We start from the raw sequence: 55,697 nt of genomic DNA on the forward strand, positions 1-55,697 counted from the left end.
GGACCCGCGGCGCACCTGGACGGTCCAGGACGCGGTGGACTTCGTCGCCATCGGCGGGCGCGGGCCGGTGGTCGTGGGCAATGCCCAGGACGTCGCCGACGAACTGCAATCGTGGGTCGAGGAGACCGGCATCGACGGCTTCAACCTGGCCTATGTCGAGTCGCCCCGGACCTTCGAGGACATCGTCGAATTCCTGATCCCCGAGCTGCAGGCGCGCGGCGCCTACAAGAAGTCCTACGCGGCAGGAACCTTGCGCGAGAAGCTGCTCCAGCAAGGCCCCGTGCTGGCCGCCAGCCACACCGGTGCCACCGCCCGCCGGCGCACCTGAACACCGACCCTCGGCGGCCGCGCGCCGCCGACTTTTCATCCCTCCGACATCTTTTCGAAAGCATTGCCATGCCCAGAGTTTCCGAACTCGACCCCGCTTCCTTCGACCCGCAGTTCAAGGACCTGTTCGAGCGTTTCACCGGTGGCGGCGCCACCTTTGCCGACCAGTTCTCCGTGATGGCGCATGTGCGCCCCGCGGCCGAGCACCTGTTCTCCATGCTGCTCGAACTCAAGGCGCGCGAGGGCGTGTCCTATCGCTACGTCGAGATGGCGATCGTGGTGGTGTCGCTGCTCAACCAGTGCACCTACTGCGTCGACAACCATGCGCCGCGCCTGTCGGTGGAGGGCATCTCGCGCGAGGGCGCATTGAACCTGCTCGACTTCGCCGAGCACCCCGAGCTGACGCCGGTCGACAAGGTGGTGGTCGAGTACGCGATCGCGGTCACGCAGGCACCGCAGCGCATCCGCGACCAGCTCATGACCCGTCTTCGCACGCATTTCAGCGAGGCCCAGGTGGTCGAGCTGACGCTGCGCATTTCCCTGTGCGGTTTCTTCAACCGCTTCAACCAGGCCCTGCAGATCGGCGAGGAGCACGACGCCGTGCCGGCCGCCGAGCTTTCGTCCCCGAGGAGTATCTGATGTCCCGCTTCCAACCCCTTTCGCGCCGTGCCGCGCTGGCACTCGCCGCCGGCAGCCTGGCACTGCTGGCCGCGCCGCATGCGGCCCTGGCCCAGTCGTCCGCGGAGCCGATCCGCATCGGCGTGCTGGTGCCGCTGAGCGGTGGCGGCGGTGCCTACGGCGCCGGCATGGCGGACGCCGCGAAGAAGGCGGCCGAGTACATCAACACCGAAGCCGGCGGCGTGCTCAACGGCCGCAAGCTCGAGATCGTGATCGAGGACGACGAAAGCAACCCGACGGCCGGCGTGGCCGCGACGCGCAAGCTGCTCGAGGTGTCGAAGGTCTCGGCCATCGTCGGCCTGTGGAGCAGCGCGGTCGCCATGGCGGTCAAGCCGCTGACCATCGAGAAGGGCATCCCGTTGCTGGTGACCGGCTCGGGCGACGAGGTCACGCAGGGCGACAACAAGGGCCTGGTCTGGCGCTTCCAGGCCACCGGGCGCGACTGGGGCCAGGTCTTCGCGCGCGCCGTGGCCAAGGACGGTGCACGCAAGGCCTCGCTGCTGGTGCTGCAGACGCCGTTCACGCTCAGCATGGTCCAGCCCTTCGTCAACGAGTTCAAGAAGGGCGGCGGCGAGATCCTCGACATCGTCTACTACAACCCGAACCAGCCCTCGTACCGCGCCGAGGTCGAGAAGGTGTTCGCGAAGAACCCCGATGCGGTGTTCCTGCCCAGCTACCTGCCCGACCTCTCCGCTGTCACGCGCGAGGTCTACCGTGGCGGCTTCACCAGCAGGATCTACGCGAACTCTTCGGCCGCGGATGCGGAAGGCGCCTTCGTGAAGAACGTCGGCAAGGCCGTGGCCGAGGGCATCCATCACGTGCAATCGATCCCGCCCAAGGACTCGACCGCCTACAAGACCTTCGCCAGCCGCGCGGGCATCGCACCGAACACGCTGTCGATCTTCCCGTCCAACGTCTGGGACGAGATCTCGGTCCTTGCGCTGGCCATCGAGAAGTCGGGCAGCGCCGACCCCAAGGTCTTCGCCAAGTCGATCCTCCAGGTGGCCAACGGTGTCGGCACCAAGGTCGAGAACCCGGTCGACGGACTCAAGGCCCTGCGCGCCGGCAAAGCCGTGGCCTACAGCGGCGCCGGTTCGCAGTTCACCTTCACCCCGACGGGCGACCAGCTCAACCGCGAGTTCGGCCACTTCGTGATCCGCAACGGCGTGAACGAACTGGTGGACGTGCTCAAGTAATGGGGGCTGCAGTCATCGCACGCCAGGCCGCTGCGCCGGCCGCGCAGGCCCGCCTGGTCGCGCGGGACGTGTCCCTGGCCTTCGGTGGCGTGGCCGCCCTGCGCAATGCCACGCTGGCCATCGCGCCCTCGGTCATCACCGGCATCGTGGGGCCCAACGGCGCCGGCAAGTCGACCCTGTTCAACGTGCTGGCCGGCACGCTCAAGCCCGACCAGGGGCAGGTGCTGTTCGACGGCGAGGACATCACCGGGCTGGCCGTGCACCGCCGGGCGCGGCGCGGCATCGCGCGCACCTTCCAGCTGTCGCGCGAGCTCGACAGCCTCACGGTGCTCGAGAACCTGTTGCTGGCCGCGCCCGACCATCCGGGCGACACCATGCGATCGGTGTTCTTCGGGCGCGGCAAGGTCCGTCGTGCCGAGGCGCAGGCCACCGAGCGCGCCGTGGCCCTGCTCGACCGCGTGCGGCTGACCCGGTTGCTCGACGAGCCCGCGGGCAGCCTGTCGGGCGGCCAGAAGAAGCTGCTCGAACTGTGCCGTGCGCTGATGCGCGACCCGGAGGTCATCCTGCTGGACGAACCGGCCGCGGGCGTGAACCCGGCGCTGATCGACGAGCTGGTCGACTTCATCCGCACGCTGCGCGACGAAGGCATGACCTTCGCCATCGTGGAGCACAACATGGAAATGATCGCCGCGCTGTGCGACACCGTCTATGTGCTGGCCGAAGGCACGGTGTTGACGCAGGGCAGCTTCGCCGACGTCACGGCCGATGCGCGCGTGCAGCAGGCCTACCTGGGAGGCTGAATGACCGCATCGCTTTCGATCGAGAACCTTCACGCCGGCTACCACGGCAAGAACATCCTGCATGGCGTCGCGCTGGAACTGCCCGCGGGCGGCGCCCTGACCATCATCGGCCCGAACGGGTCCGGCAAGTCGACCCTGCTCAAGGCGGTGGTGGGCCTGCTGCCGCCCTCGGAGGGCCGCCTGCTGCTCGCCGGGCAGGACATCAGCCGGCTGGACGCGCCCGCGCGGGCGCAACGCGGCATGGCCTACGTGCCGCAGGAGAACAACGTGTTCCGCAACATGGACGTGGCGGACAACCTGCGCATGAGCGGCGAGTTCCTGCAGTCCGCGCGCGCCGCATCGCCGCTGCGCGCGCGCATGGACGCCATGCTCGAACTGTTCCCCGAACTGCGGCCGCACCTGCGAACCTCCGCGGGCCTGCTCAGCGGCGGCCAACGCCAGATGGTGGCGATGGCGTCCGCGCTCATGCAATCGCCGGCGCTGCTGGTGCTCGACGAGCCCTCGGCCGGCCTGTCGCCGCGCAATGCCGAGCTGCTGTTCGTGGCCATCCACCGCATCCGCCAGACCGGCGTCACGTTGCTGATGATCGAGCAGAACGTGCGGCTGGGCCTGTCGGTGGCCGACACCGGCCTGGTGCTGGTGGCCGGCAAGGTGCGGCGGCTGGGTGCCGCTGCCGAACTTGCGGCTGACCCCGGCCTGCACCACCTCTACCTGGGAAGCGGCCAATGATGCAGCTCTTGTTCAACGGCCTGGTCTCGGGCATGTTGGTGGCCTTGCCGGCGTTGGCGCTGGCCCTCACGTTCAGCGTGCTGCGCTTCGCCAACTTCTCCATCGGCGCCATGCTGACCGTCGGCGCCTACCTGATCTACTGGTGCAACACGGCCCTGGGCCTGAGCCTGCCGTGGGCCGCGGTCGTGGGCACCGGCCTGGCCGCGCTGCTGGCGGCCGCGATCGACTTCGTGGTGTACCGGCCCCTGCGCGACCGCTCGACGATCACCTTGCTGGTGGCCTCGATGGGCGTGTCCTTCGTGCTGGAGAACGCGGTGAGCTTTCTTGCGGGCAACACCCCGGTCGGCTATGCGGTCGACGTGGCCCGCCCGCTGCGCTGGGCCGGGCTGCGGGTCAATCACGAGCAGTTGCTGGGCGCGGCGGTGAGCCTGGCCAGCCTGCTGCTCATCGGCCTGATCTTCGGCTACACCCGGCTCGGCCGCGCCATGCGGGCGGTGGCCGACAACCCGTCGCTGGCGGCCACGCGGGGCGTCTCGCGCCAGCGTGTGGTCACGATCACCTGGCTGCTGTCGGGCGCGCTGGCCGCCATCGCGGGCATGCTGATCGGGCTGGACACCACGCTCGACCCGCAGATGGGCTGGAACTACGTGCTGCCGGTCTTCGCGGCGGCGATCCTCGGTGGGTTGACCCATCCGCTGGCGGCCATTCCGGGCGCACTGGTGATGGGCGTGTTCGCCGAACTGGCCACGCTCGTGCTGCCGCCGCACTACCGCACGCTGGTCGCCTTCGGGGTGCTCAGCCTGCTGCTGGTGGTCCGGCCCTCCGGGCTGCTGGGTAGCAAATGGGTGCAGAAATGACCACGTATCTCTTCTCCATCCTCGTGCTCGTGACCATCGCCAGCCTGGCGGGCCTGGCGCTCAACATGCAGTGGGGCCTGACGGGCCTGGTCAACTTCGGCCTGTTCGGCTTCTACATGCTGGCCGCCTACCTGTGCGCGCAGCTGGCGACGCAGCTGCACTGGAACCCGTGGCTGGCGATGCTGGCCGCCGTTGCATTGACGGCCCTGGCCAGCGCGCTGGTGAGCCTGATCTCCATCCGCCTCTCGGAGGATTACCTGGCGATCGTCACGCTGGGTTTCGCCGAGAGCCTGAAGCTCGTGATCACCCACGAGTCCTGGCTCACGCGCGGCAGCCTGGGCATCTCCGCGATCCCGCGGCCGGTGGAGAACGACACGGCCTTCCTGCTGCTGGCGGTGCTCCTGCTGGCGCTGGTCTTCGCGGTGTTCGAACTCGTGGCGCGCTCGCCGCTGGGGCGCACCGCACGCGCGCTGCGCGACGACCCGGTGGTGGTCGCGACGCTGGGCAAGAACGTGCTCGGCATGCGGCTCAAGCTCTTCGCACTGGGCGGCGCCGCCGTCGGCGTCGCGGGCTGCCTGCATGCCTTCTACTACCGCTACATCGACCCCACGCAGTTCGGTCCGATCATCACGGCCTATGCCTTCATGGCCGTCATCATCGGCGGGCGGGGCAGCCATCGCGGCGTGCTGCTGAGCGCGGGCACGGTGATCCTGCTGCTGGAAGGCACGCGCTTCCTCAGCGACTACGTCTCGTGGCTGAGTCCCAGCCAGCTGGCCTCGCTGCGCCTGATGCTGATCGGCGTGGGATTGATCCTGATGCTGATCTACCGGCCGCAGGGGATGACGCGCGAGTACCGGTTGCGCAGCCGGCGGCCGGACTGATCGCGCGCCGCCGACGTCGTCGAAGAGGCGCGGGCAGAATAGGGCGGGTGAATTCCGCACCTTCCTTTCTCACCGCCACCACCGACGCCGACGCGCGCCGCCTGCTCGCGCAGATCGATGCGCGCGCCATCTCTCACGATGCCGAGCACGAAGGCGTGCGCGTGCGCTGGCGCCGCTTCGGCCCCGACAGTTCGACGCTGCCGCCGCTGGTGCTGCTGCACGGCGGCCATGGCAGCTGGATGCACTGGCTGCGCAACATCGAGGCGCTGTCGGCCGAGCGCGCGCTGTGGCTGCCCGACATGCCGGGCTTCCACGACTCCGGCGTGCCACCGGCACCGGCCGCGGGCGAAGCCGCGATCGACCCGCTGCTGCGCGCGCTGGGCGGCACGCTCGACACGCTGATCGGCGTGGGCACCGTGATCGACCTCGGCGGCTTCTCCTTCGGCGGTTTGACCGCGGCGCAGTTCGCGGCCCGCCGCGGTGCGGTGCGCCGGATCGCGTTGATGGGCAGCGGCGGCCATGGCACGCTGCGCCGCATGACGGTCGAGATGATCAACTGGCGCGCCGCACCCGACCGCGCAGCGGAGATCGCCGCACTGCGCCACAACCTGGGTGCCCTGATGCTGCACGACCCCGCCGCGATCGATGCGCTGGCCTTCGCAATCCACGACATCTCCTGCCACGGCACGCGCTTTCGCAGCAAGGACGTCTCGCTCGCAGGCGGCCTGCAGGCGGCGCTGGCCACGCACGACGGTCCACAGCTGCTGGTCTGGGGCGAGTACGACGTCACGGCCGATCCGCGCCCGCTGGTGGCCGGGCTGGTCGCCCAGCACCCGCAGCGCCGCGGCGCGGTGATCGACGGCGCCGGGCACTGGGTGCAGTACGAACGCGCCGAGGAGACCAACCGGCTGCTGCGCGAGTTCTTCGGCGCGCCGGACTGACGCGTTTCAGTCCAGCGGGATCGGCATGCCCAGCAGCAGCTGCGCCATGCCCTTGCCCATCGGGTCGGGCCGCAGCGAACTCGGGCCGCCGCCGTCGAGGGCCTCGGTCATGAAGAAGTTGAAGGCATGGAGTCCCGGCACCTCGTAGCGCGTGACCTCGCCGTGCACCAGGTGCGCGAGGTAGGCGCGCACGCGCTCGGGCGTGAGCACGCGGCGCAGCAGGGCCAGGTCCTCGGGGCGCCGCGCGATCACCGCGATGTTCGAGGTGTCGCCCTTGTCGCCCGAGCGGCCGTAGGCCAGCGCGATCAGCGGCACCTGGCGCATCGCTGCGGCGGTCGCCATCAGCGGCGTACTGCCCGGCCCGGCGCTCGGTGAGGCGGCGCTCGGCCGCACCGGCTCGCCGCCACAGGGGATCGCCACGCTGTCCTGGCGATCGCCGATCACCACGCGTGGCGCGGGCAGGCGGTCTTTCGCCACGAGGCAGGAATACAACCGATAGCGTGGTTCCACCGCGGCGCGGCCGTTGAGCGTGAGCGCGCTGCCGCTGGTGGTGCCGGGCGCAAAGGACACGCCCGGCGCGCGCGCCTCGCGCGAAAAGATCTCCAGCGCCTCCTTGCGGGCATGCGTGACTGCGATGCGCGCGATCGCCTCGCGCAGCACGCTGGGCGCGGCGTGCGGGCCGTAGCTGTCCTCGGCACCGAGCACCGTGACCGCGCTGCGTTCGAAATCGCCCAGCCCCTTCTCGTGCAGCAGCCTGCGCACGCGGCCCAGCAGCGCGTCGCCGGTGCGGCGCGCCTTGGTCACGGCCTCGGCGCCGAACACCGAGACCTGCGCGGTGCAGCGCCAGCCTTGTTGGTAGGTCGCGGCCAGCTTGTAGGTCGGCGGCGGCGCCATGCCGCGCGCACCTGCCACGCGCACGCGGTCGGGGCCGGCGGCCACGGCCGTCACCTGGGTGAAGTCGCACACCACGTCGGGCAGCACGTAGCGCGCCGGGTCGCCGACCTCGTAGAGGATCTGCTCGCTGACCGTGGCCGGCGTCACGCAGCCGCCCGTGCCTTCGGGCTTGCAGACCACGAAGCCGCCCTCGGCATCGCATTCGACATATGGGTAGCCGATGTTCTCCCAGTCGGGCACCGAGGCCCAGTCGGTGAAGATGCCGCCCGTGGCCTGGGCGCCGCATTCGAGGATGTGGCCGGCCAGCGAGCCGGCCGCGAGGCGGTCATAGGCCTCGGCGCTCCAGCCGAACTCGTGGATCAGCACGCCCAGCGTGGTGGCGCTGTCGACGATGCGCCCGGTGACCACGATGTCCGCGCCCAGCGCCAGGGCGCGTGCGATCGGCAGCGCGCCCAGGTAGACGTTGGCGCTGTCGATGGCCTCGGGCATGGCCTCGCCGGTGTAGAAGTCGGGCGTCTGCTCGGCCGCCAGCGCGGGCAGCAGCGCCAGGCTGTCGTCGCCCTCGATGAAGGCGACGCGCGGCGCGCAGCCCAACTCCCTGGCGAGCGCCTCGATGGCCGCCGCGCAGCCGCGCGGGTTCAGGCCGCCCGCATTGGCCACCAGCCGGATGCCGCGTGCGAGGCAGCGCGGCAGGATCTCGCGCAGCGTCACCTCGACGAAGTCGCCCGCGTAGCCCAGCGCGGGATTCACCTTGCGCGCCTGGGCGAAGCTCGACAGCGTCATCTCCGCCAGGTAGTCGAACACCAGGTACTGCATGCCCTCGACGTCGACGAGCTGGCGCGGGCCGATCAGGCTGTCGCCGATGAAGGCGCAGGCGCCGCCGATCTTCACGGTCTTGTGGTTCATCGCATCAGTCCAGGGAAATCTGCAGTTGCCGGATCAGGTCGCCGTTGACCTTGGCTTCCTGCGCGATGAAGCGCGCGAATTCCGCGGGCGTGCTGCCCACGGGCTCGGTGCTGATGGCCGCGAGTCGGGTGCGCAACTCGGCGCCCTTCATCACGGTCGCGATCTCGCCGGCCAGCCGCTGCACGATGGCCGGCGGCGTGCGCGCCGGCGCCATCACGCCGGCCCAGGCATAGGTCACGAGCTCGGGATGACCCAGCTCCTTGAGGCTGGGCACCTCGGGCAGCAGCGGCGAGCGGTCCTGCCCGGTCACGGCCAGCGCCGTGAGCTTGCCCGGGCGGATGTGCGGGCCCATGGCCGAGATCGCATCGAACATGAAGCCCACGCGGCCGCTGACCAGGTCGGTGGTTGCGTCGGCCGTGCCCTTGTAGGGCACGTGCATCGTGCCCTTCATGCCGGTGGTGCGCGCGAAGCGCTCGCCCAGCAGGTGCGCGGCCGAGCCCACGCCGCTGCTGGCGAAGCTCTGCGGCGCATTGGCATCGCCGCCCGAGCGCACCAGGTCGTCGAGCGTGCGCAGGCCCGGGCGCGCCGTGACCAGCACCAGCGAGGTCCGCGTGAGCTGCGCGACGGGCGCGAGGTCGGCGGGCTTGTAGGGCAGGCTGCGGTAGAGCGCCTCGTTGTTGGCATAGGCGCCGATCACCACCAGCAGCGTGTAGCCGTCCGGTGCGGCCTTGGCCACGGTGTCGGTGCCCAGGATGCTGTTGGCGCCGGGCTTGTTGTCGATCACCACCGGCTGGCCCAGCCGGGCCGAGACCTCCTTCATGACATCGCGCGCAATGATGTCGGTGTTGCCGCCGGCCGGATAGGGCACCACGACGCGGATCGGCCGGTTCGGGTAGGCCTCCTGCGCGCCGGCCCCTCCGATGCCGACGGTGGCCAGGACGGCGAGGGCTGCAACGCGCAGCGCGCCGCGCGCCCGGTGGGCGGATGTCTTGTGCATGTCTGTTGTCTCCGTTGCCAGCGTCTGGTGCGCCGGGAGAAGACCGGTCGCGTTGCGCTGTGCGGCCCATTATGGAAATCGGCCGGCCGCGCGGCCAGACCTATCATGGGGTTTTGCGATAACGATCTGGAATCGACCGCCGACCCTCCGCCATGCAGCTCAAGGACCTCCAATCGTTCAGGATCGTGGCCGAACTGGGCAACCTGCACAGCGCGGCCGACGTGCTGGGCGTGACGCAGCCGGCCCTGTCCAAGGCCATCCAGCGGCTCGAGACTTCGCTGGGCGTGCGGCTGTTCGAGCGCACGCCGCGCGGCGTGGCACTGACCGCCATCGGCCAGGCGCTGTACGCGCGCAACCTGCGGCTGGGCCAGATGGTCGACGACATGCGCCAGGAGGTGCAGGACCTCAAGACCGGTCAGTCGGGCGAGCTGCGCATCGGCACGGTGCCGGCCGTGGTCGAGTCGGTCGTGACGCCGGTGCTGGCCTCCTTCCTGGGCGCGCCGCGCGATGTGCGCTTCCAAGCGCACGTGCAGCTCAGCGGCGTGCTGATGCACCAGCTCGAGACCGGCCTGCTCGACTTCGCGATCGCCGCGGTGCAGGACCCGACGCCGGCCGCGCTGTCCTGCGTGGTGCTGGGCGAGCAGCAGTCCTTCGTGGTCGCGCGCAAGGGCCACCCCTTGCACCGCCGCCCCTTCACCCTGCAGGACATGGCCAGCCAGCCCTGGGCGCTGCCGCCATCGAACATCGCGTTGCGCGTGTGGGTCGAATCGATGTTCGCCGAAGCGGGCATCGAGATGCCGGCCGCCTTCCTGCAGACCGATGCCTCGCCCGCGGTGTTCGCGCCACTGGTGCGCACCAGCAACCTGCTCACAGTGATGACCGCGGATTCGCTGGGCGCGAGCACCGGCGCGGGCCTCGCGGCCTTGCCCGCGCCGGCCCCGGTGTGGGCGCTGCAGATCGGCCTGTTCTGGCGCCGCAACGCCTACTTCTCGGCCGTGATGAAGGACTTTCGCGACCAGGTGGTCGCGGTGTTCAGTGCGCGCGATGCGGGCCTGGACCGCCAGCCGCCGAAGGCCGGGCGCTGACGGCGGCCGGGGCGCGTCAGGCGCGGCCTTCCCACACCGCCTCCGCGATCCGGTGGCGGCTGCGAAGGGACAACACCACGACCCCGGCCATCGCCGCCGACAGGAACAGCAGCATGCCGACCGCCCCCGTGCGATCCAGCAGCAGCCCGGCGAGCAGGGGCACCGCGAGCCGGCTCAGCGAGAACAGGCTGGCCTGCGTGCCGTAGTCGACGGCCTCGCGCGCGCGGCGCGTGAAATGCATCATCAGGCCGAAGGCCAGCGTGGCGGCGCACCCCATCGCGACCGCGACCAGCAGCGCGGCGCAGACCAGCATGGCCGGTCCGGCCTGCAACGCCACGGCGAGCGTCAGCGCCGCGAGCGCCGCGAAGCTCAGGCCGGCGCAAGCCGGCACGGCGCGCGACAGGCCGGCGGATCGGATCAGCCTGGCGGCCAGCAGGCTCGCCACGGCCGCCACCAGCCCGCCCCCCACGCCAACCACCAGCGCCACGTCGCGCACCGCGAAGCCATGGTCGAGCAGCAGCGGCTTCAAATAGAACCACGCGGCACCGATGAAGGGAAAATACAGCAACAGCAGCGCGGTCCATGGGCGGGCCGCCGGCTGCGCGAGGTAGTCGCGGAAGTCCCGCAGGCGCAGGCCTTCGGGCGCGCTCAAAGACGTGCCCACGGGCGATGCCGCGGGCTCGTGCACCAGGCACAGCCCGATCGCGCCCGCGACCAGGCCCCCGGCCATCAGCCAGAAGGGCGCGCGCCAGCCCCAGCGCGCCTGCACCAGCAGCATCAGGCCGCCGCCGACGATCGCGCCCATCGACAGCGCGGCCGAGCGGATGCCGCCCGCGCGCAGGCGCTGCAATGCCGGAAGCAGCTTGATGGCCAGCGCGTTCACGGGGATGTCGGCCCAAGTGGCCAGCAAGGCGGCCAGCAGCGCGAGCCCGAAGAGTTCGGCCCGGCTCGACAGCAGTTCCTGCCGCCCGACCAGGCACAGCACGAGCGCGAAGGCCATGCAGAGCAGCACCGCCCAGGCCTGGTAGCGGCCGGTGCGCACACCGCCGAGGCGGTAGCGCTCGACCGGCGCGGCCAGCAGGAACTTGAAGACCGCCGGCACGCCCGCGAGCTGGAACAGGCCGATGTCGACGCCCGACCAGCCGTGCTGCCGCATGATCAGCGGCAGGCCCAGCCACAGGTAGACGCTGGGCGCGGTGAGCGCCAGGTTGAGCCAGCCGAACAGGGCCTGGTGCAGGCCATCGCGCAAGCGCTCGTTCACGCCGCGTCCTCGGCGGCACGCCGCGCGACTAGCACCTGCACCGGTGCCATCGGGAAGCCGGCGGCGCCCATCGATTCGATGCGTTCGAAGCCCGCGTGCGACAGCGCAAGAGCGAGTTCGCCTTCGGCCGTCACGTGCCGACCCATCATCCTCATGGCGAGGTAGTAGGGCAGCACGGCAGCGGCCTCCCGCGGCGCGGTGGAGACTTCGGCATGCGCGCAAACGAGGACGCCGCCCGGGCGCAGGGCCGCGTGGATCTTGCGCAGCGTGGCCGCCACATCCGGCACGAAGTGCAGCACGGACGAACACCAGACCAGGTCGTAGCCGGCGCCGAGATCGTCCTGGTCCAGGTCGCCGCCGATGGTGGATAGCCGGTGCGACAGGCCCGCGCCTTCGATGTTCTCGCGCGCCACGGCGGCGGTCTCGGGCCAGTCGAAGACCGCCCCCTCCAGTTGCGCCTGGGCCTGCGCCAGCCCGATGGCGACCCAGCCCGGGCCGCCCCCCAGGTCGAGCAGCCGGCGCGCGCCCGCAAATTCCGGCACGAGCGCCAGCAGCTCGCAGGCGACCTGCACCGTCACCGCGCGCTGCTCCTGCCCGATCTGCACCCGCGCCGCGCTGGCCCAGTTGGCGCCCGTGGCGGCCAGGTGCGGGGCAGGGGGCTGCGCCAGCGGGCCCTGTCCGCGCTGCACGCGCTCGCGCATCTGCGCGCCCGAATGCCGCAGCGAGCGCAGCCGGTAGGCCCAGGCATCGCCGCAGTGCGTCGGCGAATCCTTGGCCATGCAGCGCTCGGCGACCGGGGCGAGCCGATAGCGCGGCGCCGATGGCGTGGCCGTCGATGCGGAAGTCGTTCGCAGCAGCAGTTCCATGCTCCAGAGCAGCTCGAGCAGGTGCGCGGTGTTGGCCGGATGCAGGCCGAGGCGCTGCGCGATCTCGTCGGCCTGCGCGGGCGCCGCCAATGCATCGAAGAGGCCGAGTTGCAGGGCGGTGTCCAGCGCATCGGCCTGGACCGAGGCCACGGCCAGGGACCAGTAGCGCTGCATGGGATGGTGGTGTGTGAAATCCATGGTGTTCGTTTCCTCGTCAGTCTTGTTGCCGATCACATGCGCCAGGTCAACCGCATCCCGACTTCGCGCGGCGGGCTGTAGACCGTGACGATGCCGTTCTGGTAGCCGACCGCGTCGTAGCGTCGATCGGCGAGGTTGTGGACATAGGCGGACAGTTCGAAGGCGCCCCAGGTCTTGCCGGCCGACAGGTTGAGCAGGCCGAAGCCGTTGCGGCTGTAGCGGTTGGCGGCATCGAGGTAGACCTTGCCGGTGGCGGTCAACGTGGCCTGGACATGCCAGCCCTTCGGCGCGTCGTAGCGCAGGCCGACATGGCCGTTGAGGTCCGGCGCGAAGGGGTTGCGGTGGCCGTCGTACACGTCGCTGCCGTCGCGGAAGGTGCCGAAGCGGGTGCGGTTGAACGCCAGGCCGGACTGCAGGCGCCAGCCGGTCGCGAGCAGGTAGTCGAGTTCGAACTCGGCGCCGGTGGAGGTGGCCGACGCGGCGTTGGTGATGTAGACCACGCCCGGTGTCGGCATCTGCTGCACCTGCATGTCGCGCACGTTCATGCGGTACAGCGCGGCGGCATAGCGCAGGCGGCGTTGCAGCAGCGTGCCCTTGGTGCCGATCTCGAAGGAGCGCACGGTCTCGGGCGCGAAGGCCGCGTAGTTGGCCGCGGGCACGAACACGTTGAAGCCGCCCGCGCGAAAGCCTTCGGAGACGCTCGCGTAGAGATGGCTGTCGGGCGTGGCCTGGTACTGCAGCGCGAGCTTGGGTGAGAAGCGCGTGTCGTCGGCGCTGCGCCGCGGCTGGCCGCCGGGCGTGAAATTGAGTTCGTTGCGCTCGATGCGCGCGCCGGCCTCGACCTTCCATTGCGCCGACAGCGGCACGCTCCAGTGCGTGAACAGCGCGGCCGTGCGGCCCCTCTGTTCGGCGAGGCTGCGCGTCAGGGCCAGCGGCAGCTTCTGCTCGTTCGCCAGTGCGTGGTCGTCGCGGTCGAGGTAGAGGCCGGCCAGCCACTGCGACGCCCCCGCACTGCCTTCGAGCCGCAGTTCCTGCGACAGCGTCTGGAAGCGGTGGTCGCGGCCGATGTGCAGCGTGTCGGGCGCGCGGAAATCGGTGTCCTGCATCACGCGGTCGAAGAACTCGTTGCGTGCCGTGATCGAGCGCAGGCGCAGCCCCGACGCAAAGGCGTGCGAGACGTCGAGCGACAGCGTGCGCGCGATCGAATGGTTCCAGCTCGGCGTGCCCGAAGCCACGGTGGCGCGCGCTGCCGCAGGCGCGCCCCACAGCGCGGCGCCGTCGCGCCAGGTCTGTTGCGCATAGCGCAGCGTGGCGTCGGTGTCGCGGTCGGGCGTCCAGCGCAGCGCGAAGCGGGCGTCGCCCTGTTCGCGGTCGTCGGCCGTGCCGCCGTTCAGGGTGTTGTCGATGAAGCCGTGCTGCCGGGTCCAGCTGCCGGAGACGCTCGCATACAGCGTGTCTTCCACCAGCGGCCGGCTGAGGTCGAAGCGCAGGCCCTGCTTCCCGCGGCTGCCGAAGGCGGTGGACAGCATCGTGCGGGCCGCGTAGCCGGGGGCCAGGGTGTGGATGTTGATCACGCCGGCTTCGGCATTGCGGCCATACAGCGTCGACTGCGGGCCGCGCAGCACCTCGACCCGATCGATGGCCAGCAGGCTGTTGTCGAAGCCCTGCGCCATCAGCGTCGGCACGCCGTCCACCAGCAGCAGTGTGGAGGTGGAGAAGGAAAAGAAGTTGGCGCTCAGGCCGCGCACCACGGGGGAGTGGATGCCGGACTGCCCGAAGGGCTGGAAGGACAGACCCGGCGTGATCTCCTCCAGTGCGCGCAGGCTGGTGACGCCGGCCGCTTCCAGCACCTCGCCCTCGTGCACGGTCACGCCGGCGGGCACCGCATCGAGTGCCTGGGCCTGCTTGTTGGCGGTGACCGTGACCGCGGGCAGTTCGGTCTGCGCACCGGCGCCATGGCAAAGGCCGGCCAGGGCCAGCGGCCACCAGGGCGCGGCCCGGTGGCGTGTGATCGTCGTCATTGTCGGAATCCTCTCGAGACGGACATCTCGCCGCGCAGCCGGATGCCACACAGCACCAGAGGAATTCTGGTTTCAGATGAGAATGCTTATCATCCAGTTTTGAATGCGATCCGGCCGATTTCCTGTGCATTCCGGCGCCGGCCCTCGTTCCTCACCACCCGACAAGGAATCACCACCCCATGGCACAGCGCATCGCCAGAGCCGACGTCCGCCAGCGCCCGCTGGGCGGCTCGGGCTGGGTGCGCCAGCAGCTGCCGCCAGCCGTGGGCGAGTGCTACGCCGACCGCTTCGAGCTCGAGCCGGGGCTGGCGGTGGTGCGTTCGCGCTATGGCCCGGTCGACGACCTGGTGGAGGAGAACGCCAGTGCCGACGGCGCCTCGACCCTGGTCGTCACGCTGGGCATCGCCGGCGACTCCGGCTACGTGGGCCGGGACGGCACGTGCATCGGCTTTCGGGCCGGCCACACGGCCGTCTCCTCGTTTCGCAACAACGTCGGCGAGCGCCGCTACCAGGCCGGCGCCCTGGTGAGCCAGTTGCGGCTGCTGGTGAGCGAGCCTCTGCTGGTGCGCTACCTGGGCGAGCCCGGCCGGGCGCTGATGCCCGAGGCCGGTGTGCGCCAGCTGGCATGGCGCGGCACCAGCCCCGCCGCGGCCGCGCATGCGGCGGCGCTGGCGCGGAGCGCGGGCGACCCGCCGCAGGAGGCGCTGGATCTGCACATCCATGCCCTGAGCCTGCTCGCCGAGCAGCTGCGCGGACTGACGCCGCCGCTGGCGCAGGCACCGCAGCGCCTGCGCCAGGCCGATGCGGAAAAGATCGAGCGCGTGCGCGACCTCATGGCGGCGCAGATGGACCGCGCGCTGACGGTCGGCTATCTCTGCACCGCCGTGGGCCTGAGCGAGTCGAAGCTCAAGCAGGGCCTGCGGCAGCGCTTCGACACCAGCCCGCACCGCATGCTGCTCGAGATGCGTATGCAGCGCGCATGGACGCTGCTGGCCTCGGGCAGCCAGGTGGCGCAGGCGGCCTGGCAGGTGGGGTATGCGCACCCGAGCAATTTCAGCGCGGCCTTCACCAGGTTCTTCGGGCGCACACCGAAGTCGGTCTTCGGCCCACGCGGCGGGGCAGGGCGGGAGGGGACGCCGGAGGCCTGACCTGTCTATTGAGAATCATTCTCATAACCGGCTATGATCCCGGCCTCATGAACCCGTCCACGCCGTCGAACGGCGCTCTTCTCTCCGTCTTCGAGCAGCACTACGCCGAGCTGGTGCGCTACATCGCGCGCCGCACCGGCAGCATGGAAGACGCGCGCGGCCTGGCGCACGACACCTGGCTGCGCATCGCCGAGCGCGCGCCCGACCAGGATGCCGAACTGGCCGATCCGCGGGCCTATCTGTTCACCATCTCGCACAACGTGGCGATGAACCACCTGCGGCGCGGCAACTGGCTGCAGGGCTATCTGGCCGAGTGCGAGCAGATCGACGGCGCCGCGCCGGCCCAGGCGCCCGACGTGGCCGAGAGCGCGATGTACCGCCAGGCCGTGGCCTGCGTCGAGGCCGCGCTGGCCAGCCTGCCGGCGCGGGTGCGCGACACCTATCTCGCGCATGGCCTGCACGGCGAGAAGCAGGTCGACATTGCGGCGCGTCTCGGCCTGTCGATCGACACCGTCAAGCGCGACATCGCGCAGGCCACGCGCGGCATCGAGCAGGCGCTGCACCAGTGGCGGCACACGGCGGACAAGGACAAGACGGCCGCCGCGCGCACCGGCCGTCGCAGGTCGCTCGCTGCGCTGCTGGGCGTGTTCGCCGTGGGTGTGACGGGCACGGCCGCGTGGCAGCACCTGCAGCGCGAATCGATGCGTTTCCAGACCACGCTGGCCACCTTGCGCGGACGGCAGCTGCAGCGCAGCCTGCCCGATGGATCGGAAGTCACGCTCGATGCGCAGAGCCGCCTCGACGTCGACTACACGGCCGCGCGCCGTCTCACGCGGCTGCACGAAGGCGCTGCCTTCTTCGCGGTGCGGCGCGATGTGGATCGGCCCTTCGTGGTGCAGGCGCTGGGCGTGGAGGTCACGGTGCTCGGCACGCGCTTCGGCGTCGAGATCGACGGCGGTCAAGGCGTCGTGGTGCAGGTCGAGTCGGGCCGGGTGCGCGTCGACGCCGGCGGGCACAGCGCCGAACTCGGCGCCGGCCAGAGCCTGCGGATCGCCGAGGCCGTGCAGGTGCTGACGAGCGTCGCCCACCCCGCGGCCTGGCGCCAGGGCGAGCTCGAATTCGACGCCGTGCCGCTGGCCGACGCGCTGGCCCGCGTGGCGCGCTACTCGCCGGCGGCGCTGCGCGCCACGCCCGCGGCTGCCCGGCTGCCGATCAGCGGCAAGGTGCGCGTGGCCGAAGCCCACGGCTGGCTGGCCTCGCTGCCCAGCGTGCTGCCGGTGCGCGTCGAGCGGCAGCCCGACGGCAGCATCGACATCGCGCACCGATAGCGCACAACGCCCGCGTCTCACACAAAAAAGTCTGCCCCGTTTTTGCGCCTCGTGGGTCTTACAGGTTGTGAACCCGAAACAACCAACCAAGGTCCCCGTCATGCAGAAGAAACTCCAGGCCCGCCGCACCGGCTTGGCACGCGCCGTCGCCGCCCTCGGCTTCGCGCTGTCCCTCCAGGCCGCCCTGGCCCAGAACGTCGCCTTCGACATTCCCGCCCAGCCGCTGGCGAGCGCGCTCAAGGCGCTGGCCGACCAGGCCGGCCTGCAGCTCGCCTTCTCGCCCGCGCAGGTGCAGGGCAAGCAGGCGCGTCGCCTCCAGGGCACGCGCGATCCACGCAGCGCGCTGAACGAACTGCTGCAGGGTACGGGCCTGCAGGGGCGCGTGGAGGGCACGACGCTGACGATCCAGCCGCAGCCCACGGGCGCGGCCGCAGGCGAGACGACGCTGCCGTCGGTCACCGTGAGTGCGCAGGCCGATCGCAGCGGCACCACCGAGGGCACGGGCTCCTACACCACGCGCGCGACCGCGGCCGCGACCGGCCTCGCGCTGTCGCTCAAGGACACCCCGCAGTCGATCAGCATCGTCACGCAGCAGCGCATGGAAGACCAGCGCCTGCAGAGCCTGACCGACGTGCTGGCCAACACCACGGGCATCTCGGCCAGCATCAACGATGGCAACCGCATGACGTACTACGCGCGCGGCTTCTCGATCACCAACTTCCAGTACGACGGCATTCCCACGGCCGGCACCTCGAACTGGTATGCGGGCGAGTCCGAACTCGATGCCGCGCTGTACGACCGGGTCGAGGGGGTGCGCGGCGCCACCGGCCTGCTGACGGGCGCGGGCAACCCGGCCGCTTCGATCAACCTGGTGCGCAAGCATGCCGACAGCAAGGTGCTCACGGGCGAGGTCTCGCTGGGCGCGGGCTCGTGGAGCAACTACCGCGGCTCGGTCGACCTGAGCACGCCCATCACGGCCGACGGCCGGGTGCGCGGCCGCATCGTGGCGGCCTACCAGGACAGCGATTCGTACGTGAAGCTCAGCAACGTGAAGAAGAAGGTCTTCTACGGCGTGGTGGATGCGGACCTCACGCCCTCGACCAAGCTGAGCATCGGCGCCGACTACCAGGACAACGACCCCAAGGGCACGCCCTGGGGCGGCTTCCCGCTGTGGTACGCCGACGGCACCCGCACGAACTGGGACCGCTCCGCCACCCCGGCGGCGAACTGGTCGTACTGGGCCACGCAGACCGAGACGGCCTTTGCCACGCTCGAGCACCGCTTCGACAACGACTGGAAGGCCCACGTGGGCCTCACGCACAGCAAGCAGTCGCTCGACACCAAGCTGCTGTTCCTGATCGGCTGGCCCGATCGCACCGACGGCCTGGGCATGCGCGCGATCGGCAGCATCTACAACGGCTCCCGCGAGCAGGACACGCTCAATGCGCAGTTCAGCGGCCCGGTCGAACTGCTGGGCCGCAAGCACGAGCTGACCTTCGGCCTGATCAACAGCGAGCAGAAGTACCGCTACGACTACCGCCAGGCGCAGAACCTCGCGCCCGTGGTGTTCGACGGCAACTGGAACGGCAGCTACCCCGAGCCCGACTGGAGCGCCAACCGGACGCTGGACGAAGGCAAGGTCACGCAGCGCGGCGTCTACGGCGCGGCGCGCTTCTCCCTCAACGACCGCACCAACCTGATCGTGGGCGGCCGCTACAGCAGCTGGCGCGACCGCAACGTCGACTACCTGCGCGACGACAAGAAGTTCATTCCCTACGCCGGCCTCACCTTCGACCTCACGAAGAGCGCCACCGCGTACGCGAGCTACACCGGCATCTTCAACCCGCAGGACGCGCGCGACCGCAATGGCCGCTACCTTGACCCGATCGTGGGCAAGAACTTCGAGCTGGGCCTCAAGAACAGCTTCTACGACGGCCGGCTCAACACCTCGGTTGCGCTGTTCAGGATCCAGCAGGAGAACCTCGCGCAGGCCGACGGCGACTTCCTGACGCCCGGCGGCCTCGACCAGGCCTACTACGGCGCCAAGGGCGTGCGCAGCACCGGCATCGACATCGACGTCTCGGGCGAACTGCTGCCGGGCTGGAACCTGTCGGGCGGCTTCACCCACTACACGGCCAAGGACGCGTTCGACGCGACGGTCAGCACCAACCAGCCGCGCACGCTGCTGCGGCTGTTCACGACCTACCGCCTGGGCGGCAGCTGGAACCGGCTCACGCTGGGCGGCGGCGTCAACTGGCAGAGCAGCAACTACACGCTCGCCAACGGCCCCAACGGCCAGGAGCGCGTGCAGCAGGACGCCTACGCGCTGGTCAGCCTGATGGCGCGCTACCAGTTCGATCCGCGCCTGTCGCTGCAACTCAACGTGAACAACGTCTTCGACAAGGCCTACTACAGCCAGATCGGCTACTACAGCCACGGTGCCTGGGGCGCGCCGCGCGGCGTGCTCGCGACGCTCAACTACAAGTTCTGAGAATGCGTGAATGAAGCTGCTGCGCACCCCGATCCTGCATCTGCGGCGAGCGCCGCAGATGCAGGCGCGGCGCGCTCGCGACGGTTCCTTCACGCGTTCGGGCGTCGCGAGGTCATGGCGGCGAGCGACGCCCCATGTGGCCACCTTGTCCGACAGCGACGAGGGCGGAGGCTGGCCACAATGAGGTCATGACTTCCGACACCCGCACCCAGAAACAGAAGATGCTCGCCGGCGATCTCTACGACGCCGGCGACCCCGAGATCCAGTCCGACCTCGCGGCCGCGCGCGAATGGCTGGTGCGCTACAACGCCTCGCTGGGCGGCACCAGCGCCGAGCGGCACCGGCTGCTCGTCGAGCGCTTCGCCTCGGTGGGCAAAGGCGCGGGCATCCGGCCGCCTTTCCATTGCGACTACGGCTTCAACATCTCGGTCGGCGAGGGCGTGTTCCTCAACTTCAACTGCGTGATCCTCGATGTGGTCGAGGTCACGATCGGCGACAAGACGCAGATCGGCCCCGGCGTGCAGATCCTCACCGCCGACCATCCGCGCTCGCCGCAGGAGCGCGCCTCGGGGCTCGAGTTCGGCCGGCCGATCCACATCGGCCGCAACGTCTGGATCGGCGGCGGTGCGATCATCCTGCCGGGCGTGACCGTGGGCGACGATGCATTGATCGGCGCCGGCAGCGTGGTCACGCGCGACGTGCCGGCGGGTGCCACCGTGGTCGGCAACCCGGCGCGCATCCGCACGCCTTCGCCCGATCGAACCCAGGAGTAAGAAGCCATGACCGATTCGTCCGCAGCACCCCCGGCCGTCTTCACTCTGTCGCGGAGCTTCGATGCGCCGCGCGAGAAGGTCTGGCGGGCCTTCACTGAACTGTCGGAGCTCGAGAAATGGTGGGGCCCCAAAGGCTTCACCATCTGCGCGGCACGCCTCGATCTGCGCCCGGGCGGTCTGTTCGTCTATGGCATGGAGGCAGGCGGCCACACGATGTGGGGGCGCTTCGCCTACCGCGAGATCGAGGCCCCGGGCCGCATCGTTTTCGCCAACGGCTTCTCCGACCCCGAGGGTGGCCTGACGCGCGCACCTTTCGCCGAGTCGTGGCCGCTGGAGGTGCTCAACACCTGGACCTTCACGGAGAAAGACGGCCAGACCATGCTCGACATGCGCGGTGAAGCGCTCGATGCCAATGCTGTCGAGGCGGCGGTGTTCCAGGCCGGCTTTCCGTCGATGAAGGTGGGCTTCGGCGGCACGCTCGACCAGCTGGCCGCGCACCTGGCCGGCACTTAGCGCGCGGCCCGCAACGCGCGGCATTGGCCTGCATGCGTGCAGGACGATGCCGACGGCCTCCGCGCCGGCCTGCGGTCACCATGGCTTGCATGATCCTTGCGCTTCGACGCCGCGCACCGTTTCGCGCTCCCTTCCTCGTTCTTCCATCCGCCGCCACCCGGCGCCTGACCGCGATGGCCCTGGCCGCCGGTCTGGCGAGCGGGGCTACCCTGTCGACGCGGGCCCAGACGCCGCCTCCGGCGATGGCCGCGCACAGCCCCTGGGCCGAGCACCTGCGCGCCGACCTGGCGCGCATCGACGCCTCGGGCAAGGCGCGCATCGGCGTCTACGTGCAGGACCTCGACACCGGCGAAGCACTCTCGTACAAGGCCGACCAGCGCTGGTACCTGGCCTCGATGGTCAAGGTGCCGGTCGCGATGACCGTGATGCGCGGCATCGAGCGCGGCGACTACACGCTCGACACGGCCGTCACGCTGCGCGCGTCGGACTATGTGGACGGCGCCGGCACCACCAACCGCCAGCCGGTGGGCCAGCCGATCCCGATCCGCGTGCTGCTCGAGCAGATGATCATCTACAGCGACAACACCGCCACCGACATGCTGATCGACCTGGTGGGCATCGCCGAGGTCAATGCGCTGGTCGAGTCGCTGGTGCCCGAGGGCTTTCGTCGCATCACCAGTCTCGGTGCGATCCGCCGCACCCTTTACGGCTCGCTCGCGCCGGGCGCCGAACAACTGGGCGGCAAGGACCTGCTGTTGCTGCACCGCGAACGCTCCGATGCTGCTCGGCTGCAGCTGCTCTCCAGCCTGGTAGACGTGCCGGTGGCGCGCTTCAAGCTGCCCAGCCTCGACGCGGCCTACAACGCCTACTACGCGAGCGGCCTCAATTCGGCGCGGCTCGATGCCTATGGCGGGCTGCTCTCGCTGCTGGTCGGCGGCCAGGCGCTCGCACCCGAATCGACGGCCTATCTGCTCAAGCTGATGGAGCGCGTGGCCACGGGCACGAACCGAATCAAGGCCGGGTTGCCCGCGGGCGTGCGCTTTGCGCACAAGACCGGCACCCAGCGCCGCCGCACCTGCGATGGCGGCCTGGTGCGGTTGGCCGAGGACGGCCAGCAGCGCCGCGTGCTGGTGGTGGCCTGCACCCGTGACGAGCCGTCGCTCGACAGATCCGAATTCGCGCTGATGCAGGTCGGCGCCGCCGTCTGCCGGTCCGGCCTGTTGACCAAGGGAGTCCATGATGATGAAGCGATCTGCCATGCCGCGCCTGCTCTGCGCATTGACCGTCAGCCTGTGCCTGCTCGGCCTTGAGTCCGCGCGGGCGGCGGACTGGGACGCAGGGCTCAAGCAGGAGATCGAACGCATCGACCGCGAGTCGCCCGGCAACCTGGGCGTGTACGTCAAGCGACTGAAGCAGGGCGACAGCTTCAACTACGGCGCCGACCAGCGCTGGTACCTGGGCTCGACGGTGAAGGTGCCGATCGCGATCGCGGTGCTGCAGCAGGTCGATGCGGGCCAGCTCAAGCTGTCCGACACCATGACGCTCGAGCCCGGCGATCGGATCGAGGCCGGCCAGCTGGTGTGGCGCAAGCCTGGCGGGGTGATCTCGATCGAAGAACTGCTGCAGCGCATGCTGGGCGACAGCGACAACACGGCCGCCAACATGCTGATCCGCAAGGTCGGGCTTGCGCAGGTCAACCGCAGCGCGAAGGAGGCGATGGGCGCCGACGGCCTCGGCACGCTGAGCACGCTGGCCGAGGTGCGCTACGACGTGTATGCCGAGCTGCACCCCGATGCGCGCAAGCTCTCGAACGACCAGCTGGTGACCATCGCGTCGGCACCCATGGGCCCGCAGCGCGTGGAGGCGCTGCGCAAGGCGCTCGACGTGCCGGCGTCGGCGCTCCAGGTGAAGACCATCGACGAAGCCTATGACCGCTACTACCGCCGCGGTCTCAACGCGGCCACGCTGGTGGCCTATGGCGCGATGCTCGAGAAGCTGGTGCAGGGCAAGCTGCTCCAACCCGCGAGCACGCAGAAGCTGTTCACCGCGATGAAGATCGACATCTTCACCAACTACCGCTTGCAGGCCGGGCTGCCGCGCAGCGTGAAGTTCATCCACAAGACCGGCACCCAGCACCGCACCGCTTGCCATGCGGGCGTGATCCAGCCGCAGAACGGCGGCGCCGATGCGATCGTGGTCGCGACCTGCGCGTCCGACCTCGACGAGCAGCGCGAGGCCGGCAAGGTGTTCGAGCGGGTGGGGCGGGCGATCACGAGGACGGTGTTGAAGAAGGGCGCCTAAGCCGTCACCGACGCCGCATGCCGCCGCCAGAAGGCCGCGTCCGGCACCGGACCTGACCCCGCCTTCGCGTTGTCCGCCATGTGCTCCGGCCGGCTGGTGCCGGGGATCACGCAGGTCACGGCCGGGTGGCTCAGCGTGAACTTGAGCAGCACCTGCGCCCAGCTGGTGGCGTCGATCTCGGCCGCCCAGCCGGGCAGCGGCTTGTCGCGCAGGCCGCGCAGCAGGCCGCCGCCGCCGAAGGGCTGATTCACGATCACGGCCACGCCGCGCTCGGCCGCGAGCGGCAGCAGGCGCTGCTCGACTGCGCGGTCGTCGATCGAATAGTTGATCTGCAGGAAGTCCAGCGTCTCGGCGCGCAGCACCGCCTCGACCTCGCCGAAGGCCGAGGCCGTGTAGTGCGTGATGCCGACATAGCGGATGCGGCCCTGCGCCTTCCACTCGCGCAGCGTCGCGAGCTGGGTGCGCCAATCGACCAGGTTGTGCACCTGCATCAGGTCGATGCGCTCGGCCTTCAGGTGCGCAAAGGACTGCTCCATCTGCGCGATGCCGGCCTCGCGCCCGCGGGTCCAGACCTTGGTCGCGAGGAAGGCCTTGGCGCGGTCCTTCGATGCAGCCAGCAGTTCGCCCGTGGTCTGCTCGGCGCGCCCGTACATCGGCGAGCTGTCGAGCACGGTGCCGCCCGCGTCGAACAAGGCCTGCAGCACGCCCGGCAGGCGCGGGTATTCGTCGCTGCCGGGCGCATGGCCGAAGCCGACCCAGGTGCCGCATCCGATCACGGGCAGGGCTTCCTTGGACGAGGGGATGGGGCGGGTGTTCATGGTGGCTTTCTTCTGCGCGGCGGCGCCGAAGGGCAAACCGGCGGTGGCGACACCGGTCGACAGGCCGACGGCCATGCGCAGCACCTGGGCGCGCGTGAGGCCGGCGGGGTGGGCGTGGGGCAACGGTGGCATGGCGACTCCTGGGAAGCTAGGGGTGTCAATCGGCAGCGTGTCCTGCGGTGGATGCACGGGGTGCGGTCGAGTTCCCCAAGGATGCGTGCAATCGCCGTTCCTGCTGCCGCGCGAGCCACAGCGAGAGCACGGCCCACACGGCGGCCAGCGGAATCGCCAGCGCCGCCAGGCCCGCGAAGCCCACGCCCAGCGCGCCCAGGCCGGCCGAGATCCAGCCGCTGACGGCATCGCCACCGCGGTAGACCACGGTCTCGATCGCGTTCTTGGCCTTGTACTTGGCCTCGCGCCCGACCACGGTGAACAGCACCTCGCGCGCGGGCCGCGCGATGGCGTAGTCGAAGGCCCGGCGCAAGGCCTGCGCGCCGGCCAGCACCAGCACCGTGGGTGAGAGCGCCACCGCCGCGAAGGCCAGCGCCGAGGCGATCGGCAGCAGCACCAGTGCCGTCCCCACGCCGAAGCGCTTCATGAGCCGGCCGGTCACGAAGAGCTGCAGCAACAAGGTGAGCGTCGACACGCTCAGGTCGACCAGTGCGAAGAAGCGGGTGCGCGACGCGGTGTCGGCAAAGGCCCCGGCCACGATGCGGCCCTGCTCGAAGTAGAGGAAGGTCGAGGCCGCGGTGTGCAGCAGCAGGTAGCCGCACAGGCCTAGCAGGTAGGGCGAGCGCGCGATCAGCGCCAGGCCGGCCAGCACGCTGCCGCCGATGGGGCGGGCGTCGCCGGTGGCCGTGGCGGCGCCAGCCGCACCGTCGTTCGCCAGTCTTTCGCCGTCGCGCGGGTACAGCCGGTGGAAACACTGCAGCGCGGCCTCGAGCAGCAGCGCCGCGCCCAGCGTGAGTGCGACCGGCCCGAGTGCCGTGACCAACGTCGCGGCCAGCGCCGGCCCGACGAAGGTGCCCGCGGTGCCGCCGGCCGCGATGAAACCGAACAGCCGCCGGCCCTGCGCGTTGCTGAAGCAGTCGGCCAGCACGCTCCAGAAGATGCTGATCACGAACAGGTTGAAGACGCTGATCCACACGAAGAACACGCGGCCCACCCAGACGCTGTGCACTCCGCTCGCAATGAGCAGGCAGAACACCAGGATGCTCACGGTGAAGAAGCGGTACGCCAGCGGCACGAAGCGCCGCGGCGGCAGCCGGGTGACCAGCCACCCGAACAGCGGCACCAGCGCGAGCATCGCGACGAAGGTGGCGCTGAACAGCCACTGCAGCTCGTCCGCGCCGCCGGCCAGCCCGAGCGCATCGCGCAGCGGCCGCAGCAGGTAGTAGCCACCCAGCAGGCAGAAGAACCAGCCGAAGCCCAGCAAGGTGGCCCGCACCTCGTCCGGCTGCACGTCCACGGCCCGACGCAGCCAGCGGTGGAGCAGGGCAGGGGGCGCGGGTGAGGGCGAGATCACGCAAGCAGTTTGCCCAAGAAGCGGCCCGTTGCCGTCGGATGCCCTTGCATCGGCGTTGGCTCTCATCCTGACCCGCGAAACTTGCATACAAGGGTAAACCCCGATGTTTCGTCTGAAACCGGTTTCATACACTGGCCACCCCACGCATCGCTTGCCTGTACGCAGGATTTGCCCAGTGAATTACCAATTCCAGTTCGACGCCGTCTTCGCCGCCTGGCCACTGCTCCTCAAGGGCACGTGGATCACCATCCAGCTCTCGCTGGTGGCCACCGTGCTCGGCCTTGTCGTCGCCATCTTCTGCGCCTGGGGCAAGACCTCGGGCCCCGGATGGCTGCGCTTCATCGTCAATGCCTACATCGAGGTGATCCGCAACACGCCGTTCCTCGTGCAGCTGTTCTTCTTCTTCTTCGCGCTGCCGGCCATCGGCCTGCGCTGGTCCCCCTACACGGCCGCGCTGACCGCGATGGTGGTGAACCTGGGCGCCTACGCCACCGAGATCATCCGCGCGGGCATCGAGTCGATTCCCAAGGGCCAGATCGAGGCGGGCCGCGCGCTCAACCTCAAGCCCTGGGAGATCTTCCGCTTCGTGATCATCAAGCCCGCGCTCAAGGCCATCTACCCGGCGCTTACCAGCCAGTTCATCCTGCTGATGCTGAGCTCGGCCGTGGTGTCGGTGATCTCGGCCGACGACCTGACTTCGGTGGCGGCCAACCTGCAGTCGCAGACCTTCCGCAGCTTCGAGATCTACATCGTGGTGGCGGGCATCTACCTGCTGCTGGCGCTGGCCTTCTCGGGGCTCTTCAAGCTGATCTATCAGCGCACCCTCAACTATCCGGATCGTCGATAGCAATGGCTCGCCCCCAGTCTTCGCGCACTTCGTGTCGCTTCGCCAACCCCCTACCGGGGGCAACACCAGCGGCCCGGCAAAGCCGGTTCCGCGGTGTTTCCCGATCAAGCCTGCATCGAGCTGAGGCGCCGGTTGCCCACTCGCTGAAAGACTGAGATTTGATATGCGTACCTTCGGCTTTCCCGAATTCCTCTTCATCCTCCAGGCCGTCCAGTGGACGCTGGCGCTGTCGCTGATCGCCTTCGTCGGCGGCGCGGTGCTGGGCCTGGTGATCGCGCTGGCGCGCACCTCCGAGAGCCGTGCGGCCCGCGGCATCGCCATCACCTTCATCCAGATCTTCCAGGGCACGCCGCTGCTGCTGCAGCTGTTCCTGATCTTCTTCGGCGCGCCGGTGCTGGGGCTGGACATCAACCCCTGGGTTGCCGCAGGCGCCGCGCTGATCCTCAACAGTGCGGCCTTCCTGGGCGAGATCTGGCGCGGTTGCATCGAAGCCGTGCCGCGCGGCCAGATCGAGGCGGCGCAGGCGCTCAACCTGCGCTATGTCGCCCGCATGCGCGACGTGGTGCTGCCGCAGGCCTTCAAGATCGCGCTCGCGCCGACCGTCGGCTACGTGGTGCAGATCATCAAGGGCACCTCGCTGGCGGCCATCATCGGCTTCACCGAGGTCACGCGCGCCGGCCAGATCATCAACAACGCGACCTTCCAGCCGCTGCAGGTCTTCGCCACCGTGGCCGCGATCTACTTCGCGATCTGCTGGCCGCTGTCGCTGCTGGCCGCCCGCATGGAGCGCCGCCGCGCCCAGGCGCTGGCCCGCTGATTCCCCCTTTCTTTCCTTGCCTGTTCCCGTTCTCAACTCAGGAGACTTCGACATGATCCGTTCCACCACCCGCCGCACCGCCATCGCTGCCCTCGGCCTGGGCGCTGCGCTCACCGTGTTCGCACCGTTCGCCACCGCGCAGTCGATCGCCGACATCAAGAAGAAGGGCGAAGTCACCATCGGCATGCTGGTCGACTTCCCGCCCTACGGCACGACCAACGCGCAGAACCAGCCCGACGGCTACGACGCCGACGTGGCCAAGCTGCTGGCCAAGGAGTGGGGCGTCAAGGCCAACATCGTGCCGGTCACCGGCCCGAACCGCATTCCCTTCCTGCTGACCAACAAGGTCGACCTGCTGGTCGCTTCGCTGGCCGTCACGCCCGAGCGTTCGAAGCAGGTGCAGTTCTCCACGCCTTACGCGGCCGCGACCATCGTGCTGTACGGCAAGAAGGACGCCAACATCAAGGGCGCATCCGACCTCAAGGGCCAGCGCGTCGGCGTGGCCCGCGCGTCCACGCAAGACGTGGCCGTGACCAAGGCCGCACCGGAAGGCACCGAGATCCGCCGCTTCGACGACGACGCTTCGGCCATGCAGGCGCTGATGTCGGGCCAGGTCGATGCCATCGGCTGCTCGATCACCGTCGCGGCGCAGATCGCGAAGCGCGTGCCGGCCAACACCTTCGAGAACAAGTTCACGCTGGTGCAGCAAGCCATGGGCATCGCGATGCGCCCGGGCCAGGAAGAACTGCTGAAGAACGTGAACGCCTTCGTCGAGAAGAACACTGCCAACGGCGAACTCAACAAGCTGTATCAGAAGTGGCTGGGCGCCGATCTGCCCAAGCTGAACTGAGCGCCACAACCTCCTGACCGGGAGGCCACACCCGCGGCAGGCCCTGAGGCCGGTGCCGCGGTGTGTCACGACAGAGCCAGGGGCTCACGGTGAACAACGAATTTCTGGAAGCAACAACATGACCGACGCAGTCACGACCCCTGCCGGCACCGAGCCGATCATCCGCATGGAAGCGGTGAACAAGTGGTACGGCGAATTCCAGGTGCTGACCGGCATCGACCTGAGCGTGCGCGCGGGCGAGCGCATCGTGATCTGCGGGCCTTCGGGCTCGGGCAAGTCGACGCTGATCCGCTGCATCAACCGTCTCGAGACGGTGCAGCAGGGCCGCATCGTGGTCGACGGCATCGACCTCACGGCCGGCGGCAAGAACGTCGACGCGGTGCGCGCCGAAGTCGGCATGGTGTTCCAGCAGTTCAACCTGTTCCCGCACCTGACCATCCTCGAGAACTGCACGCTGGCGCCGATGCGCTCGCGCGGCATGAACCAGGCGCAGGCCGAAGAGGTGGCGATGAAGTACCTCACGCGCGTGCGCATTCCCGAGCAGGCCAAGAAGTACCCGAGCCAGCTGTCGGGCGGCCAGCAGCAGCGCGTGGCGATCGCACGCGCGCTGTGCATGTCGCCCAAGATCATGCTGTTCGACGAGCCCACCTCGGCGCTCGACCCCGAGATGGTCAAGGAAGTGCTCGACACCATGATCGGCCTGGCCGAAGACGGCATGACCATGCTGTGCGTGACGCACGAGATGGGCTTCGCCCGCAGCGTGGCCGACCGCGTGATCTTCATGGCCGACGGCAAGATCGTCGAACAGGCGCCGCCGGCCGAGTTCTTCAGCAACCCGAAGAACGACAAGACCAAGCAATTCCTGGGTCAGATCCTTTCCTCGCACCAGGCGCACTGATGGCCTCGATTCCCGTACTGATCTCGCTGTCGTCTTTCGGCGCGGCCGAGGTGGGCCGGCACGGCCAGCTCTGGTGTTCCCAACTCGCGCGCGCCGCGGGTGCCGACTCGGTCGAGGTGCGTGGCGAGATGCTGCGCGATGCCGACACCGAACTGCCCGCACTCGCGGGCCATGCATCGGTCTACAGCAGCCCCGAGGGCCTGTGGGCCGAAGGCGGCTGGCTCGACAGCGCCGCGCTGGCACGCGGCATCGCGGCTGCGACCACGCTCGGCGCCAAGCGCCTGAAGATGTCCATCGGCGACTTCCGAACCACCTCGCACGGCTCGCTGTGGGGCCTGAAGACGCAGCTGGCCGAGACCCGCATCGAGTTGCTGATCGAGAACGACCAGACCGTCTCGGCGGGCACCCTGCCGGCGCTGCTCACCTTTTTCGACGTGGCCGACCGCGCCGGGCTGAACCTGGGCATGACCTTCGACATGGGCAACTGGCACTGGCTGGGCGAATGCCCGCTCGAGGCCGCCAAGGCCCTGGGCCACCGCGTGCGCTACGTGCACTGCAAGGGCGTGCAGCGGCTGCCGGCCAAGTGGGTCGCGGTGCCGCTGGCCGATTCCTCTGCCCCCTGGCGCGCCGTGCTGCGCGCGCTGCCGGCCGACGTGCCGCATGCCATCGAATACCCGCTGATCGGCGACGACCTGCTGGCCGTCACACGCACCCAGATCGATCTCATCCGCGCCACGCGCGCCCTGCCATGACCGATACCGCCTTCGACGTCGCCCTGTTCGGCGAAGCCATGCTGCTGCTGGTGGCCGACCGGCCGGGCCCGCTGGAGGACGCGCAGTCCTTCCACAAGCGCACCGCCGGCGCCGAGACCAACGTGGCCATCGGCCTGTCGCGCCTGGGCCTGAAGGTGGGCTGGGCCAGCCGGCTCGGCACCGATTCGATGGGTCGCTACCTGATCGCGACCATGAAGGGCGAGGGCATCGACTGCGCGCACGTGATCTGCGATGCCGCACAGAAGACCGGCTTCCAGTTCAAGGGTCGCGTCACCGACGGCAGCGACCCGCCGATCGAATACCACCGCAAGGGTTCGGCCGCGAGCCAGATGACGCCCGACGATGTCGACGTGGCCTGGCTCGGCTCGGCGCGGCACCTGCACGCCACAGGCGTGTTTGCCGCGATCTCGGCGACCACGCTGCCGGCCGCGATCAAGACCATGGACGTGATGCGCGCCGCGGGCCGCACCATCTCCTTCGACCCCAACCTGCGCCCGACGCTGTGGGCCTCGACCGAGGCCATGCGCAGCGCCATCAACGACCTGGCCTCGCGTGCCGACTGGGTGCTGCCCGGCATCGAGGAGGGCCTGCTGCTCACCGGCGAGAGCACGCCCGAAGGCATCGCCGCCTTCTACCGCCAGCTGGGCGCGAAGCTGGTGGTCGTGAAGCTGGGCGCCGAGGGCGCCTACTACGACAGCGACGTGGCCGGCACCGGCCGCGTCGCGGGCTTCCCGGTCAAGGAAGTGATCGACACCGTGGGCGCGGGCGACGGCTTCGCGGCCGGCGTGATCAGCGCGCTGCTCGAAGGCCTCAGCGTGCCCGACGCGGTGCGCCGCGGCAGCTGGATCGGCGCGCGCGCGGTCCAGGTGCTGGGCGACACCGAAGGCCTGCCGACGCGGGCCCAACTCGACGAGGCGAAGCTGGCATGACTGCTGCAATGCGCAAGAAGGTGCTGGTGTTCCGCGAACTGCCCGAGGACCAGCTCGCACGGCTGCAGGCCGCACACGACGTGACCGTGGCCAACCCGAAGGTGGCCGCACAGCGCGCCGCCTTCGATGCCGCGCTGCCCGAGGCGCAGGCCATGATCGGCTCGAGCTGGCCGGTCGATGCGGCGCTGCTCGACCGCGCACCGAGGCTCGAGGTGATCTCCAGCGTGTCGGTGGGCGTCGACAACTTCGCGCTGGCCGAACTGCACCGGCGCGGCATCCTGCTGTGCCACACACCCGGCGTGCTCGACGAGACCGTGGCCGACACCATGTTCGCGCTGCTGATGGCGACCAGCCGCCGCGTGGTCGAGCTGTCGAACCTGGTGCGCGAAGGGCAATGGACCAGGAACATCGGCACCGAGCTGTTCGGCACCGACGTGCACGGCAAGACGCTGGGCCTGCTGGGCTTCGGCCGCATCGGCCAGGCCATCGCGCGCCGCGCGGCCTTGGGCTTCGGCATGCCGGTGCTCTACCACGCACGCCGTGCGGTCGACCTCGCGGCGCAGGCGCCCGAGCTGCAGGGCCATGCGCTGCACACGCCGCTGAACGAGCTGCTCGCCCGCGCCGACTTCGTGGTCGCGATGCTGCCCCTGTCCGATGCCACGCGCGGCATGATCGACGCCGAGGTGTTCGGCGCCATGAAGCCGGGCGCGATCTTCATCAACGGCGGCCGCGGTGCCACGGTGAACGAAGCCGCGCTGCTCGCCGCGCTCGACAGCGGCCACCTGCACGCGGCCGGGCTCGACGTGTTCGCGACCGAACCGCTGCCGCTCGATTCGGCGTTGCGCACCCATGCGCGCGTGACGCCGCTGCCGCACATCGGTTCGGCCACGCACGAGACGCGCCATGCGATGGCCGAGCTGGCCACCACCAACCTGCTGCAGGCGCTGGCCGGCCAGAGGCCGGGCGCCGTCTTCGACACGGCCTCGGCGTGAGCACCCGGGCACCGCGCCAGAAGCCCGCGGGCCAGCGGGCCACCATCGCCGACGTGGCGGCCGCGGCCGGCGTGTCGAAGGCCACGGTCTCGCGCTTCTTCAACCACCGCGAGCGGCTGCTGAGCCCCGACATCGCGGCGCGTGTGGAGACCGCGATCGTCGCGCTCGACTACTCGCCCAGCCCCATGGCCCAGGCCCTGAGCCGCGGCAGCACGCGGCTGATCGGCCTGATCGTGGCCGACATCACCAACCCCTACTCGGTGGCCGTGCTGCGCGGCGCCGAGAAGGCCTGCCAGGATGCGGGCTACCTGGTGATGCTGTTCAACCTCGGCAACGAGAGCGGCCGCGAGCGCGAGGCCATCGACGCGCTGGCCGGCTACCAGGTCGACGGCTTCATCCTCAACACGCTGGGCCGCGGCGCGAGCACCGTCGACGCGGTGGCGCTGCACGGCAAGCCGGCGGTGCTGGTCGACCGGCGCCACGCCGGCATGCAGGCCGACTTCGTGTCGCTCGACAACGCGGGCGCGATGGCGCAAGCCTGCGAGCACCTGCTCGAGGGCGGGTACCGCGAGTTTCTCTACCTCACCGAGCCGCAGAAGGGCGTGAGCACGCGGCGCGAGCGCACCAACGCCTTCGGCGAATGCATGGCCGCGCATGCGCCGGGCGTCAAGGGCGAAGTCTTCGAGAGCGAGGAGGGCGACACCGCCGGCCTCGACGCTGCGCTGCGCGCTTTGCGCCAGCGTGCGCGACGCGGTCGCCGTGAGCCCGCGGTGATCTCTGGCAACGCGGTGGTCACGCTGCGTGTGGCGGCGGCCGTGGCACGCTTGGGTTGGCAGTTCGGCGAGGACCTGGGCTTCGTCGGCTTCGACGAGGCCGAATGGTCGCCGCTGGTCGGGCCCGGGCTGAGCACCATCGCGCAACCCACCGCCGAGATCGGCCGAGGCGCCGCCAACTGCCTGATCGAGCGCCTGCGCGGCCTCGACGTGCCGCCGCGCGTGCTGCTGCTGCCGGGCGAGTTGGTGGTGCGGGGGTCGTCGCGGCGGGACAGCGCGGCCTGAGTCGCGCGTCGGGCTCATCGTCGATGAGCCATCTGCCATTCATCTCGCGTGATGCACCGGCTGGAGGCCCCAAACGGGTGTCGAAAGACCTTCCATGCGCGCCTTGATCTGCAGCGCCAAGTAGAGCGAGTAGTGTCGGCTCTGGCTCAGGTTGCCGCCGTGGAACCAGAGGGATTGCTGTTGCGTGGGTTTCCACATGTTGCGGAGTTCGCCTTCCCAGGGGCCTGGATCGCGGGCCGTGCCTGAACCGACGCCCCAGCATTTGCCCACGCGGTCAGCGACCTCCGGTGACACGATGTCTGCAACCCAGGCATTCATGGAACCGTAGCCGGTCGCGTATACCAGCAGATCGGCCGGCAGTTTCTCGCCGTTGGTCAGTACCACGCCGTCGGCCTGAATGCGCTCAATGCCGACGCCGCTGCGCAAATCGATCAACCCGTCCGCCACCAGTTCGGATGCGCCCACGTCGATGTAGTAGCCCGATCCGCGGCGAAGGTACTTCGTATGGAGCCCGGACCCGTCCTCGCCAAAGTCAAGCATGAACCCGACCTTGCGCAGGCGGGCGTAGAAGGGTGCATCGGCTTCTTCGATCTGTTCATAGATCGGCTTGCTGAGCGTCGGAGCGATCCGCAACGGCGTGGATGCCTGAATGAGGTCGGCGCGGTCGGCGTCTATGCCCCGCTCGAGCGCATCCTCCGAATAGAGCTTGCCGATGACCTTTTCCATCAGGGTGTCGGACTTCACGATCAGCGTTGAAGAGCGTTGGATCATCGTCACTTCGGCGCCGTGTTCCCAGAGGTCGGCGCAGATGTCGTGCGCAGAGTTGTTGGATCCGAGCACCACGCAGCGCTTGCCGCGGTAGGCATCTCCACCCCGATAGGCGCTCGAATGGCATTGCTCGCCCTGGAATTCGTCGTGGCCCTCGATGACAGGCGTACTGGGATAGCCCGACACGCCGAGCGCAAAGATCAGTTGCTTCGGGCGCAGTACCACCGGCTCTCCTTCGCGCATGACGTCTACCGTCCATTCGCCGGCCACCTCGTCGTAGCGTGCACTCGTGCATTCGGTGCAGGACCAGTAGTTGATCTCCATGATCCGCGTGTAGGCCTCGAGCCAGTCGCCAAGCTTGTCTTTGGGCGTGAACACAGGCCAATCCTCCGGGAAGGGCAGGTAGGGAAGATGGTCGTACCAGACAGGGTCGTGAAGACACAATGACTTGTAGCGATGACGCCAGGAGTCGCCGGCGCGCGCATTGCGTTCGATGACGATGGTCGGTACATCGAGGCGCCGCAGCCGTGCCGCCAAACCAATGCCGCCCTGGCCGCCGCCGATGATCACGCAGTAAGGCTGCTCGGTGTATCCGAGATTCGCTTCTTCCTGCTCGCGGCGCTCGAGCCAGGTGATGCGACCCGGCCCGTAGCGATGGCTGGTCCCCAGTTGGCGGCGGCGGGCTTTCCTCTCTTCGAAGCCTTTCAGTTCACGAAGTGCGGTGAAGAAGGTCCAGCACTTTCCTTCGCGCAGACGGAAATGGCCTTGCCCGCGGCCAACTGGCGTCTCGAAATTGAACCAGGCGAGCAGCGTGTCTCCTTCGATCTGGACGCTGTCCTTGTCCAGCGCCCAGCTCGGCGAGCCGTCGAACAGTTGCAAGGCGTGTGCGAGCATCTCTCCAACGGAGGAGACACCCTCGACGGTCTTGATGTTCCAGGTGAATGCCAGAAAGTCGCGCCAGAAACAGTCATCGGCGAAGAAGGTCGGAAGCCTATCGAGCTTGCGCTGTGCCAGCGTGCTGCCGAAAGCGGTGAGCCATTCGGTGGCTTGCCGCACAGAAGAATTCGAGGTAGTTGCGTCCATGATCCTGAGGCCTGCGAGGGCGGTGTGGAGTTTGCGATCAGACCGGCAGGGCCTGGAGGTGGCATGCGGCGAGGTGCCCATCGCCTTGGTTCTCGAGCCGAGGTGCCTCGACGCGGCAGCGATCGAAGGCATAGGGGCAGCGGGTGTGGAAATGGCATCCCTGCGGCGGGGTGACCGGACTCGGCACGTCACCCTTGAGGACGATGCGCTTGCCGGCTTTGGCGTTTCCCGGTGCGGCCGAGAGCAGCGCCTGCGTGTACGGATGCTTCGGTGCAGCGAAGATTCTCTGGGCGGTGCCCTGTTCGACGATTCGCCCAAGGTACATGACGGCGACGCGGTGGGTCATGTGCTCGACAATGCCGAGGTCGTGGCTGATGAACAGCAGTGCCAGACCCAGTTCGTCCTGCAGATCCTGCAGTAGATTGACGATTTGAGCCTTCACCGACACGTCCAGCGCGGAGACCGCTTCATCGCAGATCACGAGTTTCGGCTTCGACGCCAAGGCACGCGCGATGCAGATTCGTTGCCGCTGTCCGCCCGAGAATTCATGCGGATAACGGCGGCCGGCGTCTCGAGGAAGACGCACGAGATCCAGCAATTTGTCGACACGGGACTGCATCGCTTCGGAGGTCACGCCGGATTCGAAGTTGGAGATCGGCTCGGCCAATGCTTCGCGAACCGTCAAACGTGGGTTCAGGCTTGCGAACGGATCCTGGAAAACGACCTGCAACTTCTGCCGCACCGGTCTCAGCTGTCGCGGCGAGAGGTTGTCGATGCGCTCGCCGTCGAGTCGCACCTCTCCTTCGGTCAGGTCGAAGAGCCGCAGGATGGATCGGCCCACTGTCGATTTTCCGCAACCCGATTCGCCCACCAAGGACAATGTCTCGCCACGTTCGACGTGGAACGACACGCCGTCCACCGCATGCACCCTGCCGGTCGAGGCGCCCAACCAGCTGCGCTTGAGCGGGAAGTGCTTCTTCAGGTCTTTGACTTCGAGAAGATGGCTCATGAGACGAATTCCGCAACAGGCATTTCGGCCAGCGCGTGATGACACGCAGCCAGATGCAGAGGAGCCTTGGGTTGCAAGGCCGGAACAACTGTTCGACAGAGGTCGGTGGCCTGGGCGCAGCGGCCGGCGAAAAGACAGCCGTCGATGCGCTGCTTGAGGCTTGGCACCATGCCTGGGATCTCCGTCAGCCGCGTCTTCTGCGGATGCTGCGAGGCGCCAGTTTTCGGGATAGCAGCAAGAAGACCACGGGTATAGGGGTGGCGTGGATTGGCGAGCAGCATGTCCACGGGGGCCTCTTCCACCTTGCGACCCGCATACATGACCATCACGCGCTCGGCCACGTCTGCGACAACGCCGAGGTCATGCGTAATGAGAACGATGGCCGCGCCGGTGCGATGCTTCAGTTCGGCCATGAGGTCCAGGATCTGCGCCTGAATGGTCACATCCAGCGCCGTGGTCGGTTCGTCGGCAATCAGCAGCTTCGGGTTGCATGCCAGTGCCATGGCGATCATCACGCGCTGTCGCATGCCGCCAGAGAGTTGATGTGGATACTCATGCAACCGGCGTTCCGGCGCCGGAATTCCGACGAGCTGGAGCATTTCCGTGGCGCGTTTGGCGGCCGCGCGCTGATCGAGCTTCTGATGCAGCCGCAGCGTCTCTGCAATCTGAAAACCAACAGTCAACACCGGGTTGAGGCTCGTCATCGGCTCCTGGAAGATCATGGAGATCTCATTGCCGCGCACTGCGCGCAGCTCGGCGTCATTCAATGCAAGAAGATCCCGGTTCATGAACCGAATGCGGCCGGCCACCTTTGCGGGCGGCTCGGGCAATAGACGCAGAAGGGACATCGACGTCACGGATTTTCCGCAGCCCGACTCTCCGACGATCGCCAGTGTTTCACCTTCGTTCACGTGGAACGACACCCCGTCCACGGCACGATTCACTCCGTCCGGCGTCCGAAAATGGACGCGCAGATCTTCGACTTCGAGCAGCGCCATGTTCAGATTCCCTTCGCCAGACGAGGGTCGAGCGCATCGCGCAGTCCATCGCCCAGCAGATTGATGGCCAACACAGTGAGCGACAGGAACACGGCTGGAATAAAGACGATGTAGGGCTTGACCTGCCACAGCGCGCGACCCTCGGCCATGATGTTTCCCCACGAAGGCGTGGACGGCGGAATACCCGCGCCAATGAAGGAAAGCATCGCTTCGATAATCATTGCGCTGGCGCAGATGTAGGTCGCCTGGACCATCATGGGGGCGACGGTGTTGGGCATGATGTGCCGCCAGATGATGCGCAGTGTCGGTGTACCGGTCGTGATCGCTGCATCCACATAGGCTTGCTCACGCAGCGACAGGACGACGCCCCGCACAAGGCGGGCGACGCGCGGGATTTCGGCAATGGTGATCGCGATGATGACGTTGCCGATGCTGCCTCGCGTAAGCGCCATCAGGGCAATGGCCAGCAGGATCGGTGGAATCGACATCAGGGCGTCCATCGACCGCATGACGGGACCATCAGCCCATCGCACGAAGCCGGAAAGCAGTCCGATAGCGAGCCCGGCCGCGGTGGCTATCAGGGCGACCGAGAAGCCGACGATCAACGAGACCCGTGTGCCCCACAACACTCGGGAGTAGACATCCCGCCCCAGCATGTCGGTGCCAAACCAGTGCTCGAGCGAAGGTGCCCGTGTGCGGCGGGCGGGCGCGATCACGCTCGGATCCACGGTTCCAAGCCATGGCGCGAAGATGCCGATCAGCAGCAGTATCAGCAGCAGGCCGCCACCGATGGCGATGGTGGGATGGCGACGCAGGTGGCCGCGCCATCCTGTGCGACGCACCACTGGCGGCAGCAGTTCGGTCAGGGCGGGTGCATGCGATGGCGGGTCCGAGACCGCCTTCTGCACCTGCATGGGGAAATGAAGGGAGTTCAATACCGGATCCTCGGATCGAGCAGCGTGTAGGAGACGTCGATCAACAGATTGATGAGCAGGTAGGCAAAGCTGAACATGAGCACGACGCCCTGGATGACCGGATAGTCGCGGCGCAGGATGGCGTCCACTGTCAGGCGACCAATGCCCGGGATGGCGAAGACGCTTTCGGTGACAACGGCGCCACCGATCAGCATGGCGATGCCCAGGCCGATCACCGTCACGATTGGCACCGAGGCGTTCTTCAGCGCGTGGACGAACAGCACGCCCTTGCTGGCCAGACCCTTGGCGCGCGCAGTGCGGATGTAGTCTTGCTGTAGGACTTCAAGCATCGTCGTGCGGGTGATTCGGGCGATGAGCGCGACGTAGCCGAAACTCATGGTGAGTGCCGGTAGGATGAGCCGCTGCAGCCATGGCCAGAACCCTTCCGAGAAAGGCACGTAACCCTGCACCGGAAGCCATTGAAGTTGCAGTGCGAAGATCCACGCGATCAGGTAGCCGATGGCGAACACCGGCACGGAGAATCCAAAGACCGCGAAGGCCATGATCGCGCGATCGAAGAAACTGCCCGACTTCCATGCTGCGATCACACCCAGCGGTACTGCCACGGTCACTGCGAGCACGAGCGTCATGACGAGCAGAGACCCAGTGGCTTCGAGCCGTTGTGCAATGAGCGCGGTCACGGGCGTGCCGGTGAAGATCGATTTGCCCAGGTCCAGATGCAGGACGCGCCAGGCCCAGTCACCGAATTGCGCGAGGAACGGCCGGGACAGGCCGAGGCTTTCGCGGATGCGCGCCAGATCTTCCGGCGTGGCCTGGTCGCCTGCAATCATCGCGGCGGGATCACCTGGTGCCAGGTAGAGCAGACTGAAGATGAAAAAGGCCACCAGTGCCATGACTGGAAGGGCGGCGCCGGCACGGCGGAGGATGTAGGCGAACATGCTCATGCACTCCCGGCGGCTGCCCAAGCCTCATCGACTGCGGAGGGTGATTCCGGCAGGCTCTGTCCGCCGTCAACGATCAGCGCATGTCCGGTGATCGCGCCCGCTTCGTGGCTCGCCAGAAACAGCGCGCCGTTGGCGATGTCGTCCACCGTCGCCAGTCGGCGAAGCGCGCTCATCCGAAGCTTTTTCTCCTGGTAGGCACTTTTCTCGTCCGACTGATGTTCCGTCCGCACATTGCCCGGCAGCACGGCGTTGACGGTGATTCGCCATGGCGCGAGCTCGATGGCGGTACACCGCATGAAGCCGAGCTGGCCGGCCTTGCTGGCTCCGTAGTGTGCATAGCCGGGGTAGCCACCGGTGGTGCCGGTGATCGAGCCGATGATGACGATGCGGCCCTGACGCTGCGCCTTCATTGCAGGCAGGCAGGCCTGAACGGAGAGAAAGGTTCCCTTCAGGTTGACGTCGGTCATGGCATCGAAATCGCTCGCGGTCATCTCATCGACCCTGGCGCGCGGAAAGATGCCCGCATTGGCGCAAAGAACATCGATGGCGCCATAGCGCTCGAGCGCGCTCGTTGCCATGGCCTGCATGGACTTCGGATCGGTGACGTCCGCGGCAACGCCGGAACAGCTGCCGCCGATCTCGCGGGCGGCGCGCTCCGCGTCCGCCTGGCTCCGGGCAGCGACGAGCACATTCATGCCCGCCGCCGAGAATCGCGCGGCGATCCCGCGGCCGATACCGCGGTTAGCGCCGGTGACGATGGCCGTTCGGCCCTGCATGGTCGCGAACATTAGGCAACCTCCGATGCCGGCTCGAAGCCCTCGAACGGCGAGGGATCGAGAAAACGCCGCAGTACGTTGCCGGTGATTCGGCTGACGTTGTTGTCGTAGTCCTTGTGCGAGAGGGCCATGCCCCAGGCGATCGAGCCAGTCGTGAACACGGCACCGCCGTGCGAGGTCGGGAAGAAGGTCATGTCCGCGCGAATTTGCGCGTTTTGGTCTCCTCCGAGACCCCGATGGCTCACGCCGAACTCTTCGGGAGAAGCGAGTCCGCCCGAGCCGAAGGCGTCTGCCGTCGCCACATGCAGGAGGTTCGGCGGAGATCCCAGACGCGCATCGACGCGGTCGATCTCATGCCCCCCGGCGCCACCGCGCAGGCCAAAGTCGCCGATCACTTCCTCGCGGCCAATCCCTTCGAAGATGAAGGCGGCGCGTTCGTCCTGGCTGTCTGGAAGGCGCCGATAGGCGCATCCCCGGTCAAAGACCTGTGCATCGAAGCCCACGCCGACCAACCGCTGTGGCGGGCGTCCATTGCTGCGCCAGAGTCCGCTGGGTTCGCCCGTGGTGGACAGCCCGTTCTCCCCGGGCTCTCCTTCCCAGGTGCGCGTGCCTGTGAGTCCGCGCCGGATTTCAATGCAGCCCGTCTTTGCCGGATGGAAAGCGGTTCGCCAATAGAAGCCATTTCCGCCCAGGTAAACGTGACGGCCGCCATTGTTCTGATAGGTCTCGAAGGCATCGAGCATCTGTTGCGTGTAGTACTCCGGATGGCATCCGGTCACCACGCAGCCATAGCCCGCGAGCAACTGAGCACCGTGGCGGTGAATCGCTTCGTCGGTGATCACGTCGTAGGGAATCCGGGTCTGATCGAGCCAGTCGATGATCCGCGTGTCCATCTGGTAGTAGCCGCCGCCATAGGGCCGCATGTTCAGGATGGGGCGTTTCGCGCTCGCGTAGCACCAGCCACTGCCGTCGCTGTGCGTGTCGTAGGTCGACAGGCCCAGCTCGCGATGCTCCTGAAGGTAGGCATCGTCCAGACCGAGCACCAGCAGTTGTTCGAGCATCGCTTCGGTCGGCTGGAGATCTAGCCGGATGGCGCTGTTCGAGTAGGCGAGGAAGGTGGCGGTGGATGCAACGAAGGCGAGTCGCGCGCTTGGCCTGCCTGCTTGTGCGCCTACAAAGAAGGGAACGTGGCTTTCGACGCGCTGTCCTCCAACGTCGATCGCAGTGAGCCGCAGGGCGTAGAATCCAGAGGACCATTCTTCCGGGATTTGGAGCGACAGGCAGGTGCTCCAGTCACAGTCGTCGATATCGTCGTCGTGGAAATGGATGGCGCCGTACTCGTCGGGCACCTCCGTCCAATGCAGCGTGCGGGCATTCCAGTTGGAGCCGGTCACGGCCCGGGTGGGCGCATTGCGCAGCGTGCCGCGAAGACCGTGGGCAGCGTGATCGCAAAAGCCGTCGCTTCCGATCGCATCGGAGAAATCCCAGGCGCCCACGAGGTCCGGATTGCCCCGCTCGGGGCGGAGCGCTGCGGCGCTGGCCTTCAGCGCGTCGGCACCGAGTACCGCTGCATGCAGGCGAGGCCGATCGATCTTGCCGTTGAAGTGCGCCGCGCCAAGCCGCTCGGCACCCGCATCGCGCAGATGCGCGGCGAAGCTCAGTGCGATCGAACGCGGCCACGCGACCTGCCTCGGTGCCGAGCCGGCACCGAGGCCGCTGCAGTCCCGTCCACCTGAGCGGTCGAGACTGTGTTGAAAGACGCGCATCTCGCCGGTCAGGGCGTCGAAGCTCGCGCCCACGAAGGCCCACTCGCGCTCCATGAGCGACCGCCCGGTGCTGGCGCTGTGCACGCCTGAAGTTGTGCCGATCGTGAAGGCCACGCCGCCTTGGGCATCGAGGCCCAAGCGCCAGCCTTCCTCGGTATCTGCCCGCCACCTTGCGATGACGGTTTGCTCTCCGGCGGCGAGCAAGGTCGGCCAGATCCAGCATCCGACGCTGAAGGACTGGAGGTTTCTCAGAACGGGTGCGTCGTCGACCAGACCGCACGACCCTGGGTGAATGGGTTGATGCGTCAGCCCGACGTCCCCGTCGATGGCAGACGGCATCGCCTGGAGCTTCACCCCGGGGCCGGCAGGGTCCGGGTCGCCGCAGCGAATCTTCACGACTTCGACCCGCGCGCTGCGCAGGGTTTCGCTGCTGAGCTTGAACTCCACGGTCGACCCGCTCGTGGCCTCCAATGGCGAGGCATAGCCGATCACGGCAACAGTATTGAGCATGGTGGGCGTCAGTCCAGATTCAGATTGGAGAGCGAGTGACCCGTCAACGCTTCCCAGCGCAGGCAGAACACGGCCCATTCGGCATCCGCGAGGCGTTCGAACAGGCGTTCGGGGAAGGTCTTGAGAGGCTCGCCGCGACTGGCTGGCAGCTGCGCGAGCATCCAGCGCTTTCCGGGCTCCATCGTGAGCAACACATGGCGCAAGCCCGCACCGGACCAGCGCATGCGGTAGAGCACCAGCTGTAGTTCATGGCTGTAGTGACCGCGTGGTGTGCGCCGAAACTCGCGTGCCAGATCCAGGCGCGTCGGATCGATCGGATAGTGGGCCTGCTGGGCAGTGGTTGTGAGCATGGGTGCGGTGTTCCGGACGAGAAAGGCTCACGCCTTCTTGACGTTGTAGAACAGCGGAGATCCATCCAGGATGCCGCTGATGCTCTTGCGGTAGGCGGCGGGCTGGAGCAGGAGCCCCGTCGGGATGTAGGGCACGTCCTGGAAGGCTTGCAGTTGCATCTCCCGGGCAATGCGCTGTTGATCGGGCGTGGTCGATGCGCCGAAGTAGCTCTCGAGCAACGCTTCGTGTTTTGCGCTCGCAGGCCAGCCGAAGGGCCCCTTGGCACCTGTGCCCCGCATGTAGGTGTGCAACGGCGGCGCGGTCGTGATAACGCCCGGAACGAAGTTGCAGAAGACGCTCCAGCCGCCCTTGTCGATGGGCTGCTTGGAGGCAAGGCGCTGCAAGACGGTACCCCAGTCCAACGATTGGTAGTCGAGGTTGAGACCCACGCGCTTGAAATAGTCTCCCGCCACCTCGCTCATCGCGTTGAGAACGGCAAAGTCTGTTGGCACCAGCATGACGATCTTCTCGCCCTTGTAGCCCGCTGCGGCGAGGTCCTTTTTTACCTTGTCGATGCTGCGTGCACTGGTCAGGGCCGACATCCCAGCATCGTTGGCTGATGGCGTTCCGGGCAGGAAGAAGCCAACGTTGTCGCGCCAGCGCAGCTTGTCTTCTCCCATCGCCGCCATCATGTAGTCGGACTGGGTGATGCCCGCGAGCAGGGCGCGACGCACGGCGGCATTGTCGAACGGCGCATTGAGCTGATTGAACCGGATCATCGCCATCGAGCCGGCCTTGTCGTGTACCTGGACGTTGATGTCCTTGTGGCCGCGCAGCACAGGGATCAGGTCGGGAATAGGTTGCTCCCACCAGTCGACTTCGCCGGACTGGAGGGCCGCCGCAGCCGTGGCTGCATCGGGAATGGTGTGCCATTCGACGCGGTCGACATAGGCGATCTTGGCGCCCGAGGTAAACGCCGGTGTGCCCTCGCGTGGTACGTAGCCTGCGAACTTCTGATAGACCGCCCGCGACCCTGGCACCCGCTCGTCCGAGACGAAGCGGAACGGACCACTGCCGATCATTTCTGTGACCTGTACGCCGGGATCCGTGGCCGCGAGGCGTGCCGGCATGATCGGGCACATACCGCTGGTCTTGCTCAGTGCGAGCGGCAGCAGGGGAAACGGCTTCTTGAAGCGAAAGCGCAGCGTCCGGTCCGTCGGCGCACTGAGCTCGTCGAGCTGCCCGCGCATCAGTTGGCCCAGCACATCGACCTTGGACCAGCGCTCGATGCTGGCAATCGCATCGCGTGCGAGTACCGGCGTGCCGTCGTGGAACGTGAGCTTGTCGCGCAGCGTGAGCGTCCAAGTCTTTCCGTCGTCTGTAATCTGATGTCCCGACACCATCTGCGGCTGAGCCTGGAACTGATTGTCGACCCCATAGAGCGTGTCGAAGACCATCATCGCGTGATTGCGCGTGACGAGGCCTGTGGTCTGCACTGGATCCAGGAGCGCGAGATCGGCCTGTGGCACGAACTTGAGTACCTTGGCTGTCTGCCCGATCGCGAGCGCTGGGAACAAGCTGCCGGCTGCGCCGGCCTTGAGTAGATCTCTGCGTTTCATGCGGTTTTCCTGGAACTGGGGTGAGAGGGAAGGATGAGGGCGCGGACCGCCGTCAGGCCGGTACCGAGGCCAAGGCGGCCCGACGAATGCGTTCGATCACGCGTGTGTCGCCCTGCGCGGGCAGTCCGTTGCGCGTCTTGCGCAACTCGGCAAAAGCGTCGTCCGTCCGCTCGAGCGTCAGGGCGACGTCTTCGGGCGTGAGCGCCGAATTGATGAACATGTTGTGGTACGGATGAAGGTACACGCCGCGCCGGATGGCGGCGGCCGTCCATGCATAGCCGATGCGCATGTCGGGGTCGTCGGCAAAGAAAATCTGCGGCATCTGCACGGGACCCGTTTGGCGCAGCGTGAACCCGTGACTGCGAGATTGGGCCTCCAGCCCGTCGCGGAGCAACTGTCCCGTGTGCGCAATGCGCTCCAGATAGTCGGTGTCGCGGATCTGATGCAACGTGGCGATGGCGGCCTCCATCGGAACGGCCGAGAACCAGAACGACCCTGTCACGTAGATGCGCTGTGCGGCATCGCGCGCCTTGTCCGATCCCAGTAATGCCGAGATCGGATGGCCGTTGGCGATCGCCTTGCCCCAAGTGCTGAGGTCGGGTCGAACGCCAAGTGCCGACCAGCTGCAGTCACGCGCCATGCGGAATCCTGCGCGCACATCGTCGACCACCAGGAGCGCGTCGCGCTCATCGCAGATACGGCGCACTTCTCTCGCATAGGCTGCGTCGGGCAGGTACTGATCGCTGAAAGCCTCATGCCGGAACGGCGTCGCAAAGATGCCTGCCAAGTCATCACCCGCTGATTCAACGGCTGTGGCGAGACTGGCAAGGTCGTTGTAGCGGAAGGGGATGATGTGTGCGCGGTCTTCGGCTGTGCCGCCAGCCGTCTGTGGCAGGCACCACGGCGACGCGCCGTGATAGGCCCCCTCTGCCAGCAGCACCTTGCGGCGCTGCCGATAGGCTCGCGCGCAGACGAGCGCCATGGCCGTTGCGTCGGTGCCGTTCTTGCAGAACATGGCCCAGTCGGCATGGGTCACGGTATCGACGAACAGTTCTGCGAGGCGAACCATCGCATCGCTGGGCCCTGTCATCGTGTCGCCTCGAAGGGCCTGCGCGCGTGCGGCCGCCTCGACCTTTCCATTGCCGTAGCCCAGCAAGTTGGGGCCATAGGCGCACATGTAGTCGATGTACTCGTTGTCGTCCACATCCCACAGGCGCGAGCCTGCTGCACGCCGGAAGAACTGAGGGAAATCCGCAGGAAGCAGGCGGGTGGATTCGTGGCCGTAGATGCCGCCCGGGATGACCCGCTCTGCACGCGCCTTCAGCGCCTTGTTCTGAGTGTTGGTCCACATGAGAGCTCGTCCTTGAAGAGGTTGAAGTTGAAGAAGCGATTGGCAATGCAGTCAGAGTGACTCGCATCGTTAATCGATATTACTTGATAGAAAATTCGACTTCAATCGATATTCGCCCTCATAAAGCAAATTCGCCTATGTGGTGCGAAACGCACCTGAATGGCTCATTTGTATAGGTGAGTAAGCGCGGAATCCCTGTATCGCTGCAAGTACTGCAAGGAAAATGCCAAGCCGAAACTTACTTGTAGATTATTCGACTATCAACAGGGAAAACCAGCACGATGCAGGACGCACCAGGCCTCAGGTCCTGGGCGTCAGCACTTCGGGCATGAAGCAGCGCAGATAGGAGACTGCAGCGCGAACGGATTCGACGACGTAGTCGTCCGTGATTCGTCCGTGAGCGCTATACGAAAGTGCCCACACCCCATCCGAGATAGCGAGGGCCACGCCCACGCGCCGTTCGAAGTCCGAGATCGGCGGCGTCTCGAAGTACCTGGAGAACTGGTCCACCCTCAAGCGAGTCAGCACGGTATTGCCGTGCATGTCGAGGTTGCGGACCTGCACGCTGACTCCCGCACCCATGAAGAGTCGCAGCGCGGCTGGATGTTCGTTGAGATAGGACGAAGACCGCAGTTGATTGCGCTTGACCATCTCCTGCCAGGTCTGCGGAACGGGATCTTGAGGCTGCGAGGCGAGACGCCAGAGTTCGGTGTGATAGCGCTGCGCAAGCGCGACGAATGCGGCGTTGCGATTCGGAAAGAAGTGGTAGACCGAAGCCAGTGGCACGGCGCTCAGTTCCGCGATCTGGGCCAGGCTCACTTCATCGTTGAGGCTTTCGGCTAGCAGGCGCTCTGTCGCGTCGAGCAAGGCGTCGAATCGCTCCTGTGCATGCTTTCGCACAGGGTTTCTGGGTCCGCTGCGCGGCCTCGCGATGGGTTCGGAGTTCATTCAGTTTGCCATTGAGACGTCCACGCGAAAAAGCGTCGATCTGCTGCGCATCGTAGCGCCTGGCTTTCAGGGTCGGTCGGCAGGCGGCGTCTTGATGCAGCGCTCGATGTCGTCAGATTGCGAATGACGCAATTGCGACCTGAGCAGTTCGGTCTGCGACGCCGGGGAGCGCTGATCGGTGATGGTGCAGGTGTTCGAGGCAGCGGGTGGATTTCTCTCGGTCGGCTTGAATCGTGTTCAGCGTTCACGCTGCGCATTCGCCTCGGTCTGGATGGTCTTTCTGCGAACGATCAGAAGGAACAGAAGGCAGGCCAGCGCCAGAAGCCCGAAGAAGGCGAAGCCGATCATCGAGTTTTCCGAGCCGATGTCATTGAGCAGGGTGAGGGCGTCCAGCGCAACGTACAGGCTGTAGGCCAGCGTGGGCGCAAACAGCACGATCGACACGATCTTGACGGGCGCGCTGTGGCGCAGGAGCAGCAGGATCCCCAGCACGACCGATGCGACCAGCAGCAAGGGCACACCGACCACCAGCGTGAGCAGGCCGTGCGGGTCGGCGAGGGCCGCGGGTGAACACAGTGCAAGGGCGGCGGCGGCGGCCCAGAGTCGCGGGGATGTTCTCATGGGCGCTAAGTTAACCCAGGCGGTGCCACTTTTCCATCCGACTTGGCGGGGTGGGCGCATGGGCATGCTGAAGTGCGTACGTGCGCTTCCGGCAAGACTTGATGCTGATGCTGTCCACCGGACGCAGTGCTTCCCGGCTCGTTCCTGTCGGTTCTTTTCACAGCGCCCTGCCTTTTCGCTTGCCCTGCCGGTCGTGCGCGCCGCATCATCCGGTGCCTGCATGGACGGCGAAAAAAAAGGAGATCCAGAATGAAGTTTCAGACGAGCGGTTCTGGTTCCGACATCCCCATCGACATGACCTCCTCGATCCCGGGCCTTCGCTTCCGTCACTTCAGCGGGGTATCGGACCTGCGAGCCATGGCAGAGGTTGCGAACGCATCAGACGCGCTCGACGGTGTGCACAACATGCGCACGCCGGAAAGCATGGCCGAGAGCTACGCGTCCTTGCTCAACTGCGACCCTTACACCGACCTCATACTGGCTGAAGTCAATGGAGAACTGGCGGGGTATGCGCGCGGCTGGTGGAAAGAGGAAGTCGGAGGAACAGTGCTCCATATCCAGATGGGTGTCGTCGGACCGGGCTGGCGTCGTCGAGGAATCGGGCGGGCCATGCTGAACTGGCTTGAAAGCCGGCAACGCATCGTCGGTCGTCGATTTCCCGTCGGTACCCGCCAGCTCTTCAACGTGTATGTGACGGAGGGCGAAGTTGCACGCGCCGCCCTCATGGATTCCGCAGGCTACGCGGTCGCGCGCCACCTCTTTTCCATGGCCCGCCGGAATCTCGACGGCGTGCCGGCCTTCACCTTGCCGGCTGGCCTCGAGATTCGGCAAGTGACGCCAGAGCACTACGCGCACCTATGGGCCGCTGACCTTGAAGCCATGCGCGAGCATTGGGGCCGGACCGAGCCTGGTGAGGCTGCGTACGAGGCTTGGATCTCCGACAAGGATGTCTTCCAGCCTCGGCTGTGGAGCGTCGCATGGGATACGACATCCCATCAGGTCGTCGGGCAGGTCCGTGCGTTCGTGCGCGAGGCAGAGAACCTCCAACTCGGGCGCCTGCGCGGGTACACCGAGTTCATCAGCGTGCGCAAGCCCTGGCGCAGACAGGGCGTGGCGCGTGCGCTCATCGCCCACAGTTTGCAGCTTCAGGCCCGAGCGGGAATGAGGGAGTCGGCGCTGGAGGTCGACAGTGCCAACGCGACAGGCGCCACCAAGATCTACGAGGCGTGTGGCTTTGAGATATCGCATCGAAACAGGGTCTACCGCAAGCCGCTCTGATCCGCCACCCGCCATGGGTTGTCGCTTGCACGCATGAGCGCCGGGTGGCCGGCGAGAAGGACGGCGACCGGCTGCCTGCACGTGGCTTCAGGCGGCGTCGGCCTCATGCACCGTCGACTGCTGGCTCATGGCTGGCAACGCACAGCTTGTTCCCGTCCGGGTCTCGGAAGTACGCGCCGTAGTAGTGGTCGTGGTACTGGGGGCGCAGGCCGGGCGGGCCCTCGCAGGTGCCGCCATGCGCCAGTGCGGTTCGGTAGGCAGCTCGGACGCCCTCCCTGGACGCCGCTGCGAACGCGACCATCTGCCCGTTGCCGGGGTGATGCGGCTGGCCGTCGTGGGGCGTGCAGATCACGAAGAAGGGGCGCGTCCCGCCGGCGCTGTGCCAGCCCGCCCAGGGCCTGTCTGGCTCGCAGAAGCGCAGCGCGAGGCCGAGGCTGTCCATCACCGGGCCGTAGAAGCGCAGGGCGCGCTCGAAGTCGCTGACGCTGACAAAGACGTGGGAGAACACCAGGGCTCCTCGGGTCGTTGGAATGACGGCTTGGACCGTCGGGATGCAGCCCGGAGCGAGCATGCCACAGCCCCATTTCCTGCAAGGCCGCGTGGGCCGTGCGTGCCAGCAGTCGAGTGTCCTCGACCTGCCAGCGTGGTCGGGTACATCGTGTTGCAGTTGAGGAAGATGTCGATCGCATGCCTGTCGAACAGTTCGCCGTCGTCGAAGCAGGGCGACAGCCCATCGACCTCGTCCATCCCGACCACGGTGCGACCGTCTCGCCGCGCACAGTGCGGGGGCACTCCCGCTGATCGGCGCTGTTCTCGATCAGGTGCATGGCCATGGCGTCATCGATCCCTGTGCTGTCGGCCCGTCCATGCGGCATGGAGGACCGCAGCGCACGCGCCCTACAATGCCGCGCCGTCGCGTGCACACCTTCGCCGATGACGGCAGTCGCCCCGAAACTGCCCGTCGCTCCGACCTGCCTCGCACCGTGCGCCATCCGATTCCCACCATGCGTCTGCGCCATCTCGAGATCTTTCATGCGGTGATGCGCACCGGCTCGACCAGTGGCGCCGCGGACCTGCTCAATCTGTCGCAGTCCGCCGCGAGCAAGGCCCTGGTGCAGGCCGAACACGCGTTGGGCATCACGCTGTTCCAGCGCGTGCGCGGCCGGCTGGTGCGCACGCGCGAGGCCGAGCAGATCTTCGCGCAGACCTCCTTGCTGTTCGCTCAGGCCGAGAACGTACAGCGCCTGGTGCGCAACCTCAAGCGCGACCCCGAAGACCATCTGCGCGTCGGCTGCCTGCCCAGCCTGGGGCTGGGCCTGATCCCTTGCGCCATGGCGGCGTTCCGGGAGCGCTGCCCCGGGGTGTCGCTCGAGCTGTCCGCCGGCAATGGCGACGAGCTGCTGGAGCGCCTGCTCGTGCACGAACTCGATGTCGCGGTGTCCTTCGACATGCCCCTGCGCCAGGGGCTCGCGCGGTTGCCGGTGGGCGATGTGCCGGTGGTGCACGTGGCCTCGGAAGCGGACGCCGGCGCCGTTGCGGGCGATTGCGTGCACCTGGCGGCGCTGGACCCGCAGCGCTGGATCGGCAGCGGCGGCAACGATCCGCTGGCGCAATGCATCCGCGACACCTGCGACCGTCTGCACCTGCCCGAACCGTCGCCCATGATCGAGACGCGCACCTACTACATCGCGGCCGCGCTGGCACGCCAGGGTGTCGGTTTCGCGCTGGTGGATGCGTTCACCGCGCAAGCCATCGCGCACGATCTGCACATCCGGCCGCTGGAGCCGGCCATGGTCCTCGATGTGGTCGCGTTCCATGGCGTCTCTGCCGTGCGCTCGGTGGCCTTCGACACCTTCATCGCCACGCTGCAGACGCAGTTCCAGCGGCCCTGAGCCGCCGGGCTCCATCGGTTCGCGCACGCTTGCCGTGCATGGCGGACCGCGCACCGGCGTGCGCGGCGGCGGGCTGCGGGGTATTCCAAAACGACTACCTTGCGCGCTTCTTTTCCATCGCCGCCACGACGTTTTATTTCAATACTCCGCCTGCGTTCCGCATCCACGACCAGAACCAGGAGACAAGCGACCATGAAGTTCCCATCGACGCGCCGCCTTTTCGTCAGCACGGTGATCGCGTTGGCGTTTTCCGCCGCCCATGCCCAATGGCCGGAACGGCCGATCAAGATCATCGTGGCCTCGGCGCCCGGCGGCAGTCCGGACATCGTCTCGCGCCTGATCGGTGCGGAACTCGCCAAGCGCGTCGGCCAGCCGGTCGTGATCGACAACCGGCCCGGCGCCGCCGGTGCGATCGGCATGGCTGCGCTGGCCGCCGCGCCGGCCGACGGCTATACCATCGGCTACGGCAACAACGCCACGCTGGCCACCAACGAGTTCCTCTACGCCAAGCTGCCCTACGACGCGCGCAAGCTCGAGCCCATCATCAACACCTCCAAGACCGCGAGCCTGTTCGTCGTGAACAACGACCTGCCCGTGCGTTCGATCCAGGAGTTCATCGCCCACGCCAAGCAGAACCCCGGCAAGCTGTCTTTCGCCACGGGTGATGCGGGCGGCTCCGGCCACATCGGTGCCGAGCTGTTCAACCGGACGACCGGGATCCAGGTGGTCCATGTGCCCTACAAGTCCGCCTCGCAGGCCATGACCGATCTGATGGGCGGCCAGGTGGCCTACCTTATCGACAACTACTCCGTCGCGGGCCCCCACGTCAACGCGGGAAAGATGCGCGCGCTCGCCGTCACCGCGCGTGAACGCACGCCGCTCTTTCCCGACGTGCCCACGATGGAGCAGTCCGGCCTGCCGGGCTACGACATCACCGCCTGGGGCGGCTTCGTGGCCCCGCCCGGCACGCCGATCGAGGCGATCGCGCGGCTGAACAAGGAACTCAACGCCATCATCCAGGAGAAGGAGTTCCGCGAGCGTCTGCTCAAGATCGGCTCCACCGTGGTCGGCGGCAGTCCGGAGGACTTCCGCAGCCTGATGGAGAAAGAGCGCGTCAAGTGGGGTGAGCTGGTGCGCATGACGGGCGCCAAGGGCAGCTGAGCGCCGCGCGAACCCTACGCACGCCTGCGAGGCGCGATCCGACCCACGTCCTTTCCGGTGCCTGAACCCTCGTGATCTCACTGTTCGATCCCCTCCTGCGCAGCATCCCCCTGGTCGAGCGCGATGAGCCTTTCGTCGATCTCGGCGCCGCGGGCATGCCCGTGCTGGCGGACCACCTGCGCATCGGCGTCTCCAATCCCAGCGCGCACTTCCTGAAGGTGCGCCTGGGCGTCGCGCAACGGCTGTTCGCTGCCGCCGACCGGCTGCCGACGGGGCTGCGCCTGCTCATCAAGGAGGGCTACCGGCCGTTGGCGCTGCAGCGGCTCTATTTCACGCGCCGTGTCGCGAGACTGCGCGAGGTGTACCCGAGCGCCACCGACGCCCATCTGCATGAACTGGCCGCCCACTACGCGGCGCCGCCGGAGGTGGCGGCTCATCCCACCGGTGCCGCCGTCGACCTGACGCTGACCACGGCGGACGGCATGGAACTCGCGATGGGCAGCCCGGTCAACGCGAACGATGAACTGTCCTCGGGGAGCTGCTACACGGCGTCCGAATTCATCAGCCGACAGGCGCGCGCCCATCGGGATCTGCTGATCGGGGTCATGACGCACGCGGGCTTCGTCAACTACCCCTCGGAGTGGTGGCACTGGTCTTTCGGCGATCGGTACTGGGCCGTGGTCACGGGTCACCCGCATGGCCTCTACGGCCCCGTCGAAGAGTCGGCGCTGGACCAGGGCCTGTTCAGGCACTAGACGCTCAACTGCGTCGTCGACAGCACCTCCTTCAGCACCATGAAGCTGCGGATCTGCCGCACGCCCGGCAGATAGAGCAGCTGCTCGGCGTGCAGCCGGTTGAAGCTCTCGTGGTCGCGCGTGCGCAGCAGCATGAAGTAGTCGAACTCGCCCGTCACGACGTGGCATTCGAGGCAGCCGGAGACCTTGTGCACCGCCTTCTCGAAGTCGGCGAAGGACTCGGGCGTGGAGCGGTCGAGCACCACGCCGATCATCACCAGCATGCCGGCGTCGAGCGCGCGCGGCTCCAGCAGGGCGACGATGCCGCGGATCATGCCCATGGCCTTGAGCCGCTCGACGCGGCGCAGGCAGGCCGGCGCGCTGAGGTTGACCTTGGCCGCCAGCGCGACGTTGGAGACCGATGCGTCGCGCTGCAGGGCGCGAAGGATGGCGCGGTCGATGCGGTCGAGTTCGCCCTTCGGTTCGCTCTTTGGCGTCGGGGTGGGCGCGACACTCGCGGGACGGCGTTTTGTTGTGCTCATGAGGTCATTCTCGAAATTTCAGAAGGGTGAATGGATTCTGAGGGTGCTTCCATTCCATGAACAAGCGCTATTTCGCAACCCTGTGTCGCGGCCGAATTCCTAAGATCGATGCACATCCCACCGATCACGCACACAGGAGCACAGCCCATGAATCTGAAGAAATTCCCCCGCTATCCGCTGACCTTCGGGCCGACGCCCATCCAGCCGCTCAAGCGGCTGAGCGCGCATCTGGGCGGCAAGGTCGAGCTCTATGCCAAGCGCGAGGACTGCAACAGCGGTCTGGCCTTCGGCGGCAACAAGACGCGCAAGCTCGAGTACCTGATCCCCGAGGCGCTCGAAGGCGGCTACGACACGCTCGTGTCGATCGGCGGCATCCAGTCGAACCAGACGCGGCAGGTGGCGGCGGTGGCCGCGCACCTGGGGCTGAAGTGCGTGCTGGTCCAGGAGAACTGGGTCAACTATTCCGACGCGGTGTACGACCGGGTCGGCAACATCGAGATGTCGCGCATCATGGGCGCCGACGTCCGGCTCGATGCCGCGGGCTTCGACATCGGCATCCGCAAGAGCTGGGAAGACGCGATGGAGAGCGTGCGCCAGTCCGGCGGCAAGCCCTTCCCGATTCCCGCGGGCTGCTCGGAGCATCCCAAGGGCGGGCTCGGCTTCGTGGCCTTTGCCGAAGAGGTCCGGCAACAGGAGGCCGAGCTCGGCTTCCAATTCGACTACATCGTGGTCTGCGCGGTGACGGGCAGCACGCAGGCCGGCATGGTCGTGGGCTTCGCAGCCGATGGCCGCGCCGACCGCGTGATCGGCATCGACGCCTCGGCCAAGCCGCAGCAGACCTATGAGCAGATCCTGCGCATCGCGAAGAACACGGCGCAGCTGGTCGAACTCGACCGTGACATTACGGCGCAGGACGTCGTGCTCGACACGCGCTTCGGCGGCCCGGAGTACGGCCTGCCCAACGAAGGCACGCTCGAGGCCATCCGCTTGAGCGCCAGGCTGGAGGCCATGCTCACCGACCCGGTCTACGAGGGCAAGTCGATGCACGGGATGATCGAGAAGGTCCGGCTCGGCGAGTTTCCGCCGGGCTCGAAGGTGCTGTATGCGCACCTGGGCGGCGTGCCCGCGCTCAACGCCTACAGCTTTCTCTTCCGCAACGGCTGAGGCGAAGGAAGGGCATGAAGCTGCTGCAGCGCGCGACCGGACCGGGGCGGCGCATGCAGTGGGTCTGCGGCGTCGAGGTCGTCGAGCTGGCGCTGGAAGTGGCCGCCGTGCTCGCGCGTTCGCACGGCCTCGGCGTCGACCTGTGGCGCATCGACGACTGGGCCGCGATGGTGCAGGACGGCGTTGATGCCGAAGGGCGCTGGCGCCGCGGCGAGAGCGCTCGTGTGCACAGCCGCTTCGAAGCGCTGATGGCGCCGACGCAGGGCGCGATCCTGGCCGTCACGCGCAAGGGGCGCGCCGTGCCCGAACTGTTGCGTGCCTTCGCCCCGGCGGGGCGGCGCTACCTGAGCCTCAGCGGCGACGACGTGGATGCCTTGCGTGAGACCGCGCTGAAGCTGGATGCGGAGATCGACATCGAATGGGCGAATCTCTCCGCGGTGTAGCGCGCTCCGATCAGGGCGAGTGCGAGGGCGAGGGCGAGGGCGCGCTGCCGTAGTGCCTCAGGCCGAGCACCGAGAGGCGCTCCGGGCATTCCCAGTACGCCTCGTCCAGCGTCTCGAGTTCGGCCTGCTCGGCCTCGTCGAGCTGCGTGTAGAGGTCCATCAGGCGCCGGATCTCGGGCGATCCGTCCAGCCTGTCGAGCACCGCGCGCATGCGCCGCACCAACGCGAGCCGCTGCGTGGCGCCGAGGGTCTCGAGTGCGGCGATGGCGGTGCGGCAATTGGCCTCACCCCAGTTGCAGAAGAACTGAAGGAAGCCGCCGTTGTGGATGTCGGCTTCCAGGCGCCACAACGCGACCAGTTCTTGCGTGCGCGGCGGCAATGCATCGACCTGCCAGCCGGCCTGCTGAAGGGCGGCCAGCGCCTGGTCGAGCTGCTGATCCCAGACGATGTCGCGCACGTTCACCATGCCCTCGGCCGAGGCCGGCCACAGGTCCGGCCAGACCAGGCCATGGCCGTCGTCGACCTGCTGCCATGCGAGCCGCTGGGTCGGCGTGGCCTTCTCCAGCCGGATGTGGCGCTGGAGCGGCTCGTGCAGCACGCGGCCGTCGGCCAGCGTGAGCACCAGCCGGGTGGCATCGATGGCTACCGAACGGATCGCGAGCCCCGACGCACTCATCGCTCGACCCCCTTGCGGTAGACGGCACGGCTGACCTCGGCGGCCTCGCTGCCGTCGGCCTTGGCCTTCATCCAGCGCACCGGGCCCTCGAGGTAGCCGTCGACCAGCGCGCCTTCGCGCCAGCGGTGCTCGCCCTTCTCGATGGTGAGGAACTGGTGCAGCCGGCCCGTGCCCTCGGGCGCCAGCGGCTGGCCGTCGCGGTCGAGCACCTGCAGGTAGCGTTCGCGGCGCGTTTTCTCGTCGTAGATGCTTTCGGTGTTGAGCGCACCGCCGGGCCAGTAGCGGCTGCGGTGCTCGCCGTCGGCGCGCTTCTCGTGGCGCAGCTGCAGCGTGCCGTCGGCGAAGAAGTGTTCGTCACCCAGCGACTGGTTGTCGCGGAACAGCGAGGCGGTCTTGGGCGCGCCGTTGGCATGCATGGATTCGCGCAGGCCGTGCTTGTGCCACAGCGCACGCGTGCCTTCGTGCGACTGCAGCTTGCCGCCCTTGAGGCGCCAGGTGCCACCGGCCTGGCTCGGGTAGTGCAGCCAGTTCCGCGTGCGCGTGCCGCCGTAGCCGGTCTCGGTCTGCAGCAGCTGGCGGTCGCGCGAGAACCAGACCACGTCGCAGTCGCCATCGCCGCGCTCGAGCAGGTTGGGCCCGATCGGAAAACCGTCCTCGAAGCGCAGCCGGTGCGTGCCGTCCTTGAGCGCGATGTGCGCCACGCCGCGCTCGGGCAGGCCGGGCACGGCCGCGACGTCGAAGTAGTCGTGCGGCGACTGCACGATGGCCGCGCACAGCCGTTGCGAGATCGCATGGTTGACGGCGTAGAAGTCTTTCTCCAGCGCCTCGAAGCGCGCCCGGTGGCTGGAGAACAGCGCCTCCGGCCACTCGTCGCTGTCGCGCGCCGACGCGACCGCAGGTGCCACCTCGGCCCAGGCCGCATGCACCGCCTCGACGAAGGGCAGGGCCTGCGCCAGGTGCGGGTTCTGCGCGATGAAGGCGGGCACCTGCGCGAAGCCGGGCGTCGACAGCGCGAGGTTGTAGAAGTACTGCATCACGCCGCCATTCGAGACCTGGCCGTCGAACAGGTCGTAGAAGTAGGCGGCGCGCACCAGCGGCGCGGCCTCGGGCGCCTGCTCCGGCGACAGCGTGTCCATGATCGCGGACGTGAAGTAGGGCGCGGCCTGCAGCAGGCCCGGCCAGTCGATCGCGGGGCGAAGGGTGGGGGTGTTCAACGGTGCTTCCATTCGAAAGAAAGGACGGTGGCACGAGTATGCCGAAGGGCCTGCAGGCGGCGCGCCCTGCGTGCGCCGCGAGGCCGGCTTCTAGAATCCGCTCCCCTGATCCGGCACGACACGTGCGCGCCGGACGCATCACTCTCCCGGCGCCTCGCATGCATCTTCGTTTTCCTTCGCTTCCCTCGGCCTTCCTCGTTCTCGTGCTCTCGGGCTTCCATGGCGATGCTGCCGCAC

55 protein-coding genes (2 of these 55 running past the window's edge) are annotated in these 55,697 nt (G+C 67.9%); 32 read left to right on the forward strand and 23 right to left on the reverse strand.

Annotated elements, in window-relative coordinates; genetic code table 11:
- The 8 genes from K0H49_RS11960 to K0H49_RS11995 form a co-directional block, all read left to right on the forward strand.
- Positions 1-328: the final stretch of an LLM class flavin-dependent oxidoreductase gene (locus K0H49_RS11960; protein ID WP_219212330.1), read on the forward strand. The gene continues 1,040 nt to the left of window position 1, outside the view; 328 of the gene's 1,368 nt are visible here — the last part of the coding sequence; its start codon lies beyond the left edge, outside the window; the stop codon is at positions 326-328.
- Positions 329-396: 68 nt separating this feature from the next.
- Positions 397-966 carry a carboxymuconolactone decarboxylase family protein gene (locus tag K0H49_RS11965; RefSeq protein ID WP_219212332.1) on the forward strand — a complete coding sequence of 190 codons (570 nt, stop codon included), beginning with the start codon at positions 397-399 and terminating at the stop codon, positions 964-966.
- A complete protein-coding gene (locus K0H49_RS11970) occupies positions 966-2,201 on the forward strand; it encodes an ABC transporter substrate-binding protein (RefSeq protein WP_219212334.1) in 1,236 nt (411 codons plus the stop codon). Before K0H49_RS11965 ends, K0H49_RS11970 begins: the two co-directional genes overlap by 1 nt.
- Positions 2,201-3,001: an ABC transporter ATP-binding protein gene (locus K0H49_RS11975; RefSeq protein WP_219212337.1), complete on the forward strand. Its 801-nt coding sequence runs from the start codon at positions 2,201-2,203 to the stop codon at positions 2,999-3,001. Before K0H49_RS11970 ends, K0H49_RS11975 begins: the two co-directional genes overlap by 1 nt.
- On the forward strand, positions 3,002-3,730 hold the full coding sequence (locus K0H49_RS11980; RefSeq protein WP_219212340.1) for an ABC transporter ATP-binding protein: 729 nt from the start codon (positions 3,002-3,004) through the stop codon (positions 3,728-3,730).
- Positions 3,727-4,587: a branched-chain amino acid ABC transporter permease gene (locus tag K0H49_RS11985; protein ID WP_219212342.1), complete on the forward strand. Its 861-nt coding sequence runs from the start codon at positions 3,727-3,729 to the stop codon at positions 4,585-4,587. Before K0H49_RS11980 ends, K0H49_RS11985 begins: the two co-directional genes overlap by 4 nt.
- Positions 4,584-5,468 carry a branched-chain amino acid ABC transporter permease gene (locus tag K0H49_RS11990; protein ID WP_219212343.1) on the forward strand — a complete coding sequence of 295 codons (885 nt, stop codon included), beginning with the start codon at positions 4,584-4,586 and terminating at the stop codon, positions 5,466-5,468. The genes K0H49_RS11985 and K0H49_RS11990 overlap by 4 nt, the downstream gene beginning before the upstream one ends.
- Positions 5,469-5,515: 47 nt before the next feature.
- Positions 5,516-6,409, forward strand: coding sequence for an alpha/beta fold hydrolase (locus K0H49_RS11995; protein ID WP_219212345.1), 894 nt, complete (start codon positions 5,516-5,518; stop codon positions 6,407-6,409).
- 6 nt (positions 6,410-6,415) lie between these two features.
- Here the strand turns inward: K0H49_RS11995 and K0H49_RS12000 are convergent, their stop codons facing one another.
- Both K0H49_RS12000 and K0H49_RS12005 read right to left on the reverse strand, forming a co-directional pair.
- On the reverse strand, positions 6,416-8,209 hold the full coding sequence (locus tag K0H49_RS12000) for an acyclic terpene utilization AtuA family protein (protein ID WP_219212347.1): 1,794 nt from the start codon (positions 8,207-8,209) through the stop codon (positions 6,416-6,418).
- A gap of 4 nt (positions 8,210-8,213) precedes the next feature.
- Complete coding sequence (locus K0H49_RS12005) at positions 8,214-9,206, reverse strand: Bug family tripartite tricarboxylate transporter substrate binding protein (RefSeq protein ID WP_219212349.1); 993 nt, start codon at positions 9,204-9,206, stop codon at positions 8,214-8,216.
- Positions 9,207-9,358: 152 nt separating this feature from the next.
- On the opposite strand from K0H49_RS12005, the gene K0H49_RS12010 reads away from it, so the two are divergent.
- Entirely contained in the window at positions 9,359-10,291 is a 933-nt protein-coding gene (locus K0H49_RS12010) for a LysR family transcriptional regulator (protein WP_219212351.1), read from the forward strand.
- Positions 10,292-10,307: 16 nt separating this feature from the next.
- Here K0H49_RS12010 and K0H49_RS12015 read toward each other — a convergent pair whose 3' ends face one another.
- From K0H49_RS12015 to K0H49_RS12025, 3 genes are read right to left on the reverse strand one after another with little or no spacing between them, the layout of a single operon-like run.
- Entirely contained in the window at positions 10,308-11,552 is a 1,245-nt protein-coding gene (locus tag K0H49_RS12015) for an MFS transporter (protein WP_219212353.1), read from the reverse strand.
- The gene (locus tag K0H49_RS12020) at positions 11,549-12,616 is read right to left on the reverse strand and encodes a methyltransferase domain-containing protein (RefSeq protein ID WP_219212355.1); all 1,068 of its coding nucleotides are present in this window, start codon (positions 12,614-12,616) and stop codon (positions 11,549-11,551) included. The genes K0H49_RS12015 and K0H49_RS12020 overlap by 4 nt, the downstream gene beginning before the upstream one ends.
- A gap of 32 nt (positions 12,617-12,648) precedes the next feature.
- On the reverse strand, positions 12,649-14,637 hold the full coding sequence (locus K0H49_RS12025) for a TonB-dependent receptor (protein WP_219212357.1): 1,989 nt from the start codon (positions 14,635-14,637) through the stop codon (positions 12,649-12,651).
- 179 nt (positions 14,638-14,816) lie between these two features.
- Between K0H49_RS12025 and K0H49_RS12030 the strand changes: the two genes are divergently transcribed.
- The 8 genes from K0H49_RS12030 to K0H49_RS12065 all read left to right on the forward strand — a co-directional run bounded on the left by K0H49_RS12030 (position 14,817) and on the right by K0H49_RS12065 (position 23,191).
- Positions 14,817-15,785, forward strand: coding sequence for a helix-turn-helix domain-containing protein (locus tag K0H49_RS12030; RefSeq protein WP_219212359.1), 969 nt, complete (start codon positions 14,817-14,819; stop codon positions 15,783-15,785).
- Positions 15,786-15,832: 47 nt separating this feature from the next.
- Entirely contained in the window at positions 15,833-17,113 is a 1,281-nt protein-coding gene (locus K0H49_RS12035) for a sigma-70 family RNA polymerase sigma factor (RefSeq protein WP_219212361.1), read from the forward strand.
- A 100-nt stretch (positions 17,114-17,213) separates the two neighbouring features.
- On the forward strand, positions 17,214-19,604 hold the full coding sequence (gene fhuE, locus K0H49_RS12040) for a ferric-rhodotorulic acid/ferric-coprogen receptor FhuE (protein ID WP_219212363.1): 2,391 nt from the start codon (positions 17,214-17,216) through the stop codon (positions 19,602-19,604).
- A gap of 10 nt (positions 19,605-19,614) precedes the next feature.
- Positions 19,615-19,788 (forward strand): hypothetical protein, encoded by a 174-nt coding sequence (locus tag K0H49_RS12045; RefSeq protein WP_219212365.1) that lies wholly within the window; start codon positions 19,615-19,617, stop codon positions 19,786-19,788.
- Positions 19,789-19,792: 4 nt separating this feature from the next.
- A complete protein-coding gene (locus K0H49_RS12050; protein ID WP_257624677.1) occupies positions 19,793-20,377 on the forward strand; it encodes a sugar O-acetyltransferase in 585 nt (194 codons plus the stop codon).
- Between the two features lie 6 nt (positions 20,378-20,383).
- Positions 20,384-20,890 carry an SRPBCC family protein gene (locus K0H49_RS12055; protein ID WP_219212367.1) on the forward strand — a complete coding sequence of 169 codons (507 nt, stop codon included), beginning with the start codon at positions 20,384-20,386 and terminating at the stop codon, positions 20,888-20,890.
- A 173-nt stretch (positions 20,891-21,063) separates the two neighbouring features.
- On the forward strand, positions 21,064-22,200 hold the full coding sequence (locus K0H49_RS12060; RefSeq protein ID WP_257624678.1) for a serine hydrolase: 1,137 nt from the start codon (positions 21,064-21,066) through the stop codon (positions 22,198-22,200).
- Entirely contained in the window at positions 22,130-23,191 is a 1,062-nt protein-coding gene (locus tag K0H49_RS12065; protein WP_219212371.1) for a serine hydrolase, read from the forward strand. The genes K0H49_RS12060 and K0H49_RS12065 overlap by 71 nt, the downstream gene beginning before the upstream one ends.
- On the opposite strand, the gene K0H49_RS12070 is transcribed toward K0H49_RS12065, so the two are convergent.
- Positions 23,188-24,141: an aldo/keto reductase gene (locus K0H49_RS12070; protein ID WP_219212373.1), complete on the reverse strand. Its 954-nt coding sequence runs from the start codon at positions 24,139-24,141 to the stop codon at positions 23,188-23,190. The two genes, K0H49_RS12065 and K0H49_RS12070, sit on opposite strands and share 4 nt — an antisense overlap.
- Positions 24,142-24,166: 25 nt before the next feature.
- Positions 24,167-25,534: an NTP/NDP exchange transporter gene (locus tag K0H49_RS12075; RefSeq protein ID WP_374122338.1), complete on the reverse strand. Its 1,368-nt coding sequence runs from the start codon at positions 25,532-25,534 to the stop codon at positions 24,167-24,169.
- A 175-nt stretch (positions 25,535-25,709) separates the two neighbouring features.
- Here K0H49_RS12075 and K0H49_RS12080 point away from each other — a divergent pair, with 175 nt between their 5' ends.
- The 8 genes from K0H49_RS12080 (at position 25,710) to K0H49_RS12115 (ending at position 32,698) form a co-directional block, all read left to right on the forward strand.
- Entirely contained in the window at positions 25,710-26,381 is a 672-nt protein-coding gene (locus tag K0H49_RS12080; RefSeq protein ID WP_219212376.1) for an amino acid ABC transporter permease, read from the forward strand.
- Between the two features lie 163 nt (positions 26,382-26,544).
- The gene (locus K0H49_RS12085; protein WP_219212378.1) at positions 26,545-27,198 is read left to right on the forward strand and encodes an amino acid ABC transporter permease; all 654 of its coding nucleotides are present in this window, start codon (positions 26,545-26,547) and stop codon (positions 27,196-27,198) included.
- A gap of 52 nt (positions 27,199-27,250) precedes the next feature.
- The gene (locus K0H49_RS12090) at positions 27,251-28,048 is read left to right on the forward strand and encodes a transporter substrate-binding domain-containing protein (protein WP_219212381.1); all 798 of its coding nucleotides are present in this window, start codon (positions 27,251-27,253) and stop codon (positions 28,046-28,048) included.
- A gap of 118 nt (positions 28,049-28,166) precedes the next feature.
- Positions 28,167-28,946, forward strand: coding sequence for an amino acid ABC transporter ATP-binding protein (locus tag K0H49_RS12095; RefSeq protein WP_257624680.1), 780 nt, complete (start codon positions 28,167-28,169; stop codon positions 28,944-28,946).
- Entirely contained in the window at positions 28,946-29,698 is a 753-nt protein-coding gene (locus K0H49_RS12100) for a sugar phosphate isomerase/epimerase family protein (protein ID WP_219212383.1), read from the forward strand. The genes K0H49_RS12095 and K0H49_RS12100 overlap by 1 nt, the downstream gene beginning before the upstream one ends.
- Positions 29,695-30,648, forward strand: a complete 954-nt coding sequence (locus tag K0H49_RS12105; protein ID WP_219212385.1) for a sugar kinase — start codon at positions 29,695-29,697, stop codon at positions 30,646-30,648. The genes K0H49_RS12100 and K0H49_RS12105 overlap by 4 nt, the downstream gene beginning before the upstream one ends.
- Complete coding sequence (locus tag K0H49_RS12110) at positions 30,645-31,640, forward strand: 2-hydroxyacid dehydrogenase (protein ID WP_219212387.1); 996 nt, start codon at positions 30,645-30,647, stop codon at positions 31,638-31,640. The genes K0H49_RS12105 and K0H49_RS12110 overlap by 4 nt, the downstream gene beginning before the upstream one ends.
- Positions 31,637-32,698 (forward strand): LacI family DNA-binding transcriptional regulator, encoded by a 1,062-nt coding sequence (locus K0H49_RS12115; protein WP_219212390.1) that lies wholly within the window; start codon positions 31,637-31,639, stop codon positions 32,696-32,698. The genes K0H49_RS12110 and K0H49_RS12115 overlap by 4 nt, the downstream gene beginning before the upstream one ends.
- Positions 32,699-32,737: 39 nt before the next feature.
- Here K0H49_RS12115 and K0H49_RS12120 read toward each other — a convergent pair whose 3' ends face one another.
- The 12 genes from K0H49_RS12120 to K0H49_RS12175 form a co-directional block, all read right to left on the reverse strand.
- A complete protein-coding gene (locus tag K0H49_RS12120; RefSeq protein WP_219212393.1) occupies positions 32,738-34,549 on the reverse strand; it encodes an NAD(P)/FAD-dependent oxidoreductase in 1,812 nt (603 codons plus the stop codon).
- Between the two features lie 37 nt (positions 34,550-34,586).
- Entirely contained in the window at positions 34,587-35,558 is a 972-nt protein-coding gene (locus K0H49_RS12125; RefSeq protein ID WP_219212395.1) for an ABC transporter ATP-binding protein, read from the reverse strand.
- A complete protein-coding gene (locus tag K0H49_RS12130; protein WP_219212396.1) occupies positions 35,555-36,556 on the reverse strand; it encodes an ABC transporter ATP-binding protein in 1,002 nt (333 codons plus the stop codon). The genes K0H49_RS12125 and K0H49_RS12130 overlap by 4 nt, the downstream gene beginning before the upstream one ends.
- A gap of 2 nt (positions 36,557-36,558) precedes the next feature.
- On the reverse strand, positions 36,559-37,470 hold the full coding sequence (locus K0H49_RS12135) for an ABC transporter permease (protein WP_219212398.1): 912 nt from the start codon (positions 37,468-37,470) through the stop codon (positions 36,559-36,561).
- A gap of 17 nt (positions 37,471-37,487) precedes the next feature.
- A complete protein-coding gene (locus K0H49_RS12140; protein WP_219212400.1) occupies positions 37,488-38,429 on the reverse strand; it encodes an ABC transporter permease in 942 nt (313 codons plus the stop codon).
- Positions 38,430-38,431: 2 nt separating this feature from the next.
- Positions 38,432-39,223 (reverse strand): 3-oxoacyl-ACP reductase FabG, encoded by a 792-nt coding sequence (gene fabG / locus K0H49_RS12145; protein ID WP_219212402.1) that lies wholly within the window; start codon positions 39,221-39,223, stop codon positions 38,432-38,434.
- Complete coding sequence (locus tag K0H49_RS12150; protein WP_219212404.1) at positions 39,223-41,487, reverse strand: LamG domain-containing protein; 2,265 nt, start codon at positions 41,485-41,487, stop codon at positions 39,223-39,225. The genes fabG and K0H49_RS12150 overlap by 1 nt, the downstream gene beginning before the upstream one ends.
- An 8-nt stretch (positions 41,488-41,495) precedes the next feature.
- The gene (locus tag K0H49_RS12155; RefSeq protein WP_219212406.1) at positions 41,496-41,837 is read right to left on the reverse strand and encodes a hypothetical protein; all 342 of its coding nucleotides are present in this window, start codon (positions 41,835-41,837) and stop codon (positions 41,496-41,498) included.
- 27 nt (positions 41,838-41,864) lie between these two features.
- A complete protein-coding gene (locus K0H49_RS12160; protein WP_219212408.1) occupies positions 41,865-43,436 on the reverse strand; it encodes an ABC transporter substrate-binding protein in 1,572 nt (523 codons plus the stop codon).
- Between the two features lie 52 nt (positions 43,437-43,488).
- Complete coding sequence (locus tag K0H49_RS12165; protein WP_219212411.1) at positions 43,489-44,787, reverse strand: aminotransferase class III-fold pyridoxal phosphate-dependent enzyme; 1,299 nt, start codon at positions 44,785-44,787, stop codon at positions 43,489-43,491.
- Between the two features lie 300 nt (positions 44,788-45,087).
- Positions 45,088-45,735: a TetR/AcrR family transcriptional regulator gene (locus K0H49_RS12170; RefSeq protein WP_219212413.1), complete on the reverse strand. Its 648-nt coding sequence runs from the start codon at positions 45,733-45,735 to the stop codon at positions 45,088-45,090.
- A gap of 237 nt (positions 45,736-45,972) precedes the next feature.
- The gene (locus K0H49_RS12175) at positions 45,973-46,356 is read right to left on the reverse strand and encodes an LPXTG cell wall anchor domain-containing protein (protein ID WP_219212415.1); all 384 of its coding nucleotides are present in this window, start codon (positions 46,354-46,356) and stop codon (positions 45,973-45,975) included.
- A gap of 249 nt (positions 46,357-46,605) precedes the next feature.
- Between K0H49_RS12175 and K0H49_RS12180 the strand changes: the two genes are divergently transcribed.
- Positions 46,606-47,634 carry a GNAT family N-acetyltransferase gene (locus K0H49_RS12180; RefSeq protein WP_219212416.1) on the forward strand — a complete coding sequence of 343 codons (1,029 nt, stop codon included), beginning with the start codon at positions 46,606-46,608 and terminating at the stop codon, positions 47,632-47,634.
- Positions 47,635-47,737: 103 nt separating this feature from the next.
- Here the strand turns inward: K0H49_RS12180 and K0H49_RS12185 are convergent, their stop codons facing one another.
- Positions 47,738-48,142 (reverse strand): VOC family protein, encoded by a 405-nt coding sequence (locus K0H49_RS12185; RefSeq protein ID WP_219212418.1) that lies wholly within the window; start codon positions 48,140-48,142, stop codon positions 47,738-47,740.
- Between the two features lie 496 nt (positions 48,143-48,638).
- Here K0H49_RS12185 and K0H49_RS12190 point away from each other — a divergent pair, with 496 nt between their 5' ends.
- The 3 genes from K0H49_RS12190 to K0H49_RS12200 all read left to right on the forward strand — a co-directional run bounded on the left by K0H49_RS12190 (position 48,639) and on the right by K0H49_RS12200 (position 51,442).
- Complete coding sequence (locus K0H49_RS12190) at positions 48,639-49,526, forward strand: LysR family transcriptional regulator (protein ID WP_219212420.1); 888 nt, start codon at positions 48,639-48,641, stop codon at positions 49,524-49,526.
- Between the two features lie 192 nt (positions 49,527-49,718).
- Complete coding sequence (locus K0H49_RS12195) at positions 49,719-50,687, forward strand: Bug family tripartite tricarboxylate transporter substrate binding protein (RefSeq protein WP_219212422.1); 969 nt, start codon at positions 49,719-49,721, stop codon at positions 50,685-50,687.
- Between the two features lie 71 nt (positions 50,688-50,758).
- Positions 50,759-51,442, forward strand: coding sequence for a M15 family metallopeptidase (locus tag K0H49_RS12200; protein WP_374122339.1), 684 nt, complete (start codon positions 50,759-50,761; stop codon positions 51,440-51,442).
- On the opposite strand, the gene K0H49_RS12205 is transcribed toward K0H49_RS12200, so the two are convergent.
- Positions 51,439-51,963 (reverse strand): Lrp/AsnC family transcriptional regulator, encoded by a 525-nt coding sequence (locus K0H49_RS12205; RefSeq protein ID WP_219212424.1) that lies wholly within the window; start codon positions 51,961-51,963, stop codon positions 51,439-51,441. The genes K0H49_RS12200 and K0H49_RS12205 overlap by 4 nt on opposite strands.
- A 147-nt stretch (positions 51,964-52,110) precedes the next feature.
- On the opposite strand from K0H49_RS12205, the gene K0H49_RS12210 reads away from it, so the two are divergent.
- Together K0H49_RS12210 and K0H49_RS12215 are read left to right on the forward strand one after the other, a co-directional pair.
- Positions 52,111-53,127 carry a 1-aminocyclopropane-1-carboxylate deaminase gene (locus tag K0H49_RS12210; RefSeq protein ID WP_219212426.1) on the forward strand — a complete coding sequence of 339 codons (1,017 nt, stop codon included), beginning with the start codon at positions 52,111-52,113 and terminating at the stop codon, positions 53,125-53,127.
- A gap of 14 nt (positions 53,128-53,141) precedes the next feature.
- Positions 53,142-53,570, forward strand: a complete 429-nt coding sequence (locus tag K0H49_RS12215) for a hypothetical protein (protein ID WP_219212428.1) — start codon at positions 53,142-53,144, stop codon at positions 53,568-53,570.
- Positions 53,571-53,580: 10 nt separating this feature from the next.
- Here K0H49_RS12215 and K0H49_RS12220 read toward each other — a convergent pair whose 3' ends face one another.
- On the reverse strand, positions 53,581-54,246 hold the full coding sequence (locus K0H49_RS12220) for a DMP19 family protein (RefSeq protein ID WP_219212430.1): 666 nt from the start codon (positions 54,244-54,246) through the stop codon (positions 53,581-53,583).
- Positions 54,243-55,460, reverse strand: coding sequence for a DMP19 family protein (locus K0H49_RS12225; protein WP_219212431.1), 1,218 nt, complete (start codon positions 55,458-55,460; stop codon positions 54,243-54,245). Before K0H49_RS12225 ends, K0H49_RS12220 begins: the two co-directional genes overlap by 4 nt.
- 158 nt (positions 55,461-55,618) lie before the next feature.
- Here K0H49_RS12225 and K0H49_RS12230 point away from each other — a divergent pair, with 158 nt between their 5' ends.
- A protein-coding gene (locus K0H49_RS12230; protein WP_219212433.1) for a hypothetical protein crosses the window boundary here: on the forward strand, positions 55,619-55,697 show its 5' portion. It continues 947 nt past the right edge of the window; only the first 79 of its 1,026 coding nucleotides appear in the window; the start codon lies at positions 55,619-55,621; its stop codon lies beyond the right edge, outside the window.

It is taken from the genome of Variovorax boronicumulans (genome assembly GCF_019352895.1).
Lineage (GTDB): Bacteria > Pseudomonadota > Gammaproteobacteria > Burkholderiales > Burkholderiaceae_C > Variovorax > Variovorax boronicumulans_A.

What these genes read in the sequence shown, in the direction of transcription:
- K0H49_RS12155 (WP_219212406.1), bottom strand. Translation starts at nt 41,837, where the DNA reads ATGCTCACAACCACTGCCCAGCAGGCCCACTATCCGATCGATCCGACG.
- K0H49_RS12055 (WP_219212367.1), top strand. Translation starts at nt 20,384, where the DNA reads ATGACCGATTCGTCCGCAGCACCCCCGGCCGTCTTCACTCTGTCGCGG.
- K0H49_RS12160 (WP_219212408.1), bottom strand. Translation starts at nt 43,436, where the DNA reads ATGAAACGCAGAGATCTACTCAAGGCCGGCGCAGCCGGCAGCTTGTTC.
- K0H49_RS12060 (WP_257624678.1), top strand. Translation starts at nt 21,064, where the DNA reads ATGGCCCTGGCCGCCGGTCTGGCGAGCGGGGCTACCCTGTCGACGCGG.
- K0H49_RS12125 (WP_219212395.1), bottom strand. Translation starts at nt 35,558, where the DNA reads ATGAGCCATCTTCTCGAAGTCAAAGACCTGAAGAAGCACTTCCCGCTC.
- K0H49_RS12140 (WP_219212400.1), bottom strand. Translation starts at nt 38,429, where the DNA reads ATGTTCGCCTACATCCTCCGCCGTGCCGGCGCCGCCCTTCCAGTCATG.
- K0H49_RS12175 (WP_219212415.1), bottom strand. Translation starts at nt 46,356, where the DNA reads ATGAGAACATCCCCGCGACTCTGGGCCGCCGCCGCCGCCCTTGCACTG.
- K0H49_RS12000 (WP_219212347.1), bottom strand. Translation starts at nt 8,209, where the DNA reads ATGAACCACAAGACCGTGAAGATCGGCGGCGCCTGCGCCTTCATCGGC.
- K0H49_RS12165 (WP_219212411.1), bottom strand. Translation starts at nt 44,787, where the DNA reads ATGTGGACCAACACTCAGAACAAGGCGCTGAAGGCGCGTGCAGAGCGG.
- K0H49_RS12025 (WP_219212357.1), bottom strand. Translation starts at nt 14,637, where the DNA reads ATGACGACGATCACACGCCACCGGGCCGCGCCCTGGTGGCCGCTGGCC.
- K0H49_RS12190 (WP_219212420.1), top strand. Translation starts at nt 48,639, where the DNA reads ATGCGTCTGCGCCATCTCGAGATCTTTCATGCGGTGATGCGCACCGGC.
- K0H49_RS11965 (WP_219212332.1), top strand. Translation starts at nt 397, where the DNA reads ATGCCCAGAGTTTCCGAACTCGACCCCGCTTCCTTCGACCCGCAGTTC.
- K0H49_RS12070 (WP_219212373.1), bottom strand. Translation starts at nt 24,141, where the DNA reads ATGCCACCGTTGCCCCACGCCCACCCCGCCGGCCTCACGCGCGCCCAG.
- K0H49_RS11985 (WP_219212342.1), top strand. Translation starts at nt 3,727, where the DNA reads ATGATGCAGCTCTTGTTCAACGGCCTGGTCTCGGGCATGTTGGTGGCC.
- K0H49_RS12045 (WP_219212365.1), top strand. Translation starts at nt 19,615, where the DNA reads ATGAAGCTGCTGCGCACCCCGATCCTGCATCTGCGGCGAGCGCCGCAG.
- K0H49_RS12105 (WP_219212385.1), top strand. Translation starts at nt 29,695, where the DNA reads ATGACCGATACCGCCTTCGACGTCGCCCTGTTCGGCGAAGCCATGCTG.
- K0H49_RS12010 (WP_219212351.1), top strand. Translation starts at nt 9,359, where the DNA reads ATGCAGCTCAAGGACCTCCAATCGTTCAGGATCGTGGCCGAACTGGGC.
- K0H49_RS12205 (WP_219212424.1), bottom strand. Translation starts at nt 51,963, where the DNA reads ATGAGCACAACAAAACGCCGTCCCGCGAGTGTCGCGCCCACCCCGACG.
- fhuE (WP_219212363.1), top strand. Translation starts at nt 17,214, where the DNA reads ATGCAGAAGAAACTCCAGGCCCGCCGCACCGGCTTGGCACGCGCCGTC.
- K0H49_RS12150 (WP_219212404.1), bottom strand. Translation starts at nt 41,487, where the DNA reads ATGCTCAATACTGTTGCCGTGATCGGCTATGCCTCGCCATTGGAGGCC.
- K0H49_RS12180 (WP_219212416.1), top strand. Translation starts at nt 46,606, where the DNA reads ATGAAGTTTCAGACGAGCGGTTCTGGTTCCGACATCCCCATCGACATG.
- K0H49_RS12085 (WP_219212378.1), top strand. Translation starts at nt 26,545, where the DNA reads ATGCGTACCTTCGGCTTTCCCGAATTCCTCTTCATCCTCCAGGCCGTC.
- K0H49_RS12095 (WP_257624680.1), top strand. Translation starts at nt 28,167, where the DNA reads ATGACCGACGCAGTCACGACCCCTGCCGGCACCGAGCCGATCATCCGC.
- K0H49_RS11980 (WP_219212340.1), top strand. Translation starts at nt 3,002, where the DNA reads ATGACCGCATCGCTTTCGATCGAGAACCTTCACGCCGGCTACCACGGC.
- K0H49_RS12170 (WP_219212413.1), bottom strand. Translation starts at nt 45,735, where the DNA reads ATGAACTCCGAACCCATCGCGAGGCCGCGCAGCGGACCCAGAAACCCT.
- K0H49_RS11990 (WP_219212343.1), top strand. Translation starts at nt 4,584, where the DNA reads ATGACCACGTATCTCTTCTCCATCCTCGTGCTCGTGACCATCGCCAGC.
- K0H49_RS12120 (WP_219212393.1), bottom strand. Translation starts at nt 34,549, where the DNA reads ATGGACGCAACTACCTCGAATTCTTCTGTGCGGCAAGCCACCGAATGG.
- K0H49_RS12210 (WP_219212426.1), top strand. Translation starts at nt 52,111, where the DNA reads ATGAATCTGAAGAAATTCCCCCGCTATCCGCTGACCTTCGGGCCGACG.
- K0H49_RS12050 (WP_257624677.1), top strand. Translation starts at nt 19,793, where the DNA reads ATGACTTCCGACACCCGCACCCAGAAACAGAAGATGCTCGCCGGCGAT.
- K0H49_RS12110 (WP_219212387.1), top strand. Translation starts at nt 30,645, where the DNA reads ATGACTGCTGCAATGCGCAAGAAGGTGCTGGTGTTCCGCGAACTGCCC.
- K0H49_RS12130 (WP_219212396.1), bottom strand. Translation starts at nt 36,556, where the DNA reads ATGGCGCTGCTCGAAGTCGAAGATCTGCGCGTCCATTTTCGGACGCCG.
- K0H49_RS12005 (WP_219212349.1), bottom strand. Translation starts at nt 9,206, where the DNA reads ATGCACAAGACATCCGCCCACCGGGCGCGCGGCGCGCTGCGCGTTGCA.
- K0H49_RS12035 (WP_219212361.1), top strand. Translation starts at nt 15,833, where the DNA reads ATGAACCCGTCCACGCCGTCGAACGGCGCTCTTCTCTCCGTCTTCGAG.
- K0H49_RS12135 (WP_219212398.1), bottom strand. Translation starts at nt 37,470, where the DNA reads ATGCAGGTGCAGAAGGCGGTCTCGGACCCGCCATCGCATGCACCCGCC.
- K0H49_RS11975 (WP_219212337.1), top strand. Translation starts at nt 2,201, where the DNA reads ATGGGGGCTGCAGTCATCGCACGCCAGGCCGCTGCGCCGGCCGCGCAG.
- K0H49_RS12100 (WP_219212383.1), top strand. Translation starts at nt 28,946, where the DNA reads ATGGCCTCGATTCCCGTACTGATCTCGCTGTCGTCTTTCGGCGCGGCC.
- fabG (WP_219212402.1), bottom strand. Translation starts at nt 39,223, where the DNA reads ATGTTCGCGACCATGCAGGGCCGAACGGCCATCGTCACCGGCGCTAAC.
- K0H49_RS12030 (WP_219212359.1), top strand. Translation starts at nt 14,817, where the DNA reads ATGGCACAGCGCATCGCCAGAGCCGACGTCCGCCAGCGCCCGCTGGGC.
- K0H49_RS12195 (WP_219212422.1), top strand. Translation starts at nt 49,719, where the DNA reads ATGAAGTTCCCATCGACGCGCCGCCTTTTCGTCAGCACGGTGATCGCG.
- K0H49_RS12220 (WP_219212430.1), bottom strand. Translation starts at nt 54,246, where the DNA reads ATGAGTGCGTCGGGGCTCGCGATCCGTTCGGTAGCCATCGATGCCACC.
- K0H49_RS11970 (WP_219212334.1), top strand. Translation starts at nt 966, where the DNA reads ATGTCCCGCTTCCAACCCCTTTCGCGCCGTGCCGCGCTGGCACTCGCC.
- K0H49_RS12215 (WP_219212428.1), top strand. Translation starts at nt 53,142, where the DNA reads ATGAAGCTGCTGCAGCGCGCGACCGGACCGGGGCGGCGCATGCAGTGG.
- K0H49_RS12065 (WP_219212371.1), top strand. Translation starts at nt 22,130, where the DNA reads ATGATGAAGCGATCTGCCATGCCGCGCCTGCTCTGCGCATTGACCGTC.
- K0H49_RS12090 (WP_219212381.1), top strand. Translation starts at nt 27,251, where the DNA reads ATGATCCGTTCCACCACCCGCCGCACCGCCATCGCTGCCCTCGGCCTG.
- K0H49_RS12020 (WP_219212355.1), bottom strand. Translation starts at nt 12,616, where the DNA reads ATGGATTTCACACACCACCATCCCATGCAGCGCTACTGGTCCCTGGCC.